This is a genomic window from Paenibacillus sp. E194 (assembly GCF_000935845.1).
Taxonomy (GTDB): domain Bacteria; phylum Bacillota; class Bacilli; order Paenibacillales; family Paenibacillaceae; genus Paenibacillus_B; species Paenibacillus_B alvei_B.
Map to the genome: position 1 here is coordinate 1 of NZ_JMDX01000004.1, position 57,671 is coordinate 57,671.

At 46.8% G+C, this 57,671-nt stretch carries 46 protein-coding genes, 1 pseudogene and 4 riboswitches (1 of these 51 running past the window's edge); of the genes and pseudogenes, 13 read left to right on the forward strand and 34 right to left on the reverse strand.

Features of this window, described 5'->3' with window-relative positions:
- Positions 1–349, reverse strand: a 349-nt coding sequence (locus tag AZ66_RS01030; RefSeq protein WP_044353223.1) for a mismatch-specific DNA-glycosylase, incomplete at its 3' end; no start/stop codon positions are given.
- A gap of 290 nt (positions 350–639) precedes the next feature.
- Between AZ66_RS01030 and AZ66_RS30315 the strand changes: the two genes are divergently transcribed.
- Positions 640–843, forward strand: coding sequence for a cold-shock protein (locus AZ66_RS30315; protein ID WP_082061398.1), 204 nt, complete (start codon positions 640–642; stop codon positions 841–843).
- Positions 844–984: 141 nt separating this feature from the next.
- On the opposite strand, the gene AZ66_RS01035 is transcribed toward AZ66_RS30315, so the two are convergent.
- Positions 985–1,299: a YbjQ family protein gene (locus AZ66_RS01035; protein ID WP_044353264.1), complete on the reverse strand. Its 315-nt coding sequence runs from the start codon at positions 1,297–1,299 to the stop codon at positions 985–987.
- A gap of 340 nt (positions 1,300–1,639) precedes the next feature.
- Here AZ66_RS01035 and AZ66_RS01040 point away from each other — a divergent pair, with 340 nt between their 5' ends.
- Positions 1,640–2,458, forward strand: a complete 819-nt coding sequence (locus tag AZ66_RS01040) for a hypothetical protein (RefSeq protein WP_044353224.1) — start codon at positions 1,640–1,642, stop codon at positions 2,456–2,458.
- A 153-nt stretch (positions 2,459–2,611) separates the two neighbouring features.
- Here AZ66_RS01040 and AZ66_RS01045 read toward each other — a convergent pair whose 3' ends face one another.
- The 4 genes from AZ66_RS01045 to AZ66_RS01060 form a co-directional block, all read right to left on the reverse strand.
- The gene (locus tag AZ66_RS01045; protein WP_044353225.1) at positions 2,612–3,262 is read right to left on the reverse strand and encodes a TVP38/TMEM64 family protein; all 651 of its coding nucleotides are present in this window, start codon (positions 3,260–3,262) and stop codon (positions 2,612–2,614) included.
- A gap of 312 nt (positions 3,263–3,574) precedes the next feature.
- A complete protein-coding gene (locus tag AZ66_RS01050; RefSeq protein ID WP_005543633.1) occupies positions 3,575–3,775 on the reverse strand; it encodes a cold-shock protein in 201 nt (66 codons plus the stop codon).
- A 240-nt stretch (positions 3,776–4,015) separates the two neighbouring features.
- Positions 4,016–4,726 (reverse strand): ABC transporter permease, encoded by a 711-nt coding sequence (locus tag AZ66_RS01055; protein ID WP_331436875.1) that lies wholly within the window; start codon positions 4,724–4,726, stop codon positions 4,016–4,018.
- Positions 4,704–5,627, reverse strand: a complete 924-nt coding sequence (locus tag AZ66_RS01060) for an ABC transporter ATP-binding protein (protein WP_021262645.1) — start codon at positions 5,625–5,627, stop codon at positions 4,704–4,706. Before AZ66_RS01060 ends, AZ66_RS01055 begins: the two co-directional genes overlap by 23 nt.
- A 433-nt stretch (positions 5,628–6,060) precedes the next feature.
- Positions 6,061–6,148: riboswitch (cyclic di-GMP riboswitch) on the forward strand.
- Positions 6,149–6,299: 151 nt separating this feature from the next.
- On the opposite strand from AZ66_RS01060, the gene AZ66_RS29565 reads away from it, so the two are divergent.
- A complete protein-coding gene (locus AZ66_RS29565) occupies positions 6,300–10,493 on the forward strand; it encodes a MucBP domain-containing protein (RefSeq protein ID WP_052648330.1) in 4,194 nt (1,397 codons plus the stop codon).
- Positions 10,494–10,569: 76 nt separating this feature from the next.
- On the opposite strand, the gene AZ66_RS01070 is transcribed toward AZ66_RS29565, so the two are convergent.
- Both AZ66_RS01070 and AZ66_RS01075 read right to left on the reverse strand, forming a co-directional pair.
- The gene (locus tag AZ66_RS01070; RefSeq protein ID WP_044353226.1) at positions 10,570–11,223 is read right to left on the reverse strand and encodes an anthrax toxin lethal factor-related metalloendopeptidase; all 654 of its coding nucleotides are present in this window, start codon (positions 11,221–11,223) and stop codon (positions 10,570–10,572) included.
- A 61-nt stretch (positions 11,224–11,284) separates the two neighbouring features.
- Positions 11,285–11,370: riboswitch (cyclic di-GMP riboswitch) on the reverse strand.
- Positions 11,371–11,474: 104 nt separating this feature from the next.
- A riboswitch (cyclic di-GMP riboswitch) is annotated at positions 11,475–11,560 on the reverse strand.
- Between the two features lie 235 nt (positions 11,561–11,795).
- The gene (locus AZ66_RS01075) at positions 11,796–14,858 is read right to left on the reverse strand and encodes a copper amine oxidase N-terminal domain-containing protein (RefSeq protein WP_044353227.1); all 3,063 of its coding nucleotides are present in this window, start codon (positions 14,856–14,858) and stop codon (positions 11,796–11,798) included.
- A 290-nt stretch (positions 14,859–15,148) separates the two neighbouring features.
- Between AZ66_RS01075 and AZ66_RS01080 the strand changes: the two genes are divergently transcribed.
- A complete protein-coding gene (locus AZ66_RS01080) occupies positions 15,149–16,108 on the forward strand; it encodes an NAD-dependent epimerase/dehydratase family protein (protein ID WP_044353228.1) in 960 nt (319 codons plus the stop codon).
- Between the two features lie 84 nt (positions 16,109–16,192).
- On the opposite strand, the gene AZ66_RS01085 is transcribed toward AZ66_RS01080, so the two are convergent.
- The 8 genes from AZ66_RS01085 to AZ66_RS01120 all read right to left on the reverse strand — a co-directional run bounded on the left by AZ66_RS01085 (position 16,193) and on the right by AZ66_RS01120 (position 23,640).
- Complete coding sequence (locus tag AZ66_RS01085; protein ID WP_044353229.1) at positions 16,193–16,408, reverse strand: cold-shock protein; 216 nt, start codon at positions 16,406–16,408, stop codon at positions 16,193–16,195.
- A gap of 203 nt (positions 16,409–16,611) precedes the next feature.
- The gene (gene rnhA, locus AZ66_RS01090) at positions 16,612–17,259 is read right to left on the reverse strand and encodes a ribonuclease H (protein ID WP_044353267.1); all 648 of its coding nucleotides are present in this window, start codon (positions 17,257–17,259) and stop codon (positions 16,612–16,614) included.
- Between the two features lie 128 nt (positions 17,260–17,387).
- Positions 17,388–17,624 carry a DUF6953 family protein gene (locus AZ66_RS01095; protein ID WP_021262652.1) on the reverse strand — a complete coding sequence of 79 codons (237 nt, stop codon included), beginning with the start codon at positions 17,622–17,624 and terminating at the stop codon, positions 17,388–17,390.
- Between the two features lie 151 nt (positions 17,625–17,775).
- On the reverse strand, positions 17,776–19,299 hold the full coding sequence (locus AZ66_RS01100; RefSeq protein ID WP_044353230.1) for a serine hydrolase domain-containing protein: 1,524 nt from the start codon (positions 19,297–19,299) through the stop codon (positions 17,776–17,778).
- Complete coding sequence (locus AZ66_RS01105) at positions 19,296–20,666, reverse strand: FtsX-like permease family protein (RefSeq protein ID WP_044353231.1); 1,371 nt, start codon at positions 20,664–20,666, stop codon at positions 19,296–19,298. The genes AZ66_RS01100 and AZ66_RS01105 overlap by 4 nt, the downstream gene beginning before the upstream one ends.
- Before the next feature lie 209 nt (positions 20,667–20,875).
- The gene (locus AZ66_RS01110; protein WP_044353233.1) at positions 20,876–21,952 is read right to left on the reverse strand and encodes a sensor histidine kinase; all 1,077 of its coding nucleotides are present in this window, start codon (positions 21,950–21,952) and stop codon (positions 20,876–20,878) included.
- Positions 21,952–22,686, reverse strand: coding sequence for a response regulator transcription factor (locus AZ66_RS01115; RefSeq protein ID WP_021262656.1), 735 nt, complete (start codon positions 22,684–22,686; stop codon positions 21,952–21,954). The genes AZ66_RS01110 and AZ66_RS01115 overlap by 1 nt, the downstream gene beginning before the upstream one ends.
- Positions 22,687–22,881: 195 nt before the next feature.
- Positions 22,882–23,640 carry an MBL fold metallo-hydrolase gene (locus AZ66_RS01120; RefSeq protein WP_044353234.1) on the reverse strand — a complete coding sequence of 253 codons (759 nt, stop codon included), beginning with the start codon at positions 23,638–23,640 and terminating at the stop codon, positions 22,882–22,884.
- Positions 23,641–23,774: 134 nt separating this feature from the next.
- Between AZ66_RS01120 and AZ66_RS01125 the strand changes: the two genes are divergently transcribed.
- Entirely contained in the window at positions 23,775–24,191 is a 417-nt protein-coding gene (locus AZ66_RS01125; protein ID WP_021262658.1) for an Lrp/AsnC family transcriptional regulator, read from the forward strand.
- A 144-nt stretch (positions 24,192–24,335) separates the two neighbouring features.
- Here AZ66_RS01125 and AZ66_RS01130 read toward each other — a convergent pair whose 3' ends face one another.
- Positions 24,336–25,523: a serine hydrolase domain-containing protein gene (locus AZ66_RS01130; RefSeq protein ID WP_044353235.1), complete on the reverse strand. Its 1,188-nt coding sequence runs from the start codon at positions 25,521–25,523 to the stop codon at positions 24,336–24,338.
- Between the two features lie 342 nt (positions 25,524–25,865).
- On the opposite strand from AZ66_RS01130, the gene AZ66_RS01135 reads away from it, so the two are divergent.
- Positions 25,866–27,680 (forward strand): helix-turn-helix transcriptional regulator, encoded by a 1,815-nt coding sequence (locus AZ66_RS01135; protein WP_044353236.1) that lies wholly within the window; start codon positions 25,866–25,868, stop codon positions 27,678–27,680.
- A gap of 90 nt (positions 27,681–27,770) precedes the next feature.
- Here AZ66_RS01135 and AZ66_RS01140 read toward each other — a convergent pair whose 3' ends face one another.
- Positions 27,771–28,754 (reverse strand): CapA family protein, encoded by a 984-nt coding sequence (locus tag AZ66_RS01140; protein WP_231586682.1) that lies wholly within the window; start codon positions 28,752–28,754, stop codon positions 27,771–27,773.
- Positions 28,755–28,877: 123 nt separating this feature from the next.
- Here AZ66_RS01140 and AZ66_RS01145 point away from each other — a divergent pair, with 123 nt between their 5' ends.
- Positions 28,878–29,648, forward strand: a complete 771-nt coding sequence (locus AZ66_RS01145; protein WP_044353237.1) for a YheC/YheD family protein — start codon at positions 28,878–28,880, stop codon at positions 29,646–29,648.
- A 50-nt stretch (positions 29,649–29,698) separates the two neighbouring features.
- Here AZ66_RS01145 and AZ66_RS01150 read toward each other — a convergent pair whose 3' ends face one another.
- Positions 29,699–30,151: an SRPBCC family protein gene (locus tag AZ66_RS01150; RefSeq protein WP_044353238.1), complete on the reverse strand. Its 453-nt coding sequence runs from the start codon at positions 30,149–30,151 to the stop codon at positions 29,699–29,701.
- A 279-nt stretch (positions 30,152–30,430) separates the two neighbouring features.
- On the opposite strand from AZ66_RS01150, the gene AZ66_RS01155 reads away from it, so the two are divergent.
- Complete coding sequence (locus AZ66_RS01155; protein WP_231586686.1) at positions 30,431–31,201, forward strand: AraC family transcriptional regulator; 771 nt, start codon at positions 30,431–30,433, stop codon at positions 31,199–31,201.
- 98 nt (positions 31,202–31,299) lie between these two features.
- Here AZ66_RS01155 and AZ66_RS01160 read toward each other — a convergent pair whose 3' ends face one another.
- Together AZ66_RS01160 and AZ66_RS01165 are read right to left on the reverse strand one after the other, a co-directional pair.
- Positions 31,300–32,058, reverse strand: a complete 759-nt coding sequence (locus AZ66_RS01160) for an exodeoxyribonuclease III (RefSeq protein WP_044353239.1) — start codon at positions 32,056–32,058, stop codon at positions 31,300–31,302.
- Positions 32,059–32,382: 324 nt separating this feature from the next.
- Positions 32,383–32,751, reverse strand: a pseudogene (locus AZ66_RS01165) (GtrA family protein); the annotation flags it as partial.
- Positions 32,752–33,230: 479 nt separating this feature from the next.
- Here AZ66_RS01165 and AZ66_RS33245 point away from each other — a divergent pair.
- Positions 33,231–37,757: a S8 family serine peptidase gene (locus tag AZ66_RS33245; RefSeq protein WP_044353240.1), complete on the forward strand. Its 4,527-nt coding sequence runs from the start codon at positions 33,231–33,233 to the stop codon at positions 37,755–37,757.
- 147 nt (positions 37,758–37,904) lie between these two features.
- Here the strand turns inward: AZ66_RS33245 and AZ66_RS01175 are convergent, their stop codons facing one another.
- From AZ66_RS01175 to AZ66_RS01210, 8 genes are all read right to left on the reverse strand, one after another.
- Positions 37,905–39,392 (reverse strand): sensor histidine kinase, encoded by a 1,488-nt coding sequence (locus AZ66_RS01175; protein ID WP_044353241.1) that lies wholly within the window; start codon positions 39,390–39,392, stop codon positions 37,905–37,907.
- The gene (locus AZ66_RS01180; RefSeq protein WP_044353242.1) at positions 39,389–40,072 is read right to left on the reverse strand and encodes a response regulator transcription factor; all 684 of its coding nucleotides are present in this window, start codon (positions 40,070–40,072) and stop codon (positions 39,389–39,391) included. The genes AZ66_RS01175 and AZ66_RS01180 overlap by 4 nt, the downstream gene beginning before the upstream one ends.
- Before the next feature lie 148 nt (positions 40,073–40,220).
- Complete coding sequence (locus tag AZ66_RS01185; RefSeq protein ID WP_044353243.1) at positions 40,221–41,132, reverse strand: NAD-dependent epimerase/dehydratase family protein; 912 nt, start codon at positions 41,130–41,132, stop codon at positions 40,221–40,223.
- Positions 41,133–41,135: 3 nt separating this feature from the next.
- A complete protein-coding gene (locus tag AZ66_RS01190; RefSeq protein ID WP_044353244.1) occupies positions 41,136–42,365 on the reverse strand; it encodes a class I SAM-dependent methyltransferase in 1,230 nt (409 codons plus the stop codon).
- Positions 42,362–43,450, reverse strand: coding sequence for a CDP-glucose 4,6-dehydratase (gene rfbG / locus AZ66_RS01195; RefSeq protein WP_044353273.1), 1,089 nt, complete (start codon positions 43,448–43,450; stop codon positions 42,362–42,364). Before rfbG ends, AZ66_RS01190 begins: the two co-directional genes overlap by 4 nt.
- Positions 43,447–44,220 carry a glucose-1-phosphate cytidylyltransferase gene (rfbF, locus tag AZ66_RS01200; RefSeq protein ID WP_044353246.1) on the reverse strand — a complete coding sequence of 258 codons (774 nt, stop codon included), beginning with the start codon at positions 44,218–44,220 and terminating at the stop codon, positions 43,447–43,449. Before rfbF ends, rfbG begins: the two co-directional genes overlap by 4 nt.
- Before the next feature lie 4 nt (positions 44,221–44,224).
- Positions 44,225–44,983, reverse strand: coding sequence for a glycosyltransferase family 2 protein (locus AZ66_RS01205; protein WP_044353248.1), 759 nt, complete (start codon positions 44,981–44,983; stop codon positions 44,225–44,227).
- A 211-nt stretch (positions 44,984–45,194) separates the two neighbouring features.
- Complete coding sequence (locus AZ66_RS01210; protein ID WP_044353249.1) at positions 45,195–46,307, reverse strand: SGNH/GDSL hydrolase family protein; 1,113 nt, start codon at positions 46,305–46,307, stop codon at positions 45,195–45,197.
- 166 nt (positions 46,308–46,473) lie between these two features.
- On the opposite strand from AZ66_RS01210, the gene AZ66_RS01215 reads away from it, so the two are divergent.
- From AZ66_RS01215 to AZ66_RS01225, 3 genes are all read left to right on the forward strand, one after another.
- Positions 46,474–46,761: an alpha/beta-type small acid-soluble spore protein gene (locus AZ66_RS01215; RefSeq protein WP_028533490.1), complete on the forward strand. Its 288-nt coding sequence runs from the start codon at positions 46,474–46,476 to the stop codon at positions 46,759–46,761.
- A gap of 70 nt (positions 46,762–46,831) precedes the next feature.
- On the forward strand, positions 46,832–47,764 hold the full coding sequence (locus tag AZ66_RS01220) for an NAD(P)/FAD-dependent oxidoreductase (RefSeq protein ID WP_044353250.1): 933 nt from the start codon (positions 46,832–46,834) through the stop codon (positions 47,762–47,764).
- Between the two features lie 188 nt (positions 47,765–47,952).
- A complete protein-coding gene (locus tag AZ66_RS01225; RefSeq protein WP_231586683.1) occupies positions 47,953–48,570 on the forward strand; it encodes a class D sortase in 618 nt (205 codons plus the stop codon).
- A 72-nt stretch (positions 48,571–48,642) separates the two neighbouring features.
- Here the strand turns inward: AZ66_RS01225 and AZ66_RS01230 are convergent, their stop codons facing one another.
- Positions 48,643–49,701: a CAP domain-containing protein gene (locus AZ66_RS01230; RefSeq protein WP_044353254.1), complete on the reverse strand. Its 1,059-nt coding sequence runs from the start codon at positions 49,699–49,701 to the stop codon at positions 48,643–48,645.
- 128 nt (positions 49,702–49,829) lie between these two features.
- A riboswitch (cyclic di-GMP riboswitch) is annotated at positions 49,830–49,920 on the reverse strand.
- A 129-nt stretch (positions 49,921–50,049) separates the two neighbouring features.
- Positions 50,050–55,029: a SpaA isopeptide-forming pilin-related protein gene (locus AZ66_RS01235; protein WP_052648332.1), complete on the reverse strand. Its 4,980-nt coding sequence runs from the start codon at positions 55,027–55,029 to the stop codon at positions 50,050–50,052.
- A 301-nt stretch (positions 55,030–55,330) separates the two neighbouring features.
- On the opposite strand from AZ66_RS01235, the gene AZ66_RS01240 reads away from it, so the two are divergent.
- Entirely contained in the window at positions 55,331–56,779 is a 1,449-nt protein-coding gene (locus AZ66_RS01240) for an alpha/beta hydrolase family protein (RefSeq protein ID WP_044353255.1), read from the forward strand.
- Positions 56,780–56,948: 169 nt separating this feature from the next.
- On the opposite strand, the gene AZ66_RS01245 is transcribed toward AZ66_RS01240, so the two are convergent.
- The 3 genes in view from AZ66_RS01245 to AZ66_RS01255 are tightly spaced (at most 53 nt apart) and all read right to left on the reverse strand, a layout consistent with a single transcriptional unit that may run on beyond the window.
- Complete coding sequence (locus AZ66_RS01245; RefSeq protein WP_156159862.1) at positions 56,949–57,218, reverse strand: hypothetical protein; 270 nt, start codon at positions 57,216–57,218, stop codon at positions 56,949–56,951.
- Between the two features lie 53 nt (positions 57,219–57,271).
- Positions 57,272–57,454 (reverse strand): hypothetical protein, encoded by a 183-nt coding sequence (locus tag AZ66_RS01250; protein WP_044353257.1) that lies wholly within the window; start codon positions 57,452–57,454, stop codon positions 57,272–57,274.
- 14 nt (positions 57,455–57,468) lie between these two features.
- Positions 57,469–57,671, reverse strand: the 3' portion of a protein-coding gene (locus tag AZ66_RS01255; RefSeq protein ID WP_044353258.1) for a TetR/AcrR family transcriptional regulator. The gene runs 457 nt beyond the window's last position; 203 of the gene's 660 nt are visible here — the last part of the coding sequence; its start codon lies off the right edge, out of view — the gene reads right to left on this strand; its stop codon occupies positions 57,469–57,471.

Consider the following 57,671-nt stretch of genomic DNA (forward strand, 5'->3'; position numbering starts at 1 on the left):
ACTTCTCATACACACCCTTACCAACAAAGCATACAGCCCTCGGCTTATACATCTCAATTTTCTGACGAAGCAGCTGGCGCCCTTCCGCATACTCCTCTGCCGTTATCTCCGCAGCCTCTCTAGTCGGACGGGCTACAATATTCGTAAAACCATAGCCTAATTCAATCAGATCGCCATCTTCCTCTGCCCGGAACAACCTTGGAGTCAGACCTGCTCGATAAATGATCTGCCAGAATCGATTGCGTGGATTCGCATAATGATGCCCCGTCGCCCCTGATCTCAAGCTGGGATTAAAGCCAACGAACACAATACGCAGATGCGGTGCAAGATGATCGGGAATGGAATCCATCGACATGACCTCCTTCACTTATTTACAACATCATGAGAAATTAGAAAATTTGGCATATTTTTCGAAGTTGGCTCACATAATAGAAGAGCGGCAACTTGCGAAAACGCTCGTGAGCTGCATAACATTCGTTTTCACTGTACCGACTGCGCTTGCAGACATACTTGGAACTTGCCGAGTCAACCGTGAATAGAAGGGCTGTCCATAGGGGCAGTTCTTTTCATTCAGCCCGCGCTTTTATTTATCCCATCTCATCAGCGCGCACAAATAAAAGGAGGGTTCTACCATGTACTATGCAAAAAAACCAACCCGAGCCAGTCCCCGAGGAGCAAACATCCATCTGGCAATGCAGTCAGGACGGCTGCTCCTGTTGGATGCGGGAGAACTTCACATTCGACGACACTCCCATTTGCCCGATTTGCCAATCTACAATGGTTGAATCGTCGCGTATGCTCCCTACACTAACAAACAACACCAATTATGCCCACACGAAGTAGAATCGCTCAGCTTCGACGTCCGCGGCTGGCTTCATCCGTCTATGGACTGGGGCTGGCCGCATTTTTTTACAGCGAGAGGTCTGTGCGCTCACAATGAGACACAGACCTCTTGATTGTTCTTATTATGTTCTATCGCTTGTACTAACGAATAACGACTGCGGTACCGCTTACTGCAACCATCAACATGCCTTCTCGCACCACTTCATAATCTACGTCAATGCCGACAATTGCGTTAGCGCCGAGTCGTCTTGCCGCATCCTTCATTTCTTCCATCGCAATGACACGCGCTTCCTTCAATTTGCTCTCATATGCACCAGAGCGACCGCCTACTACATCGCGAACAGAGGCAAGGAAGTCCCGTACGACGTTGGCGCCCATAATTGTCTCTCCCGTTACAATATCTCTATATTCTACAATTTCTCTGCCTTGAATTGTTGGTGTTGTCGTTACGATCATCATTTCATTCCTCCTAAGGGTAGGGTAACTTGAAGTTCTTCACATTCACTGTTTTCTATAGTATCCAGTATACAACGTGCCATTCACAGTACCTATTGATTAATATGACAATCCACCCTCATTTACTTACATTTTTGCAACATGCATCTGTTGAGCATCTTCTTTGTCTAATCAGATATCCAGACTACCTTGACAAGACTCTATTTAATTGGTTATATTTTACATGTGAATAATATATCGTAATTTCTTGCGACGGAAGCACCCGTAGGAATGGGCAATCATGCCCTTCTTGCGGGTTTTTTTGTTGTCCTGAAGTTAACGACCAAGAGGAGGTTTACGAATGAAACAGAGAAGTTGGAAAGTCTTAGCATCGCTGCTCGCCGTGTTGCTTCTACAGCCATTACTATCAACTGCAACGCAAGCAGCAAGCAAGGAATTGTCCCCCACAGCGAAGAGTGCATTGACGAAGATGGCTGAATCCGCAGCTTCCACCCAAGCAAGCTCCATAAACTCCATGTACAGCGAGCTCATTTCCTTGCAAAGTCAGAGCCTGCAGCGAGACAGCACCCTGAAGCAGATGCAAGCAAAAAACAAAGAAAACCTGACCAATGTACGAAGTAAGCTCCAACACTGGGATACCGACAAGATTAATAAACTAGAAGCCTCTCTGAAGCAAACAAGACAACGCTACGAGCCGCTATTCGCTTCATATCAGCTCCTGAACGATCAGCTATCCCGCATGGGCTCCAAAAAAGACGACAAAAAAGAAATGCTGCGCAAGCAGCGCGATATCGTGAAGGCCGCAGTGCAATTAGCTCGAATGGACATTAAAACAAAGGTAGAAGCAGTAAAGAAGGCACGTGAGAGCAAATCGAAATTCGTAAAACGCGTACGTGATATTCTGGCAGGCATCAATACCGTGAATGCCCAAATGAAATCAGAACGAAGCACGGTTAGTGAGTTACAGAAACGCACTACGCCACTATGGTCATCGCTAAACCAAGCAATCAAGAAGGGTGATGCCAAAAGTTCACTTCAATCGCTAACATCCCTCGTCTCCCTAATTCGTCAAATCGATCAGTCCAAAAAGAAGCTAGAGCAGCACGAGTCCCGTATTACGGAAATTATAAACAAAGCAAAAGGCGGCTTCACTTCATGACTTTCACAACCTACGGTTCCCCCAATCCAACTACAGGATGGTCGCAAAAAATCCCCGGAGTTATCCGGGGATCATCATTCACATGCAGCTGCGACGGTAACTAGACGGAAAGAAGCAATCATTCTGCCTCCAGCCGAGACCCTAATCGCCGTTCTATACTGACTGTTTATGCTGTTCTAAGGCAGTGTCTGGGTGCTCTTCTTCATCAGAAGTATGCCGCGTGAAGCGTGCTTCAATTTTTTTGCTAATCAACAGTGACAAGCCTATAAACAGGACGACAAAAATAAGTTGCAGCGGATGATCAATAAATCGTTGTATATCGTGGCCAATATAGGATACGGAGAACACCATAAGCGCCTTACCAAAGAGAATAGCGATGAAGAAGGAGCGGATGCGCATGCGAGCAACAGCCGCGACCATATTAATAAGGACGAAAGGACCTACTGGGAAAATACTAAGCAAGAAGACATAACTGAATGCATTATGACGCACCCACAGCATGCTCTTCTTCACCTTCGGCTTCTCAGCCCAGCGAGCGAGCAACGGGTGGCCTGCTGCCTTGCGCACAATGAGGAACGTCAGCATGCAGCCGCTCACGATTCCAATCCATGAATAGAGAAATCCGAGCCACAACCCATATACTGCAGCATTTACACCTACAATAACGAGGGTAGGCAGCGGCGGAATAAAGGACTTCATGAACGTCAGTAATATGCCCGGCAGCGGCCCGAAGGAACGGAATTGCTCCAACAGCGCCTTCAAATGCTCTTCGGTAAAATAAGAAGTTATCTCGGATAGTTCCATGTTGTACGTATCCACCAGCCTCTATATTTATCTGTCCGAAATGGCCCAAAATGATTGCCATTGTCATACGAGATGGAAGCTGCCATAAGCTCGCTTCGAACAATAGCATAACATACTTCATCCCCGCTATACTGCCTCCCCCAACAAAAAAGATCGACAAATAAATGGCGTGGCTGCGAACAGAACAAAAACGAAGCGGAAACACAAAGAGCCGCCCCAGAGGGCGGCTCTTTGCTATTCATACGGCATCTCTTCCGCATAAATTAATAAATGCCCCAAACCTAGGTCTGGGGCATTGAGATTACGTGTGTCTTACAGCTTTACAACGTTCTCAGCTTGTGGTCCACGGTTGCCTTCAACTACGTTGAACTCAACGCGTTGGCCTTCGTCCAACGTTTTGAAGCCGTCGCCAGTGATTGCGGAGAAATGTACGAATACATCGTTGCCGCCTTCAACTTCGATAAAACCGAAACCTTTTTCTGCGTTGAACCATTTAACTGTACCTGTTTGCATGAACAAATACCTCCTAAAATTTACATGACCTCTTATTTACATAAATAAATAAAATTCACATATTGGACAAGGTTATTCTACCTTCAAAATAACCCTCTGCAATATGTGAATCAGGTCAAATTTGAATATAGTCATCTTACCACATGGTTACCCAAATAGCAATTCCTGTTTTTTAATTTGTTTATATTTCCGTTGTCCAAGCCCCTCCCTGAGGCTCGGACAATGTATTGAAGCTCAATTTTAGTTGCCTACATCTACATGATCAACCTTCTTAATCGTCATAAACGTTACGAATGCACCAATCAATGCCAGAATAATCGGAATGATAATAATTGAATTCAGCGATACTCCCCCATTATTCGAGCACACGATAGAAACAATGAGCAAGGAAGACATGATCGTAGTCGGAGTCGAATATTTCTTCATGCCGAAATATAGCGGAATGAGGCTCATAATGCTTGCAGCCATTGCATTCATGATCAACTTCAAGGCCCCTCCCCCAATTATCGACAAAGTCAGGGGCTCTTGTATAATGGGCACAATTGTATTTGCTGTCAACAAGATCGCGTTGAGCACAATTTCAGACACAACAATATTGCTAAATGTGAAAATGGCGATAATGGCCAACTTGCTTAGGAGGATCTTTTTCCGACTTATTGGATACATAAATAGGATGTTTATTGTCTTTGATTTATATTCATCAATAATGAACCGAGATATCAATACTGCTGCAAAAACGATAAATATCATTCGTACAAATGAATCCACACCCACAAAAAGGGAAGTATAATCCGCGAAAACAACTTCTTCCATCATGTTAGGACTGTATAACATTAAGAATAAGATGGCGATCGCGACAATATTTGCAATAATTGCATTTCGAATATACCCTCCTATGTGATGCTTGCGAAGCTCCAAACCTATCAAATTACGCAACATGATCGCCCCCATCCAACAAAGATAAGAAGTATTCCTCTAGGGAGCTGTTTTTCTTATGGATCGATTCGATTAAGATATCGTTCATGACCAGTTCCTTAGTCAGCACTCCCTGCTGGATATTCGGATCATATACTCGAATCATGCGCTCGTCCATGACTCGTATATTGTGTATACCTAGTTTATCCTCGAGCAGGAACGCAGCTCGCGTGCAATCCTTCGTCACAATCTCAATATATTCGCTATTTTTCATACGAACCTCATCCATAGAGACTTCTGCAATTAATCGACCATTATTAATGACACCAATCGTATCTGCGACAAGCTCAATTTCGCCAAGTAGATGACTTGATATCAATATCGTTGTACCATATTGTCTGCTCAGCATGAGAAGCAAATCGCGTATTTCCTTAATCCCTATCGGATCCAGCCCATTAATAGGTTCATCCAACAGAAGCAGCTCCGGCTTCGTTGCGATCGCTCTGGCGATACCTAGCCGCTGCTTCATTCCTAGCGAGAAATCCTTGACTGCTTTATTGCCTACATGATTGAGCTTCACCAGCTCCAATGCCTCATCTATGGCCTTCATGTTGTGATATCCCATGTACTCGCAGTGCAGCTCCATATTCTCTCGTGCCGACAGCTTGTCATAAAATACAGGGTATTCGATAATTGTCCCCATCCGAGCCAGCAGATGATACGACTCAGGGGCTAGCGCTTCCCCGAATACTTCAATTTGACCCATTGTAGGCTTAATTAAGTTCGTAATCATTTTCATAATTGTTGTCTTACCGGCTCCATTTGGACCCAAAAATCCATATATCTCTCCTTGACGGATGTTCATATTCACATTCGAGACGACCTCTTTGTCTTGGAACGTCTTCGTCAGATGATGTGTACGTAATAAATACGTCATGCCAGTATCTCCTCCCGCTCAATGCGTGCTTCCCGATGACTTTATTGTATGAGGCATTCCTCTCTAATTCCTTACTCAATCCTTACAAAAATCTTAAGCTCTATTTGCTCTTCATTCAGTCTCACTCGGCACACCGTGGTATTCCTGAAGCCGATTGCTAGATTATCTGCCTCTACTCATTATCGTACGGGCATTGGAGTGATTCAATCCGTTATTTCCATCTGATAGCAATGAATAGTTATAAAGTTGGAGGCATATAGATGGATTATCAGGTATGAATCAACTCTAGTAGGTTAATACTTGTAGTATGTATACAAACTAGTATTTTCTTATCATTGACAAATTGTTCCTCGTAACCTATATTGAGCTTGATAGTTCCCTATGCCTATGATTACAGTCATCTTCGCTTGAATAAGAAGTGTTATGATTGATCAATCGCATAGGGCACACTAATCGAAAGATTAGGCCGCAAAGCTTCGGAGTCTAACGGTTCTACGACCTATGATAGTCCGGCTGCAACTAACAATTCTGTTAATTGCAGCTGGACTTTTTTTATTTATGTGAAGTTCTGGCGGAATTAACTTTCCGTTGAGCTATATAAATAAGAATGAGGAGGCATGGACTCACTTCGGTAGGGGAGGAATAAAATGAAAAAATGAGGTGGCGAATTGAATGAAACGTAGAATAAAGTTGGCCGTAACATGGCTGTGCGTATTTGCCGTGTTCTTCGGATTGATACCGAATGCACTGCAAAGCGCTGAGGCAGCTGGACGTGATCCGATTTGGCCAGAGCCTGGGGCTGTAAAATTAAGCAAGACAGCGAAGCCAACCGGGACGCCAGGAGAGTGGCAGATTACTCTGACCGCCGAAGGAAAGAACGTTGAAGCCGGTGACACCGATGTCGTACTTGTCTTAGACAAGTCAGACAGTATGAAGAACTACAAACGGTTAGACAATGCCAAAAAAGCAGCGGAGAAATTTGTAAACACACTGCTTTTGTCCAACGTCAAAACAAGAATTGCTCTTGTCACGTTTAGCACCAGCGCAGAGGACACATCATCCGGATTTCTTGGTCAGAATGATAAACAGCAGCTCCTGAACAATATTAAGGGTATCTCGGCTTCCGGAGGGACAAACATACAAGGCGCTCTCAACACAGCACATCAGTTACTAGCTACAAAGAGTTCAGCTAAAAATAAATTTATTGTGCTGCTTAGCGACGGTGCGCCAACGTTCAGTTCTCCTGCAAAAAAGGCCGCTCCTTATTCATGGCCCAACAACAAGTATGACTTTGTACTTTCCAACTTTGACTACACCAAGACTATCGGTTCCGGCAACAGCTATGAATTATCCTCTGGCTTGTTCGGGGATCGATACAAGATAGCTAACTATACGGTTAAGGACAATGGAATTCCTACGATATCTCAAGCCAAGACATCCAAGGATGCAGGAATCACCATTTATTCGATCGGGCTCGAGGTTGGCAGTGATGCTAACGCTGTATATGTATTAAAGAACAGCGCTTCAGCAAACAACTATTACCCATCTGACAGCGCAGAGCTGGAGAAGGTTTTCTCTGAACTGGCAGGGAAAATTTCCTACGCGGCTGAAAATGCTATAGTCAAGGATCCGATGGGTGAAATGTTTAACCTTAATTTCAAGGGTAATGCACCTGTTGAAAAGCAAGACTATACAGCATCTCAAGGCACGGTGAAATGGGATGCAGCTTCGGAAACGTTTGTATGGGACGTTGGCAACATTGTAGAGGGAAGTCCGGCAACCCTAACATATACCATCAAAATGGACTCTTCCAAAAATCCAAGTGCCGATGTCAATTACCCGACAAACGGACGAACCACCATGGAATACACAGATGTGAATAGACAACGTACAACAAAAGATTTTGAAGTGCCGCAAGTCAGCTTCGGCAAAGGCTCCATTCTTGTGAAAGGCTACAAGGTAAATGACCAAGGCGAGCCTATTAACGCAGACGGCAAGGTTGTCGAACGTGTGGATCTTGCAGAGCAGTTGTACAGCGGATCTTTCACCATCAACGGTAAGGATGCGCTGGACATAGGGCCGAAATATAAGGTTCCTGCTCCCAAGCTTGATAACTATGTATTGAAAAGGGGTACTGACCCTACAGAAGAAACGTTAACACTGCAGGAACCTAACAAAACGGTATGGTTCGGATATATGCTAGCTCCACAAAAGCTAACGATTAAGTATGTAGATAAGGATTCCGGCAAATCCATCGCTGACGACGATACTTCGATCTCCGGCACCAACGGTCAGACGATTACGTTGAAGGCACTCGACATCCCGGGCTACACGCCTGAGAAGGCGGAAGTAACCTATACCGTCAAAGCTGCGGACAACGTGGTTACCTTCTTCTACAAAGCGAACGCTCAAAAAGTAATCATCAAACATGTCAGCAGTCTTACAAACAGAGAAATCGCTGACCGAACATCTGCACAAGGTGTCACGGGCCAGACGATTACGTTGAAGGCTCTGAGCATTCCAGGCTTTACAGCTGACAAGACTGAAGACAGCTACACGTTCAAGGCCGAGGACAATGTATACACATTCTGGTATACGCCAAGCCAACAGACGCTGACAGTGGAGTATTTGAGTAAAGAGACCAAAGAAACACTCGCAGATTCAGAAACTTATAACCGGCCTACCGGTACGAAGCTTGGGTTGGAAGCCAAAAAGATTCCTGGCTATACGCCTGAGGTTGAAAGAGAGCTTTATACATTCACAGATAAAAACGACACGTACAAATTCTTCTACATCGCGAATCCACAAAAAGTAACCATCCACTACATTGACCAAGACACCAAGCTTCCTATCGCAAAAGATTCTTCGAAAAACGGAAAAACTGGAGAATCAGTAACACTGACTGCACTAGAAGTCACCGGCTACACTCCAGTCAATCCAGAAATCAAATACACGTTCACGGCTGAGGCTAACCAAGAGCATACCTTCTTCTACACCAAGAATGCCCCTGTAGAACGTACGGTTCACGTCCACTATAAAGAGGCAGCTACTGGTGCGGTTCTGAAGGAATCTACTTCGACGAGCGGCAAGGTCGGAGAAACGGTCACACTGAAAGCAGAAGATATTACGATTAATGGTGTAGTTTACGTTCCTGACTCCTATCAGCATGAATACACCATTACAGACCAAGAGGAACAATCCTATACCTTCACCTACACCAAGAAGGACGTTACTCCTCAAGAACGCACCGTGCACGTCCACTATAAGGATGCAGCTACTGGCGCGGTTCTGAAGGAATCTACTTCGACGAGCGGCAAGGTTGGGGCAACCATCACACTGAGAGCAGAAGATATTACAGTTGATGGTGTAATCTACGTGCCAGACCCCTACCAGCATGAATACACAGTCACTGAGCAAGCTGAACAATCCTATACGTTCTTCTACAGCAAGAAAGAGCTGCCAACCTATTTCGTAACTGTTCATCACCTTGAAGAAGGCACGGACGCAGTGCTGCAGGAACCTACTACGGTCAGCGGCAAGTCTGGCGAAGCTGTTCATGTAACAGCAGAGCCAATCTCCGTAGCAGACGCTGTGTATCAGCCTTTAAAATTCAACCATGACATTACGATTGTCGGAACTCCAGAACAACAGTACACGATTTACTACAAAAAGGGCGATCCTGTAGAGGCATTGCTGCTGACGGTACTGCATCTGGATAAGGAGACTCTTGCACCAGTAGCAGAACCAACTTCGTTGAAAGGCAAAGCTGGAGAGCACATCACACTGAAGCCAACACCGATCACAGTGGCAGACGCTGTATACAATCCAGAGCAGTCTACTTACGACTATGTCTTCACTGCAGATGCTTCACAGACGTTCACGATCCTCTACATCAAGAATCCAATCACCCAGCCAGATCAGCAAGTAACGATTAAATATGTGGAGCAAGGAACAGGCAAGCAGCTCGTAAATCCAACGACGAAGAGCGGCAAAGCCGGGGAGAAGGTAGAACTTACGGCAATTTCCATATCGGGGTACACTCCTGTGAAATCCACTGACACTTACACCTTCACCGATAAGGAAGGGCAGGAGTTCATCTTCTATTACACGCAAAACTCAAGTGGCGGAGGCAGCAGCAGTGGCGGCAGTAGTTCCTATTATCCAAGCTCCAAGCCATTACCACCAGTTCCACCATTGCCACCGGTGCCGAAGTTAGAAACGCAATATCATTACAATTACATCAATGGATATCCGGATGGGGAAATCAAGCCGAAAAACCTGATCAGCCGCGAAGAAGTGGCTGCTATCTTCTATCGCTTAATGGAGAATACCACACGGGCCAACTTCTTGAAGGGTACCAACTCTTACAAAGATGTAGCCGAAAAGCGCTGGTCGAACAGACACATCTCCACGATGGAAAATGCAGGGATTATCACTGGATACCCAGATGGCACTTTCCTGCCAGAAAAACCGATTACGAGAGCAGAGTTCGCCGCAATTGCTTCCAGATTCGATAAGCTGAATGAGCAGACGAATACACTGTTCTCCGATATCAGCGGTCATTGGGCAGAGAAATACATTGTATCGGCAGCAAACAAAGGCTGGATTAAGGGTTATCCAGATGGCAAGTTCAAGCCAAATCAGTACATCACTCGTGCCGAAGCAATGGCGTTCATCAACAGCGTACTGAACCGAAAAGTGCACAACGATGATGTCCACAAAGACGCGAAGAAATGGCCGGATATCGCCCCTACGGATTGGTACTATTCCGATGTGATGGAAGCGACGAACTACCATGACTACCACCGCAACAAGGATGAATTCGAATCGTGGGAGAAAGTAAACGCTGATGTCGTGTACCCATAATCGCGACTGAGCACGAATATGCAGCAAAGCGCCTCTTCGACGCATGTCGAGGAGGCGCTTCTTCTATGTAGGGCTCCTAGCTCGCAAACAGCTTAGCCATAAATTCATAAGTTAACGGCATGCTGCTCTTCAAATCGTCCCTTGTCGTATCGCTAAACAAATACAAGCTAGCAGCTTCAGCGAAATACTCCGTTGGATACGTCGAGACATAGCCATCACCTTTATATTTTACACTTGCTTCTTTATTGAAAATGGTATTGAATTCCTCAGTACCACTAATTTCATTGAAAACGAGTCGGTCAACCGCATGCAGTGTCTCGTGAATTTCCAGATTAAACGAATTGTGCCCCTTCCCTTTCTCGCTATACCCGATGCGAACCGCCACAACTCGCTCGCTCACTCCAGGAACATCGTCCCATGTCAATCCAGTGCCTTCCCACCCTCTTGGTACTACTCCCTTCAGGTAAGCAAGTTCTGGCTCGTCCGTAATGGCTCCTTGTGTAAGCTTAATCTTAACTCCTTTACTATATAGAGCATTCAAGACCGATGTCGGAATCTTCTCCAGCCGCTGCTTCATTGCAGCTGCCTCACTTCTATTGTAATCGCCGTTAGGCAATACAACCAGCTTGTCCAGAATAGTCTGCTCCTGCGCTTGAACCGGAACTGCGAATAATGGGCATACGATGATAACAGCAAGAATAAGTGCGACAACACGCTTGTCCCATTTCACGATACATTCTCCTCCCGAAGCGAACAGCTGAATAACCGATTCAACACTGCCCTGCTTCATGATTGGTAACTGGCTGGCTTAGCGAGATTCGCTGTAGCCCCTATAGCTTTGCGTCACCATTTTTCAATGGCTTTGCCCTTGTGCAAATACGGAGTGCATGATATGAAGTTTGCAAGCAATAAAAAAGATCCCCACTTACCGAAATAAGAAGGGATCGTAACGTACATGGACGTTGCCGCTATTCCTCTATAATCGGTAACTGGCTGGCTTAGCGAGATTCGCCGTAGCCCCTATAGCTTTGCGTCGCCATCTTTCGATGGGTTTGCCTTTATCAATATAGACTCTATTGAAATGGAAAATAAATCTATTAGTTCTATATCACTAGATTAATGCTGCTAGAATCGAAAGTCAAGCAGGTAACGGCAAAATTTTACAAGAAAATCGAGTCCTTTTTCCTCCCTATGCCTGAACTTGTCGCATTGTCCCATAACAAAGAGCCCCGATACAATCGGAGCCCCTTCCTCTATGAATCTACCTACTCCATCACTGCCTATAGATTTACTTCGTATGCTCTAGAAGGCTTCACCAGGAATGATTTCATTAGATGCCTTGGACAAATTATTGGCTGTTGCTTGTCGACCATCTGCAATCGACAGAATGAATATACGATAGGCAACACCACTTCGAAGTGCGGATCCTGTAATGTCTTTATCTGAAGAAGTAAGCGTCAGGATACCCTCCTCCGATACCTTCACCACACGATATCCTCCGTTGCGTACCCGATTGGCTTCCGTCAACGTAAAGCTATCTGCGTATCCAGAAGGAACTGCCATTACCGCGTAATAGGCGATGCCCTTGCTATCTGCTGCCTTATCGAACGATACTTTGAGGATTGCTCCTTCCCCTTCCAGAACAGCAGTTACATTCGCCGCTGCCGGAACAGCAGGATCAAGCAGCTTAAACTCCTCGGAAGGAGCAGAGAGAGCATTGGATGCACCTTTCCCACCGGATACAGATAAGATAAATACTCGGTATGCCATCCCTTTCGAGAGCTGCTTGCCGTACACATCACGTGCAGCATCAGGCAGCATCTCCTTCACAGCGCCCGCCTGCTTAGATACCTTCGTATAATTGATTGCCGATACGGTATTTGCAGCAGATAGCTTATAGCCATCTGCCTTCTCCGAAGGAACGATTAGAATTCGATACCCGCCAATTGTGGAATCATTAGCAGGTGCCGAGAAGCTCACTTCCACATCCCGACTATTGCCGCTGTTCTTTGTTCCTTTCACAGCAACATTTGTAACTGTGTCTGCCCCTAGGTTATCCTCCAAGACGATATTTGGAGAAGGTGCTGACAATGCATTGGCTCCGTTGTCATTGTCTCCTACTGACAAAATAAATACTCGATAACTAACACCATTTTTAATGGACGAACCATCCACATCACGAGCATCCGAGGACAACGTCAAAGTATGATTCGCTCCGTTCGTTTTGACAACTGTGTAATTGGATCGCGATACTTCACTAGCCGCAGAGACGCCGAACTGACTTGCATTCGCCGATTTTACGACCAGCACTCTATATTGGCGTATATTCGACTCATCCACTGCTCGGGTATATGCTACCTGCAGATCTCGGCCATCATGATAATCGCTAACATCCTTAACACCCACATTCGTAGCGGAGTATACCTCAGTACGATTCTCCAGTGTAATCGGCCAAGACGGATTAGATAAGGCATTGGAGTAACTGCCCTTCCCAACAGATAAGACAAATACCTGATAACTGATTCCATTTCGAATAGAAGAGCCATCCACATCACGGGCATTGGAAGGCAGCACAATACTTTGATTTCGTCCCGTTGTACTGACAGCGATATAATTTGATCTAGATATTTCATTTGCACCGGACAGCGTAAAACGATTGGCATCTGATGACTTTACGACCATAATTCGATACTGGCTAATATCCGACTCATCCGATGCCCGCTCGAAGCTAACTCGCAAATCACGGCCATCATTATAATCGCTGACATCACTGACCGTTACATTCTTAGACGCCTGAACATTCCCTTTATTGCTGAGTACGATCGCAGAAGATGCTGCGGAGAGTGCAGAAGCATTGCCATCCTTGGCTACTGCCATTACGAATACGCGGTACGTCTCCCCATTGCCAATATAAGATCCCTGTACATCTCGAGCATTGGACGGCAATGTCGTCGTTATGTTGTATCCATTCCGCGCGACATCATAATATCTGCCGGACGGAACTCGGTTCGCATCGGACAGATCGAAGCTTCCGGCATCTCGATTTCTGACTACAAAGATCCGGTAATAGCGCACCTTCGATTCATCGCCGGAGCGAATAAAGCTAACCTGCAAGTCACGGCCATCCCCGTAATTGCCCACATCATCCACTTTTGTAATGGACGGCGCCGCGATCGGACGATCCAGCGTAATAGAGGATGAACCTGCAGACAACGCATGCGGAGACACCTTGCTATTGCTGCTTACAGAGCGTACAAATACGGTATATGAAATATCGCTGCGAATATAATCACCGGATACATCTCTTGAGGAAGAGGAGAGCGTTGTCGCTAACGTAGAATTGGAACCAGATTTGGAGATTGTCGTGTAGAATGAGTTGGGCACAGCATTTGCAGCAGCCGTGTCAAATCGATTGGCATCTCTTGTCTTCACAACGTGGATTTGATAATTCGCAATGTAATCATCATACTGCGGACGTGCAAAGCTGACCTGTAGATCACGGCCATCGCCGTAGTCGGCAACATCGCGTACTTGCACATTGCTTACAGCGGACACTGTTGTGTTCGTTAGTGTTAGGGCTTGGGAAGCTGCAGATAACGCCGACTTGTTCGTGCCTTTGCCTACCGCAAGCACTAACACCGCATAGGATTGACTCTTCTTCAGAAGGTCTCCATCTACATCGCGAGTGTTGGATGTAAGCGACACTTGCTGTGGACCGCCAATCGGGAATGCTACGGTATATTGACCTGCAGGAACAGCTAATGCTTGCGACAAGGTGAATCCATAGACATTCGCGCCCTTCACTACAAATACGCGATAGTGATCCACCGCTGATTCGGTTGCCGATTTCAAGAAGCTGACCTCCACATCACGGCCATCTCCATACTTGCCAGCCGTTTGCGCGCTGACACTTGTTACTGGGGCTACCGTTTTGTTTGCAGGGAGTGTCCGAATATAAACGCTCTGTGATCGCTGATCCCAGCCTACCTCCGCACCAATTGCCTCACTAACGAAGCGTACAGGCACCATGGTTCTCCCTAGCAATGTCTGCGGCGGTACATCAAGTACAACAGCGGAGCCGTTTATGGTCGCTGCCTTGGAGCCGATCTTCAGCACAATGGTAGTATCGTCCTTAATAGCCGTCACCATTTGCTTTCTCTGATCCCACAACACCTTGGCATCAAGCGCTTCGAATATGGCGCGCATCGGAAGCATTGTTCGACCCTGAAGCGTTGTCGGTGGCTGATCCGTAACCAACTTCACCCCATCCATGTAAATGCTGATGGATGCAGCTGCTTGCAGCTGTGTAGGAATGACAAGCAGCAGCATGACGACTGCCACAATCCCTGACAGTATCCTTTTCACCCGTTCCTCCTCCTCGTTCACCAAGCATGATAATCCAATATATGTCTTCCTGATGCCTTCTTAACGTGGCATTCTAGAGAAAGGTTTCGCTCTAAGTTGCAATCATTCAATTTTGGGCTTGCCCTTTTTTTCGCATGGCTTCCATTACTATTCAACAGGATAGTTACTATATAAAATAACCGTACTTTTATTAGAAAAGCAGTTCGATTATGATAACAGCACAGCATGCGCATGTTGAATTCATAATTTCGGAATGTGATGGAGCAAGGCCTAGGAGGAAGGAACACCGTATGAGAGCAATTGTATTCGGAAGCACCGGCTTCATTGGAAGCCATGTCGTAGAGCAACTCCTGCATGCCGGGCATGAGGTTACCGCCGCCGCACGGCATACAAGCAATATCTCATGGCTCAAACAGAGCAGCGCTCAAATCATCCAACTCCATATGGAGAACCGTACAGAACTGGCTTCTGTCATCCAAGGACATGATGTGGTCTACAACTGCACAGCAGATGCGAAGCTGAATTCGACGATACGCTCAGACGCACCCGTAGAAATTCAATTGACGAAATGGTTGACAGAAACTGCAGCCGCGCAAGGAGTAGCCCGCTTCGTTCAGTTAAGCACCATTGTTGTCTATGATTTCCGCAGCAATGAACCAATTGATGAACGATATAATACTCAACCGATATACCCGATACAGCAGTTAGGACTAGCAAGGGAGAAGATCGTACAAGAAGCTGGCCTCCGTAGTGGAATGAAGACGGTGATATTACGTCCGGCAAGCACGATTGGAGTACGCGATCAATCCTCATTCTTCGCCAGAATGTTCGCGGCTCATGCCCGTGATCAGTATCCAATCATCGGAGATGGTTCAGCTAAGGTGTCTCTTGTCGATACTCGCGATATCGGCCGTGCAATGGAGTGGCTCGGCACATCCGGCGGGACAGAGCGGTTTAAAGGAATCTATGTATTGAAAGGGTTCGATACGACTTGGATGCAATTGAAGACGGCTATCGACACTGCTGCTGGCAAGTGCGCTTCCCTTCTACATATCCCCACTGAACGAACTGAGAAACAACGGAAAGCGTATCCTATGTCACCTTTTGCATGGAACACATTAACGACCGACCGCATTTGGGACGATTCGCAAATTCGCCAGCAGGGATTCCAAACCCTCTATTCCATGGAGGAATCGGTTACGGATGCAGTTCGTGATCTGATGACTCGGCAGCAATATGGGGCTTATTAGGTAATGATCTACTTTTAAAAAACAAAAAGGGACACAAAATTCGTGTCCCTTCATAACGAATAAACTTAATCACAAGTAACCCCGTCAACCCTTACTTGATTGAACTGGACTCGTGTTGGCAAGAACGGCTATCTTCTTCTCACCCTTGACCATAGCAGACTTGCATTGCGGACATGTCGGTTCATTAGAAAAAGTGAAATTATCCCGCATCCATCCATTACAATCTTCACTTGAACATATCCACACCAATGTGTTTTCCATCGGTACATCTTCTTGTGATTTCTTCCGCGAGCTGTACATAACCCCATCTCTCCTCACATGATATGTTGTTACGCCGACTGTAAATATAAAAGCCCCAAACGTCATGTTCGGGGCATGTTATTGCGACTACAGCCGAATCAGTATGGTTCCATTATACCATACTTCTAGATTAATCTGTGTAAAAAGTGGATCTCCATTCCAATTCTGAATCAACCTGTACAAAAATCTCAGTTGAGAAGTGGCTATTTCCTGCCGTAATCAGCCTTAATCTCGCCCCAATGCTCGGTTTCCCATTTCAAGATTTTATTACTGTAGGTGTTCGTCTGCAGCCAATGAAGCGCCCGGTCTACTAAATTCCACACTTCCCGCGTCGATTCATTGCGAACAAGCGTTGTCGCCACTTTCCTCTCGCGTACCCACTTCATCGCGGTTCGCGAATCACTGTATATGGTCTTATTGCTGCCTTGCTGCTTGAGGTAAGCCAAAGAATGCACGATGGCAAGGAACTCGCCTAGGTTGTTCGTTCCATTGGGAATAGGGCCCTTTGCAAAGATCACTTCTCCTGTCTTCGTATCTACTCCCTGATACTCGATCGGCCCTGGATTCCCTCTCGTCCCTACATCTACGGAAATGCTGTTATAATCAATCTCCGATTTGGATACGGAAGCAGCAGCCCCAGCGGACTTCCCAGAAGCCCCCTTCTTCGCAGCGCCTTGACCCCAATGCTTCTTCCAGCCTTCCCGATAGGCCTTCTCCGCTTCGCTCTTGGAGGTATAGGACTTATACTTCGCGTCCTTGTAATTGCTCACTTGCGCTTGGCATTCCGGCCAGCTCGTATAGATTCCTGGCTTACTGCCTTCCCATACCACATAGTATTTCTGCTGCGCCATAACTCGTACCGCTCCTTCACCTTCTACTTCTCTATTGACTGCGGCAGCTGCCACTCCACCAGAAATACAGAGGAACATGTTGTTCCTCATGATCCAGCGTTAGTTGCTCCATCTCTATTACGCCAATCTTATGTCCATCCCCAGCAAAATCCGTCTCTGTCCCATGCGACTTTGCCGCGATGCAGCTTACGGAACGCCTTCTTCACTTCCTTGTCGAGCGAAGCATTCCCATTCTCGTTCACATATACGAAATGCTCCCCGAAGTGCGTCTTCACATATTCAATGACATCGCTCTGATAAGCGACACCCTTCGTTCTAATTTCATCGATCATCCATTCCGCTACTTGCTGAGCTGTGTATTCCACAAACATTCCACTCCTAATTCGTATCGATACTTGCATGCCTGTTCTCATTATAAATGAGCCCGCATCATATTCCTAATGTGCTCCACAAATTATCCCTAATAAAAAAGCCGTCGGTATCCGACAGCTTTTCCCACTCTTTATACGTAATCCATTATTCCGTTTTCGTCGTAACGATTTTCAAGGCACCGTAGATAAACCATCCTGTAAACATCGCTGCCAAGCAGTACGCGGTAAGGACAATCGTCGGCGGAGACCATACGGCGATAAACGACCATGGCATGCCCCTAAGGAATAAGTTTGGAAGCGCAAGCACCAAACAAATCCCCCCTGCACACACAAGTAACAAGGCTACAAATCCTATTAATCGCATAACACCCAGCGAAACTAAGACACGCTTCCGTCTCGCGATACTCCAGACGAGCCTTCCACCTGCCAGCCATCCCAGCAGGGCAAGTCCTCCTGTAATCCCAGCTGCATTTGTTGCTTCTTGATCCAGGGCCTGCATCCGATCATTCGGTACCGGATTGCTGAGGTTATCTCCCTTCCACAGCGTTAGCACGCTTTGGCCAATAGCAGCCGTAGCATCGCTCATCACATTGGCCATAACAGCAACGCCGAGCTGCCGATCCTGCTGCAAAATGATGTAAGAGGAGAAGGAAGGGTTTGCGCCCGCATGCATAATAAGATTCTGATCCTCCCCGATACTCCATCCGCTTGCATAGTAGGTATCATCGATCGGCGCTACGGATTTGTCGGGCATATGCGATTCTTGCACTAATGCCTTGCTTACCTGCTCATTCAACCCATATCCGAGCTGTGCGTTCATCCATTTCGCAATATCAATACTGTTGCTTACTAGATATCCGGCTGGGTTATTGCCGCGATAAATTGGCGGGTGATATTCTCTTGGCTTCAGAAAACCCACTCGGTATCCGGTCGCCATCTCGCTAGGCAGAACTGGCTGGATGCCGGCGAATGAATCTGTCATACCAAGCGGCTCAAGCACATGCTGCTTTATATACGCTTCATAAGACTGCTTCGTTACCTGCTCGATAACTAGTCCCAGCACATCATAGTTAATCGTCGCATACTCATGTGAGCTGCCCAGCTTACGATCCAATTGTTGTCCCAGCAGCAACCGCACCGTTTTTTCTAATGCACGATCCGTATCGTCTTCGGGGATTAAGGCTATCGTCCGGGCCGATATTCCGCTTGTGTGATACAGCAGCTGACCAATCGTAATCGCGGCCGGCTTTCCTTCATTATTTATGGTGAACCACGGCAGGTATTTTCTGACGTCATCCATCCGGTTAATCAATCCTGCCTTTTCAAGCTGTAAAATGGCTAGTCCCGTAAAGGCCTTAGTCGTAGACCCTAATTCGAACAATGTATGTTCTGTCACAGGCTCCTTTGAATCCAGATCGGCATAGCCAAATCCTTTTTCAAACACTGTCTTTCCCTTCTCAACAATAACAACGGACATGCCCGGAATTTGACTGCGCTCCCGTTGTTCCTCAATAAATTGCTCAATCTTTTTGGTGCTAGACGTGTACTCCACCTTCGCTTGTTCCGCTGCAGCATAAGGCAGTGTACAGGTTGCCATTACAAGTACGACTAACATCACACAACCAACAATGGCAGCCATTTCCCAGAAACCAGTTCGTGCTGTATTCATAAATTTCTCCCCATTCTGTGCCCAAAGGCACCTCGCAGTATGCTATTTGTGTAATCATGGCAAGTGATCAAAAAATAAATCGTGTGCATGACCAGGTAAATGCCGATAACGGCGAATGAATAGCTCCAGTTGGATAGCATCAAGAGATTGTCCAATGCCTTCATAGCAATCAAGGCATGAACGGTACCAACGATACAGGGAGCAAAGAAGAGAATACCGATTTGGGCCATAACAATGCCACGAATTTCGCCTTCCGTCAAGCCGATCCGAGACAGTGCCTTGCAATGCGCCTGATCCTCTCGAAGCTCGGTAAATAGCTTGAAATAAATCACGCTGCCCGCCGCCATAAAAAATAACAAGCTCATGAACAGCCCAATGAACATCGTCAACCCCATCAGGCCCTGCGCATTCTCGTACTGCGTCCGATAGCCGTCGAACTGGACGGCCCGCTTCATCATGTAAACTGCACCCGATGCCGTCACCATGACCGCACTCAGCATCGACACGAGAAACAGCATCATTGCATTACTCTTCAGTCTGGAACTCAGCTGACCAACGATAATCATCGTGGTACGACGGTAATAGAATCTTGAACTTCTCTGTACAGAGTGCAGTACTAACAAGCTGAACTGGGTGAAGAACAGATACGTACCGATCGTTACTGAAATCATAACCGGCATGGCCAACAACGGGAAATTCCTCATATTTATGCTAAGTGCCAATCCATAAGCCGTTCCTAAGCAGATGACTGCCAGAGCTGCGAGTCCATGAGAAAAGTCGGCTTGTTCTGCTGGTTTTCTTGAAGCTTCAAGCATATCAACGATCTTGCCATGGCCTGTCTTGCAGGCAGCCCATACAGATATAACCGCGAACAACAATGCAAAGCAGACAACGGTCAAGCCTAATGCCTCCATAGGTACGGTAAATAGGATCGATACCTCCCGATCTAGCAGCACTTCCAACGTCATGAAGAACAGCTTACTGAATGCGATGCCTGAGCCGATGCCCAGCCCAATGGCCGACACGGCAATGCCTGCATGCTCGTACACGATCAGTCTGCGCAGCTGCCATCGTGTCATTCCGAATAAAGTAAGCAGGCCGAATTCCTGCCGTCGCGTCCGGATGAATGCCGAACTAGAATACAGCACGAACAGTACCGAGAATATAATGATGATATACTGGCAAAACATCATGCCCTGCCTCACTGAGTCGGCTCCTAGTATACGGCCGTTCATCACATCAGGATGGAATCGAAACGCGGCAAACATGTAAAACACCATAACGGAAAATGCGCTGCTCAGGAAAAAGGCACAGCATGAACGCCAATTGCCGCGAATGTTGCGCAAAGCAAGAGCTCCAATCGTCATGACCGCTTCCCCCTGAGGGTTTCCTTATTTCCTCGCCGATTGATAGTACTCATCACTCCGGACCTCCCCTGCACAATCTCTTGATGTATCACAACAACGCAAGTATAGCCCTGCTACCGTACGTATCCCATCGATTTAAGTGACATTGCGGTACTCAGCAACCTTACAAGATTGTCACCTTACAGGGCTTAGTTGAGCATCAGTCAACATCAGCGCCGTTCAAGTAAATGGATGCCCCTTGCTTGAAACGTCACCGTCATGGTGGTCCCTGCATGAAGCTCAGAAGATGCCGACAATCCGTGGCCTAACCGGCCGCATACTTCCTTGGCTACATACAGCCCCATTCCCGTCGATTCCCCAAGTGCCCTTCCATTCTCCCCCGTGAAGAATGGATCGAATATGCGAGGCAGATCGTGTGACGGAATTCCAGTTCCCTCATCCGTTATGCTTAAGCGGCACTTGCCGCTATCGTCATTCGTAATGCGGAAGCGAAGCTGCTTCACCCCCGGCTTGCCCTTGCTGTATTTGATTGCATTGCTGACGAATTGATTCAATACAACGCGCATCCATTTTTCATCCGTTTCCACCCAAGCCTCACCCTCAATCAGCGGAAAGGTAGCATGGCGAATGCATAGACGCTTATGTCCGTTCACCACCGAACGAACAAGATCATGCAGAGATATTCTTCGTATATGGAGATCCATTTCGAACTTATCGAGTCGTGCTGTATACAACAGCAGCTCCAAGCTGCGGGACATGCGATCTGTCTCCTCCTGAATGCTGGCAGCGAACTGCTTCTGCTCCCCCTTGGATACCGGAATCTGCTGTATTGCCTCCTGGCACAGCATGTCCGCAGCCGATATCGGAGTTTTCATCTGATGCACCCATTGAAGCACGAAATGATTATGCATCTCCTGCTGGCGGCGGTAGTTTCCAAGCTCATTCAAATAGATACGATATTGGCGCTCCAGCACGTCCACGACGAGCGTCTGCTCCCTTGTGACGGGAGACTGAACGAGCACGGCGGCGTTCACGTCTCCAGAATTTTTACATGCTTGCATCAGTTGCTTGAAATAGTTTTTCTGCCGAATATAATCTACGATTAGCCATAGGACTAGAAATAATAGTGAAAGCACGATGAAATAAACGATTGTGCCGTCATCCGTTGCTTCTGGATAACGCGCCTTCTTCAGCAGCATCAGGCTGGTTCCAAGCCCAATGATTAGAGCGCTCGCAAGCAGATAAAGCAGCCGGTCACGAACAAATACTATGGGGTATTTATTCATCAAACATGCTCCCCCTTCGGTCTCTCGCTTTCCTCGCCGAGCACCAGCTTATATCCTATCCCTCTTACCGTGCGAATTGCATCCGGCAAACCTAGCTCTCCCAGCTTATTGCGCAGTCTCTTCACGTTTACCGTCAATGTATTGTCGTCCACGAATTGAGTATCGTCCCACAGCGTTTCCAGCAGCTGATCTCGGGTCACGGCAGTACCACAATGTACGAGCAGGCTTTCGGCCAATAGCTGCTCGTTCTTCGTCAGCTCGATTTTTCTCTGCTGCCATATAAGCTCATTGCGACTAAGGCTTAATGTTATTCCTTCCGCGACTATGTCCGGTTTCGGCGGCGGGGGAAGCTCCAATATGGCAGCGTAATCCCCATATACTCTGCGCAGTACGCTGCGCACCTTGGCAACCAGCAAATCGAGCATGATTGGCTTTGTAATATAATCATCGCCGCCATTCTCAATGGCCATTACTTGATCCATCTCCCCTTCTCTCGCTGAAATGAACATGATCGGTAGATTGGATCGAGCACGAATTTGTCTGCACCAATAATAGCCATCAAAATACGGCAAATTAATATCGAGCAGTACCAAATGAGGATCGAAAGCGGTCAGTTCGGACATCAAATCTCGAAAATGTGAAGCGCACAATGCTTCAAAATGATATTTTTCTAAGTTTCTTTGTATGACGGAGGCGATCTTCTCATCGTCTTCTACTATTAAGATGCGGTACATTTATGTAATCCCTCCCGTTAGCGCTACAAATCATTACAATTCCCTACTTACCTAAATAGACAATAAAAATGATACCACCCTCGCCATTTTACGTATAGAAAATCGAAAAAGCTGCCGAACCAGTCGGCAGCTTCTGCAGTATAAAATTAGCCTATTGTTATTTCTCAATTTCACTCGATAACATCATCATATACTTCACAACGTTATGACCTGGCCATCTTCTGGAACGAAGATTTGATCCGCAATCCCTTTCTCTTGAGCATAACTACGCAACTCCTGCCTCGACAGCAAGCAGTGATTCACCGCCTCCATATGCGATGAAATGATGATGGATTCCGGCGATGCTTGATGTGTCCGATAAATATCTTCCTTAGTCATGAGGATTGGGTCACCGATAAGGAATTGAGCTGCACCTCCGTTTACTACAATCACTTCAGGCTTGTGCTGTTGAATTGCAGCCTCCACCTTGCAGCACCATATCGTATCTCCCGCGACATACAAGGTCTTCTCTGTCGGATGCGACAAGACGAAGCCGGACACCTTGCCCATCTGCATTCTGATTACCCCTGTTCCATGTCGACCATCTGTGCGCTGCAAACGAACTTTACCAACAGATGTATGATCGTTCATTGCCTCGACATGATGGAAGCCCGCATCGCGAATAGCTTGAGCGTCCTGACCGTTTTGGGCAATAATGCGAATCACTTTAGGCAACACCGATTTTGCCGTGTCGTCGAAATGATCAAGATGAAGATGCGTCACAATGACGGCATCCACCTGAATGATATCTTCAATAGGAGTCGGCAGCTCAACAAGCGGATTACGAAGCTCCGCATGCGGTGTATTTGGGAATGCTGGGTAAGTCCCCTTAGGGGCCAAAAATGGATCAACCAGCAGCCTCTGACCTCCGTACTCTATAATCATCGTAGCATTGCGAATCTGTGTAATGTTCATCCAGCATTCCTCCTGTGGCAAGCGAGCCTCTTTTGCTCTTCCTATGAATAGGATAATATGATTGAAGATAGGAAGACATATACAGAATCAAGTGTTGAACGTCAAATACTTGATTAATGAAAGAGGTTGTTACGATGCTGGATTCTACGGATCAACGCATTATTGAGGAACTGTCCCGCAATGGCCGAGTTTCAATGAAGGAACTGGGGCAGAAGATTCATATGACAGGTCAAGCAACGGCGAATCGCGTACAGAAGCTGGAAGACGAAGGCGTTATTGAACACTATACGATTCAATTGAATCAAGCTAAGGCTGGGTACCCCGTACAAACATTTATTCAAATCTATACAAAGCAGCCGGATCATCGTCCATTCCTGTCCTTTGTCGATGCACAGCAGACCTATGTTCTGCATAATTATAAAATTAGCGGCGAGTGCTGCTATCTAATGGAATGCCGCTACCCCTCCAATGAGGAACTGGATGCATTCCTCGTGGAATTGAATCAATATGCGAATTACAGACTGTCGATTGTCATTAAGAAAAACCCTTAAGTAGAATCTCACAAATCTTCAACCCATCATTTAACGTCATACATTCTAACCTTCTTCTACCAATGCTGATAGTAATATAAAGAATACAGCCGTCTTTAAGACGGCTGTATTCTTTGTCCCTTTGTCGGACATGACAATGATTATTTACGGTTTATCAGCGCCGTTGAATTCAGCACGAAAGATTTCATCATGGGGATTAGCCGGGGATCCTGCAAACTGAAGTATATTCACGTTAGCACTCATGACATGTTTGCCGTCAAGCGTCCCCCCGCTTTGCGAACCGAATCCATGAATGCCACCGCTATGGCCCCATACCGACTCTCCGTCCGCACGCTTCGTTACTTCATAAATACCCAAGCCATACCGACCGATAGGGGTCTCCACACCATCCAGCATTTGTGTCATCGATTCTTTTGACAACAGCTTTCCGCCTAGCAGTGCACTGAAAAACACATTCAGATCCTTGGCGGTCGAAATCATGTCGCCCGCTGCGTTCCCCCATGAAGGATTGAGCTCCGTGATGTCGATGTATCCTCTGCCATCCAATGTGATATATCCCCGTGCATGTGGATCTGGCAAAGAGGACTTCGTGCCAGCAACGGAGGTGTCTTTCAACCCCAATTTTGCTATTATGCGTGCCTCGATATTTTCGCCGTACGTTTTACCCGTAACCTTCTGGATAATAACTCCCGCCAACACATAGTTTGTATTGGAGTAGCTCCATCCCTTGCCGGGCTCGAATAGCGGCTTCTGCTCCAAGCCAAGCCGAATCAATTCATCCGCGGAATACGTTTGATAAGGCTTCTCTACTATGATCCGCTTTATGAAGTCTTCTGATGTATAATTGGCAATTCCGCTCGTATGATTCAGCAGCTGCCGAATCGTAATGTTGCTTCCATCATATCCATTCCCTTGAACCACGCCCGGAAGCCACTTTTCCACGGAATCATCCAGACTCAATTTGTTCTCCTCCGCCAATTGAAGCATTACAGTTGCGACGAACGTTTTCGTAATGCTGCCGATTCGATAATGGAATTCCGGATCCATCTTACGATCACTATAAATACTTGCCTGGCCCGCCCCATACGACCACACCTGTCCATCCTTTACAACCTGTGCTAGGATACCGGGAACTTCCTTACGCTTCACAAGGTCATCCATCGTCTGTTGGACAAGTGAATGCTTCTCATTTGGTAGATGGTTTACTTGACTTTCTTGTGTCGAAGCCCAATTGTTTCTCACATCCTGTGCCCGAGCTGCCGAAGTATTCAGCAGCATGGATCCTGCAAGCAGCACAGAAAAACTCGCCAACAAACATTTTTGAAATAACATAGAATCCTCTCCTCTTCTTTTCTTGTAGAATCGCGGCATACCTCATGCACTCGGTAGATTCAGAAGCTTAATGCCCGCGACTTAACCTCAAACTATCTGAAAAATGTCATATTTCGTAGTAACGAAATGTCACTTATGGCAAATTACTAGGCAATACGCTCCCGCAAAGGGGCATGACATGGGGTTCATATGACAAAATGTCATGATGTGACAAGCACTGTGTCATCCCATTCTGCCGTTAAATTCTAGTAACATGGATGACGTAATTGCCTCTTGACTGTCGTCATAGTTGTTATCAATACATTGCAGAATCTATCGGAACTATGAAATGAGGTGCTAACATTGAATATAGCAATACCGTGGACGAAGCAGCGGGCGTGGTACGATTGGGCGATTCTTGTCACTCGAATCTATTGGCTGATCAGCGCGTCAGTCATCGTACTAGCGTTCCGTGAAGAGTTCCCTCACGCGATGTGGATGCTCTGTACGCTAGCCTTATTCGTCTATCCTCTTCCATTGCTGCTGGGGTTCGGAAGACAATGGCACATGCTTGCGGAAATCTTGCTTGTCGGCGTTTTCAGTATTTGGATAAGTGCCTACTTGCCTCTAGCCTCATGGCAATTCCTTATGGCTGCCTTTGTATTCGGCTTCTTAAGCAGCCGCAATTCGCTATGGTGGACCGCTCCCCTGGTCGTGATCTGTATTCCCTTCAGTCTCGGCATGGCCGCTAATTCAGCGATGGATGAGATTATACTCCGGTACCTGCCGAACAATGGGTTAGCCTACTTTCTAGGCTTTGCTTTTCAATTGCTAGCACTCACTCATAAGCAAAGTCTCATCATTCAGGAGCAGAATCGCGTGCTCGAGCATCATGTAACCCAAGTAGAGCAGCTTACCTTGATCGAGGAGCGGAGCAGGCTGTCCCACGAGCTTCACGATACAATCGGGCACACGTTAACATCCATCATTATGGGATTGGAATCGATGCGTCCCGCCATTCCTGAATCACACGGCAAGCAATATGGAGAAATAATAGTACGGGCTCGCAAAGGGTTCGATGATATACGTACGCATCTGCATGATCTATCCCCCGATCAGATGGATGGAACCCTAAGCGAATCGATAAATCAGCTGTCCAACGACTTCTATACATCGACAGGCATCAAGGTAAAACTCCGCGTGTTGGGAACAGAGTGCCCTGTAACGAAACACGTCAGTCACTGCCTGTACCGATGCTTGCAAGAAGCCCTGACGAATGCTGTACGTCACGGACAAGCCACCTCCATAGATATTTCGCTATATTACGATGAAGAATGGCTCCGTCTGCATATCGAGGACAATGGCCAAGGGATGGAGCAGGTACAATACGGCTATGGACTTTCGGGGATGAAAGATCGCCTGCTCGCATTGGGCGGTAATCTGTCTATTCATTCCGTGCCTAGAGAAGGTACGGTAGTCGTATGTAAGGCACCTCTCATCATGCCAGCACCGAACGCTGCAGTGCGAATTCTTATCGTAGACGATCAGGAATCGATTCTGCATAGCTTGCATATGTTATTGACCAAGCACCCTGAATTCGAAGTAGTCGGGGCGGCCTCCAATGGGCGGGTAGCACTTGAACAGTGCGAGCGGTTCCATCCAGATCTAGTGCTTATGGATGTGAAAATGCCGAAAATGGACGGGATTACCGCCCTTCAAACGATGAAGCTGCGGTGGCCTGACTTAAAGATTGCATTTCTGACTACTTTTCCAGACGTCGGGCAAGCGATGACGGCCCTTAAGCACGGTGCCAACGGCTATATGCTGAAGTCCGTCCATCCAAAAGAACTGATTGAGGCCATTAAATTGATTAACAACGGCGGGACGTGGATCGCAGAGGGCATTGCGGAGCAAGTATTTGCAGGCATGAAGCAATCAAGGACGAGCAACATAGAAAATAGCGCAAGTCATATTCAAGACAATCCATATGGACTTACACAGCGCGAACACCAAGTATTGCACCATCTATCATTGGGCCTTAGATACAAGTCAATCGCGAAAAAACTCTTCTTAAGCGAAGGCACTGTACGAAACTATTGTTCCATCCTCTATTCCAAGCTGAATGTAGGCAATCGGGAAGAGGCTGTATTAAAAGGAAAACAGGAGAATCTTTGCTAATGACCTCAGCAACGCGGATGAAGGAGCAATAATTGCCCCTTCTTATTTTACTGTTCGACCTCAACTGCACACCCTTTAGGGGTCAGTCCATTAATCGGGGATGATCGAGAACACGGTTCGTCCCTGTTCTTCTACTCGTTGCACGGTTGTCAGCCTCTGATCGATCTTGGTAATATCCGTAATCCCTTGTTTGTTCTTCTCAATCGTTAACGATAGGATCATCCCTTGCAGCGTCTTTGGGTTCTTCTTCAATCTCGTTGTCAGGAAATTTCCTAGCGAAGAAGCCGCCACCCGGAGCCGAGTGCGACCGTACCTATCCTTCATTCTTTTGGAGATGACGGGATGAAGGACATGTGGGTGAGCGCCCAGCACCACATTTACACCGTGTTGGAACAGCAATTGCATGAGCCTGCGCTGCCCTGCCGTCGGCGTTGTTCGATATTCCTGTCCGAAATGCAAACAGGCAATGACCAGATCTGCTTGCTCTCTCAACGCCTTAACATCAGCAAGCATCTTGCTCGGATTCAGGCGATTGACCTGCCACGCCTTCGGGACAGGAATTGAATTTGTACCCAGCGTATACGCGGCAAGGCCTAGCTTGATTCCCTTTACAGGTATGATCATGGATGTGTGCGCATCTCTCCTCGAACGATAGGTACCCGTGTGCTTCAATTCATAACGATCAAGAACATCAAGTGTTCGGACTAACCCCTTCCCGCCCCCATCCATGCAATGATTGTTCGCAGTCGAGAAGAAATCAAATCCTGATCGCTTCAGTGCAGGTGCCAATTCATCTGGACAGCTAAAGATCGGATACCGTGTGACAGGATGCCTTTGCTCCTTCCAACGATTGCTCCCCTTCGGTTTCAAGATGTCGTCATCATGCCAGGTTGCACCCGAGAATGTCGTCTCCAAATTGCCAATCGCAAAATCATGCTCCTGTATATAAGGAGCTACTTGTTCGAAAATCGGTTCAAATTGATAGCCGTCAGGCTGCTTCGCTGAGCCAATGATTTCACTCTTCATCAATATATCTCCTACCGCGGCAATCTTGATTACCGTCAAGTCGCTCACTCCTTCCTGCCCATAGTTTATTCAGCTACCCAACAATGTGCAAAAAAACGCGAACAATACGGGCAAGGTCCCAGTCAGGCGAATAAGATAGGGTAAACACCTACAGGAGGAGGATCAGACTCCATGAAGAGAAAGGCGAGAAAGACAGCAGCTAAAACACGTTCTGTGGTCGAGCCAAAGGGACCGAAGTGGGAACATCATCTCGCATTGATGAAGGATCATGAGCTGCGTGGGCATTTGCCAGAGACATTGAGGCTGGATAAGGACTCTTTAACATTCATGCTATCGCTGTATCCAACAATCTATGTGAAGCCGAATCAAGGCGCCTTCGGTGAAGGGGTCATGAAGGTAAGCAAGTCAATGGATTCCTCTGGATCAGAACAGTTCCATGTCCACCACGGAACGAAGCAGCATACTTTCCATTCGGAAGAACAATTGTATCCCTTCATTCTGGCGAAGAAGACAAGCAAAAAATATATTGTGCAGCAGGGAATTGATGTGATGAAATGGGAAGATCGCCCCTTCGATCTGCGCATTATGGTCAGGAAGCAGGAAGACGATAGCTGGAAGAACGAAGGCATTCTCGGCCGTGTTGCCCAGCCTAACAAAATTGTGACAAATATTCGCAGCGGCGGAAGCTCCATGTCGATTGAGAAGTTATTATCCTCGCATACCAATTGGGTCAGTCTGCGCAATGTGAAAGAGCAATTGAATCGGATCAGTGCGCGTACAAGTGAAGTGATTGAGACCAGATATCCCGGAGTGAGGATGCTCGGTATTGATATTGGTATCGATCAACAATTAAAGCCATGGATCATCGAAGTGAATATGAAGCCAGAGAAAATATGCTGGGATTGCATCGAAAAACTCTACCAGGAAAGTGAATCCGTCTAACCTATGGAAAGCAAAAGAGAGCCGACATAACGTCGACTCTCTTTACCGTTCTACCAGCCAAAATCCAATGTCTTTCCCGTTTCAGCCAATGTCTTAATGTTGCTTAGTATCATCCACCAATGTCCCTTCGTACTCTCATAGGATGGATGTCCTTCCGTCCAGTTGTCATTGACCAATGTTAACCGTGTACAGCTGCCAACCTCGTCAATCGTGAAGGTAATTCGAGTCTCCAGCTCCGCATGATTCTCACGATAAGAGGGCCCCGGATGCTCTGTATAGCTCAACACTTTGTTCGGTTCATAGGCCAAAATATGTCCATACACATGCACCGTCTCGTCGCCTTCATTACCTGGACCTACATATTCATAAGGAGCTCCAATTTCGAAGGTCGATTTCAGTACACAGCCGAAGAAAATTTTACGCGTCCCTTCTGGAGACGCGATTGTATTCCATACGATCTCAGGCGATGCTCCAATATAAAATTCATACTTTAATGCTTCCATTTGCCTTCACTCCTTCGCAAAATGACTGACTACTCGTTCCCATACTAAGCAGCATTGCGGTGATTCCCATCTATTGCTACTATAATTATAGATATTGCCCGTAAGCTTGTATTGTAAAAACGCGACAGTCCACAGGAATTAGGCACATTGTAACGGTTGGCACATAACAGGGGCTTGCTCAATCAACAAGTCCATCGTCCTTCAATCTTGATTTCGGGAGTGATTCGCATCGTACTTATGCAACCCACAATCCATAAGCCTAGCATGGGCATTTTGAACATGAAACAAGGCGAGCAGAAATTCTCGCTTGCGCGCCATGTACCCTCTGAACAATTGCGTGATGTTATTAAGCACTTCTGGATCATTCGCTGGGATCTAACCGATCAGCTTCCATACGAACAAGGGATTGTTCCAAATCCATGCGTTAATATGGTCATTGAGCATGGCCAAACAGCTATCTATGGTGTTGCACAGAACCGCTATTCCCATCGTTTGGAGGGCAAGGGAAAGGTATTAGGCATCAAATTCAGGCCAGGAGGATTTTATCCGTTCGCAGGCCTGCTCATCTCCCAGATCACAGGCCGTTCAATGCGTCTTGAAGATGTATTCCAAGCTGATCCGCGTCTACTTGAACAGGCTGTCCTATCCGAGGACGAGGATGAAGATATGGTCGCGGCAGCAGAAGCCTTCTTCCTAGCGCATCTTCCCACTAAAGACAACAACGTGGCTTATCTCAATCGTATCATTGACCATATTCAGGGCAATCGCCATATTACGAAGGTCGATCATGTATGTGAACATTTTGAGGTGAATAAGCGCAAGCTGCAGAGACTGTTCCAGCAATATGTGGGTGTGACGCCTAAATGGGTCATTCGACTGTATCGATTGCAAGATGCCGCAGAAACCATCGACTACGGCGCCTATCAAGATTTGACGAGACTATCCATAGATCTTGGCTACTATGATCAATCCCATTTCATTAAGGATTTCAAGGCTATCATCGGTGCTACACCAGAGGAATATACGAAGCGTGTTCTCCACGCAACATAGGAGAAGGCCGGATTCCCTCTCTGTATGGGTCTCCGGCCTTCTGTTATTGATTTATGATTCCAATGATTCCATTCTTGCTTCTAGCTTATGTTCTCCAGCTATATATCCTCTATTATCAAATGAACCGGGCAATGATCACTGCCCAAGATATCCGAGTCAATACGAGCATCTACCAAGAAATCGTTCAATCTCGAAGATACGAGGAAGTAATCAATGCGCCACCCGATATTCCGTTCACGCACCTTCGGCATGTACGACCACCAGCTGTACGCGTCCGTCCGATCCGGATAGAAATGCCGGAACGTATCTGTGAAGCCTGCGTTTTGTAAGATGGTCATCTTCTCCCGCTCTTCTGCTGTGAATCCAGAATTGCCCTGGTTCGATTTCGGATTCTTCAAATCGATCTCTTGATGAGCAACGTTCAAGTCACCACAAACGATAACCGGCTTGCACGCATCCAACTGCTGCAAATAGCCGCGGAATCGCTCTTCCCACTCCAGTCGTTCTTCCAGACGGGAGAGATCACGCTTCGAGTTCGGCGTGTACACATTGACTAAGAAGAAAGATTCGAACTCAAGCGTAATGATGCGGCCTTCCGGCTCCTCATTCTCCTCGATGCCATAGCGAACCGTCAGAGGCTTCTTCTTCGTAAATACAGCCGTGCCCGAATATCCCTTCTTGAGCGCATAATTCCAATACTGCGAATATTCCTCGCCGAGATCAAGCTCAATCTGCCCTTCCTGCAGCTTCGTCTCTTGGACACAGAAAATATCTGCGTCCATCTCTTGAAAGTAGTCCATAAAACCTTTATTCACGCAAGCACGCAACCCGTTCACGTTCCAAGATATCAGTTTCATTATGATCTATCTCCTTACTATTGCGATTCGAAGTTTGTATTCTCTTATGTAGTGTAACATAAGAGAGTACCGCTAGTAGAACGCTCAGGTAAGGAGATGATTGGATCACATTCTATCTCTTCGAAAGCTGAGAATAGCTGATAACTAACGCTTCCTTTTAAATGGGATGGAATAGCAGGCTTATCCATAATCGGCAGCATTTCTTTCGGCTGATCCTTCGTTACAGGCAGATACCTGTTCACCATCCAGACTGCGTGTATTACAGACTTTTTGATTATGATCGTCCTCAAACTTTGTTTCTTGATGAGGTGCAAATACCCACAATCGACTGCCGCTGTAATTCACGAACATCCCTCCTGTCGTAGCTGCCAGCTTGCTGATCCATAACGGAAGCTCGCTCCATTCAATCAGCATCAGCAGCAGTCCAGAAGAGAGCAACATTGACAAGCCGTTCAACAGCGCAAATTTCATAATTTCGTGTATTCTGATCTTATCCGACACTTGAAACGTCCATTTCCGATTGAGGAGAAAGCTGTTAAGCATTCCGGCACCGGAGGAAGCCGCTTGTGCAAGTAAATATGATGCTTCCCCTGCGATAAGCAGATAGAATACGGAGAAGTCTACAATTGTGTTCGTTAATCCAACTTGGCAGTAGCGCATAAACTGAACCGCCGCTTGTTTATCGACCATCATGGCATTTCCCTCCTCTCTGGTTGGGAGCTTCTATTCATTGCTCTGTGTTCCCTGAACTTCATAGAGGGAATTGATATCAATCATTCCCCTTTTTAAAATTCCAAAGATGCCCTTCGTTTCCGAAAGAACACCTGATAGCAACCATCATATCCGGGCTAGCTGAGTCCAGGCTTAAGCGGAACTGAACGAAATATGAGGGCTAGCTGAATATCAGCTGAAAATGAGAAATTCGTTCTGTACGACAACCAGCCATAATCTATGATTTCCTTTTAACACCCCCTACCATTCGTAGCCTGTTCCAAACTATGATTTAGGACTAAATACCCATGTTTTCAAATAGAGTGTGCGCTACAATAATCACTATCACCTATTTGGAATGATATGGAATCAAATACTGAATTAAGGAGGTTTTCGTAGAATAAAAGAAGATTCCAGAAGACACGAAGCCAGCATCAACCATTTTGAAGGGAGGCTGCAGCTTGAAATTACATACGATTCGAAGAAAATTAGCGGGGTTCCTTAGCATCGCCATGGTGGCCGCCATGCTATTCCCTGCTCCATCGCACACTTATGCCCAGGAGATTGCATCGACTGAGCAGGCCACACCAAACATCAAATCGACCTTATCACCTCAACTCCAACTTCCTGGTCAACCCAAATACTCTACATACTCCTTGGCACCAACCAAAACAAGCAACTTCGTTCCTCAATCCGATACTAGTGATCCGATAACAGTCATCGTTGAATTAACAACTGATCCCGTAGCCTTGTCTCTAGCGAACCAAGGAAAGAGCTTTGCTCCATCTGCGCTTAACCAGGAACGGAAGATTAAGCTTGAGCATAGTGCCTTCAAAGTGCAAGCCGAGAAGAACTTAAATGCAGTACTGCATCGCGAATATACGAAAACATTCAACGGATACTCCGTGCGCATTCCAGCTAACGAGGTAGATAAGCTTGCGAATCTTCCGAACGTTAAAGCTGTGTATCCGAACTTGGAGTACAATACAATCCCTGTAGACAACGGATATGTATTCAAGCCATTGATGGACGAGAGCGCCCCTCATATTGGCGCCAATAAATTATGGGATATCGGCGTTACAGGCGCGGGCATTAAGGTTGGAGTGATAGATACAGGAGTCGATTATAACCATCCTAGCTTAAAAGATGCCTATAGGGGTGGCTGGGATTTCGTTGATAACGACAATGATCCAATGGAAACTCTGCCTGATCCGTCAAAGCCGAAAAGAGCAGACGGCAAGGAATATCATACAACACACGGGACACATGTATCCGGCACGATAGTGGGCCGTGGTGATCCCAGCAATCCGAACGGTAAGAATGGCTGGGTCAAAGGTGTAGCTCCCGGTGCTGACTTATACGTCTATCGGGTGCTCGGGCCATACGGTAGTGGATCGACCGAGAATATTATTGCAGCTATCGATCGAGCGGTAACAGAGAAACTAGACGTTATCAACCTGTCGCTCGGCGGGAATTTCAACAATGCCTACACTGCTGATTCGGTTGCAGTTAATAATGCGGTAAGAGCAGGCGTAACCGTTGTATTGGCCGCAGGCAACAATGGCCCTAAGCCTGGAACGGTTGGCACTCCGGGAGGAGCCCATCTTCCGATATCCGTAGGTGCCTCCACGCCTCCAATGATTACGCCTGTATTCAAAGCTCCGGGAATTCAACAATTGCTGTATGCTCAATTGGCAGAATTCGCCGCAGAAATTACTACTGCGGGCACATCATTCGAAGTGGTATATGCCAATTTCGGTAAGACTGAAGACTACAAAAACATCAACGTATCCGGCAAGCTGGTACTCGTTTCACGTGGCGGCGAAATTGGCTTCCAGGAAAAAGCAATAAATGCAACGAACGCTGGAGCCGCGGCGCTCATCATTTACAACAATGAGCCTAGTGAACTGAAGGCCACGCTTGGCAAAGAAGGCCAGTACATACCTACCTATACGGTCTCACAGGCCTCGGGTCTAGCGATCAAAAAGAACATTGAGCAGGGAATAAACACGATCACCTTTGATACCACAGAAGAAAAGGATCTGATGGCGGACTTCAGCTCCCGCGGACCTATCTATCCAAACTATACTGCGAAGCCGGATATCACCGCTCCAGGTGTCGCCATTCGTTCCTCCGTACCCGCTTGGGATGGAAATTACGCAAATGCATACCAGAATTCACAAGGAACAAGCATGGCTGCTCCTCACATCGCAGGCGCTGCTGCTTTGCTGCTGGAGAAATATCATCATAAAATTGCAACGAATGATCTCAAATCTCTCATGATGAATAATGCTGTAACCATAGAAGACCGCAATCATAAACCCTATTTGGTAACAGAACAGGGCGCAGGGCGCGTGGATCTTGATCAAACGATTAAAGCTACAGCCATCGCCATGGTTAAAGACACAACTACTGCAACAAGTGATCGTAAAAGCATCAACTATGAAACTGGAAGCGTTTCCTTTGGATTGGTTCCCGCGGGAACCTACTCGCGAGACATTGTCGTTAAGGATATCGCCAATTCGGATCAAACCTACGCAATAAGCAGTTCATGGGGTGGGACAGGCAGCGGCATCGATCTGCAGCTCAGTTCGAGCTCAGTAACTGTACCTGCCAATGGTTCAGACAATCTTGAAGTCAAAGTAGTCATTCCTTCCAATGCAGCTGAGGGCAGCTATGAAGGCGTTATCACCCTGACCGAGCAGACAGCTGGTCACCAGCTGCATCTTCCTGTCAGCCTGTTTGTTGGTATTAAGTATGGGATTGCTCCAATTACGAATCTGACAGTGAAACCTATTTACCTCTCACCAGGCGGTAAAGCGAAAGAAACAGCGGAAGCAAAGGTTACATTTGATCTGACAAAACCACTTGAGCAGTTCAAGGTCTCCGTAACAGACGTTGTATATGGAAAATATATGGGCGACTTTTTTGACAGCGAGGGCAAGCTTCATCTCCCAGATATCTATGGAGAAGAAAAATGGAAGGGATCTGTAACGAAGGACGGCCAGACGGTCTCTCTGCCTGACGGATTGTACGAGTTGGCACCGTTCGTCAACAGCAAGAAACTTGATAATGAGGCAAGAGGATTTGTTATCGACCGACAAGCACCTGAATATACATTGGATGCTAACCCTCTCGTTATTGACAATGCAAATCCAGGCATGGGTATTATCAGGGGACAAATAACGAAAGACTTATTCATTGATTTATTCCCTAGCGATCCTATTGGCAAATATATCGCCACAGCTGCGGTTGATACATCCGGTGTACAGCATGACGGCTTTATTCACAAGGATGGAACATTTGAGATAGGGGTTCCTTTGGATCCAGGTATGAACGAGTTCTATTTATTCGTATATGATGCTGCTTTAAATGGATTTATGGAGCCTGCCGAGGTTATCAAGTTCGATAATAAGGACATCGTTTATGCAGGAAGCAGCAGCTCTAAAGTTCTTACAGGAACTCCATTTGACGTCAAGGTCAATTATTCCGTAGCGGAGGCTGTATATTCCGCTTCATTCAGTCTTACTTATGACAGCAAGCTGACTTTGTTGGACGTGAAGCCAAGCGTCACGATGGCCACGTATCAAAAGCTCCATTATCCAGATACACCACTGATTATTCATCAGGAAATCACCGATGAAAATGGCTTGAAGAAATTGAATTACAGCATTAGTTTAAGCGGCGGTGCTTATGAAGGCGAAGGAGATCTTGCAACACTCACCTTCGTTGGCAATCAAGAAGGAATGTATGAATTTAATCTTGGAGCAGTGAAGTTGCTCAATGATAAGAGCTCGTCAATTCCGATAGGTTCTGTGTTGTCTTCTAAGATTGAAATTGTTAAACCATCCGTTCCGAATCCGAAGCCGGAGCCGCCAACTTCAGCCTTTTCATCAGGAGGTTCTGCAGCATCTGTTACACCAACTCCAACAGGTAAACAACTGAAAGCTGGATTACTGACGGAGACGAAGAAGGATAGTACGGTAAATGCAGTGTTCAAGATTAATGCAGATGCCGTGCAAAAACAGCTGAAGGACAAGGATGCCAAGCAGGTCTCACTCGATATCAGCGACTTACACACGAAAGATTATGGTGAGGTCGTATTCACACTGGACAAGTCGACTGCGAAGCAGCTGCAGGATTCAGGCAAGGACTTGCTTCTATCTGGAACTGATTTTGACATTGTCATTCCGAATAAATCGGTAGCTGATCTTATCGGCTCGAACGGACTTGAGCTTGTGCTTTCCCTGTCTGACCACAAGGATAAAGGGTTCGCAAAAGAGCGTGGCGAAGCTACCTACACCTCTCCAAAGCTCACCATCCGCGGCCCTAAAGATGCGAAGAGTGTGCCGCTTGGAATTACACTCAAGCTGACAGATGCCGCGAAGGATATTCGCAGGGCAGGTGTCTATGCACTCGCGCAAGATACGGCTAACTCTTGGAAATACACATTGGCAGGAACACAAGCGGCCGACAAAAAATCGGTCACGTTCGAAGTAACTCAATACGGCACCTATACCATCGCAGAGCATGTAAGACCATTTAGCGATATTGCTGCACATTGGGCGAAGGATGAAATCGAAGTAATCGCCGCCCATGATCTGCTGCATGGTAAAGACAGCTTAGACACGTTCAAACCGAACGATGTCATTACTCAGGCTGAATTCGTCTCCTTGCTTGATCGCTTGACGAACAGCGGCAAGACATGGGAGCAGCGAATTGCTGAGCCTGGGGCACGGAATCCAATTACACGCGAGAAGCTGGTCGTCTTGCTGGCCCAAGCACTGCAGGCCGATCTCTCCCAAGCGAATGCATCACTTGGGTTCAAGGATGAGGAGCGTATTTCACAAGATTCGAAGGCTGCCGTTGCATATGCAGTCAGCAAAGGGCTCATCAAAGGTTCTGACGACAATACATTCAATCCGACTGGAACTTCCACTCGTGCACAAGCAGCCATCATTTTGTATCGTGTACTGAATCAGAAGTAAGCTTAGCGGCCCAAACTCAAGAAGCAGAATCCCTACGCTCTAGCGAAGGATTCTGCTTCTTTTTTATCAGGTTACGTTACCTCTACTGAAGCTCATTAAGCAGGATAGTCTCGGAAAACAGCCGCTGAACCTGGTTCCAAAATTCATTTACCTAGGCAGCCATACCCGAAATGTACTGCCCTCGCCTATTCGGCTAACAACGTCTATCGTTCCACCATGCGCTTCGACGATCGATCTCGTAATAGCCAGACCTAGTCCGGAACCACCGCTTTTGCGATTCCGCGAAGATTCGCTGCGATAGAATCGATCGAACAGATATGGAAGATGCTCCGGAGCAATACCCACCCCATTGTCAGAGACGGATAGCTGAACTCCATTCTCCTTATTCATACCCTCGACGTGAATGTGCCCTAGTCCTTCATCCGTATGTTGAACCGCATTATGCACCAGATTGAGCACTACCTGCTTCATCTTATCGGGATCTTGCTTGCATAATAGCTGAGGCTCTAGCGTAATCGCCACCGTTCTCTTCCCTGCCAGCATTACTAGCTGCGGTCCCATGCTGCGAATGACTCCATCGAGAGATCCTTCAACCAGTTCAATGGAAGGCGCCCCATCTCGATCCAGCTTCGCCAGTAGAAGCAAATCATGAATCAGCTTACTTAGTCGCTCCGACTCGCTATGCATGCTTGTTAATGCCTTATGCAGCTGTTCGGGATGCTGGACCGCCCCGCGAAGCAGAACCTCTAGAAATCCATGGATCGAAGTCAACGGTGTACGAAGCTCATGGGATGCATCGGCAACGAAGCGTCGCATCTGCTCCTTCATCTCCCGTTCCGCGTCGAAGGAAGTCTCTAGCCTCTCCAGCATGCTATTGAAGGAATCGGCTAGACGATCCACCTCAGATTGTCCCTGCGCGGTGGAGAAGCGCCTATCCAGATTGCCTGCATCAATTTGTTCAGCTGTATTCACCATTGCAGACAGCGGTCGCAGCGTCCTTCGGATAACTGGAAGCAGCACAATTACCCCTAGTAACATCGCTATAGCCGCTATCATGAGAAAAGTAAGCGTCTGCCCCATGAGCAAGTCGTTAAGCGGAGCCGTTGGCGTACTAATTTGCACCGTCCCTATTTCCCTGCCAGGAGCTGATAAGACGGGATGCAATACAACCAACTGTTCATTTCCGTTCGAATCATTTGCAATGTGGTAGGATGGACTGCCCAGAGGAGTCCTTCTTACCTTCTCATACTCCTCAGCATTCAATTGTACGGTGGCAAGTTCAGCTTGCCCATTCGGCAGTGAATGATAGTCCCCTGCTTGATCAATGAAGGCCACATGGGTATCCGGCATAAGCAGCATCGGCATTGAGGGTTCGGGTACACGCTGTCCCGACTGTTCAAGCTGACGATGATACTGTCCCACCCGCTTCCAGACGAATCCAGGAATGCTCATTGCATGACTTTGAAGACTCGCTGCTTTATTCTGATACACAACCTCGCGCATAAATATATACTGCAGCATGCCGACGATCACCAGCAAGATAGCAATGACAAGCAAAGAACGATACAGCAATTGGGTACGTAGTGAATACAAGTTTACAATTCTCTCTAGACCGGAACGCCATCGATTCCTCATGGGATATCTACCCGATAACCAGCTCCACGCAACGTTCGAATTAACTGATGTTCCTTGTCGTTCAACTTTTCCCGCAAAGATCGGATATACACCTCGACAATATTGTCCTCTCCCCCAAAGTCATACCCCCATACCCGATCCAAGATGACAGACTTACTCAACACCACGCCACGATTCAGCACGAGGAACTTGAGCAGATCATACTCCGTTGGCGAGAGCGCCAGCACACTGCCGCTATACTTCATTTCCTTGCGCTTGTCATCGATCACGAATGGCCCTACCTGCACATCCCCGAACATCGTCGGGAACTGATTGCGAATCCGCGCTTGAATTCGTGCCAATAGCTCAGCGAAGCTGAATGGCTTGACCATGTAATCGTCTGCCCCCAGATTCAAACCCTTCACACGGTCATCCACCTCATCCTTCGCCGTAAGCATAATAATCGCCACATCTTCTGACTTCTTCAGCATACGGCACACTTCATACCCGTCCATCCCCGGCATCATCACATCCAATATAACGACATGAGGCTGGAACTCAGTAAATCGGGCTACGGCAGTTACGCCGTCTTGTGCAGCCTGCACATCAAACCCCTCATTTACCAAGCCCAGCTCAAGAAATTGTAAAATATTCGGTTCATCGTCTACGATGAGAATTCGAATTCCTCTGCTCCGATACATCCACGCCTCTCCCTCACTGCTACGATATATTCCCTATCTATTATCCTATTATTAGCTGAAATGCAGCTGAGCGTTCGCTTAAAATTTATTGAGGCTGCGCGAATGCAAGGAGTCCATTCACTACTACGATAAAATCGATCAAGTGAATTTAGCGAATATCCTTCTGGAAGTTCCTATACCATTCGATCGTTTCGTCTATTCCTGCCGACAAACTATACTGAGGCTGCCATCGCAATTCCTGCTTCAAACGCCCAGCATGAGCGCCAACATACAAGGGTTCATCTACGGGATCAGGGAGTGCCCCGAATCGAAGCAAACATTCACGCCCCAACTTCTTGGCAATCATCAGGGCGATCTGCTTCACCTGAACCGGCTTCCCTGAACCGATATTCAATGCGCCCTCCACCTTGCTGAAGAGAAAGGACACCAGCGCATCCGCCACATCCTTGACATACAGAAAATCGCGATACTGCTTGCCGTGTGAGCAGGCTGCCTCCCGTTCGGCCAACAGCGAGCGAATAATCGAAGATACGAGACGATTCCCTTGCTCTTGAGGGCCATATAGATGGAAAATACGTGCCCAGCCGCTGCTTATCCCCCATTGTTCCGTATAAGACTCCAGCCAAGCACGCAGCGAATTTTTGCATACCGCATATAAAGTCTTCTCCGATAATGAAGAATTGACCTCTGACAATAATCCCGGCATCCATTCATATTCGGCACAAGAGCCAGCAACGATCAATCTTTGTCCTCCACTTTGAATGAAAAGATCAATAAGCGTCTTGCTGGATTGCATCCAGTTATAGTTGCTTAGAGAAGTATAGCATTGCGGCGGAATAGCATCCCAGGCAAGGTGCATAAGGTGTGTCGGTCTTTCCTGTTCGATAAGGGCCTTCACTTCTTCCTCATCCCATAAATCTATCTGATGCCACGTACAGAAGAGATCCGCTCTATGCGCTCTCCGATATATAGCATGGACGTCGTACCCTTTCTGGAGTAGGATCTGAACGACGAAGCCGCCGATCCACCCACTGCCGCCCGTAACCAGTATTTTATCCATCCTTCACACCACTTCAATCTCTGGAACAAGGATGACAAACTTACCGCCCCATTCTCGGATATAAGCGCACTGCTCCATAATCTCTTCTTTCAAATTCCAAGGCAGTATAAGCACATAATCTGGACGTACTCGCTTCAGCTCCTCGGGACTGCGAATAGGAATTCGCGAACCAGGCAAATACAGACCCTGCTTATATGGATTCTGATCCACAGTAAATGGAAGCCATGCCGTGTGGAATCCGCAATAATTTAGCAGCGTATTGCCCTTCGCCGGTGCCCCATAACCTGCTACCAGCTTGCCTTGATTGCGAGCTTCCATCATGAATCGGACAATATCCTCCCGCATCTGTTCTACCTGCTGGGCGAATGCGGTATATGCCCGCCAGTCGTGCAGTCCGTTCTGCCGTTCCTGTTCCAGAACCTTTTGCACAGCTGCTGCAGACAATCTGTCCTTGTCCTCATGCATGACATACAAGCGCAATGACCCCCCATGTGTAGAAAGTTCTTCTACATCTGTTACTTGGAGGCCGTGCATGGAGAATAGCTGTTGAGCCGAGAACAAGGAGAAGTAAGAAAAGTGCTCATGATAAATCGTATCGAACTGCTTAAATCGAATAAGATTGAGAACATGCGGAAATTCAATCGTAATGGTACCTTCCGGATGGAGCAGCCGCTTCAGACCAGTGACAAAATCCTGCACGTCCGGAACGTGAGCCAGCACATTGTTCGCTACGATTAGATTCCCGCTAATCCCCTCGTCCTTAACGAGCTCTTCCGCCAGCCGTTGTCCGAAAAACTCTGCCTTCGTCGGAATTCCCTTATCCCTCGCAAGTTGAGCCACATTGCTTGCTGGTTCTATGCCCAGTGTCCGTATACCCTGCTGATGGAAATACTGCAGTAAATAACCGTCATTGCTCGCAATCTCGATGACCTGTGAATCACCGTTCAGTTGAAATCTGCGAATCGCCATGTCTGTATATTGTTCTGCATGCTTCAGCCAACTCGTAGAATAGGAGCTTAAATATAAGTAATGCTTGAATATACTAGCCGGGCTCGCAAACTGATCAAGCTGTACGAGACAACAAGTATCACATACATACGAATGGAGCGGATAATAGGGTTCAGCATCCCCCAGTTCCTCTGGTGTTAGGAAGGCATTTGCAAGTGGAGATTGCCCTAAATCAACAAAGGTGTGCACAAGCTGTGTACCGCATAACCGACAATGTGAGTTCATTCGCCTGCTCTTCCTCCTTCTCTGCGAACATAATCGACGATCTGCCGCTCTGATAGCAGTCTAGCATTCATTCCTGCACGATACTGCTGATGCCAGGACATCGTCCAAGCCACAGCCTCTCTGATAGACAACTTCGGAAGCCAGTTTAATAGCTGTGCAGCCTTGTTGCTATCCAGAGATAGTCGAGGAGATTCATAGCGAGAGGCTACTTGTTCTAGCACCACTTGTATGTCTACCTGCCAGATCTCTGCTGCCATTTGAATGATATCTTGAACGGTTGTGTCTGGCTGTTCCAGCGGCCCGAAGTTCCATCCATCTGCGTATTGCGGATGATCCCACAGCTTCTCCGCGAGAAGCAGGTAACCGTGCACGGGCTCCAACACATGCTGCCACGGTCGTACCGCGTTCGGGTTCCGAACAAGTAGTGGTTCAGAGGCAGAACAAGCTCTTATTACATCCGGCAGAAGACGAGATTCTGTCCAATCCCCGCCGCCAATGACGTTACCTGCCCGAACGGAAGCCATTCTAGGCCCTTGTCCATCCTCGTTGCGAAAATAGGAATCCCGATAGCTTGCTGCAATGATCTCGGCACAAGCCTTGCTTGCACTATAAGGATCATGACCGCCTAGCGGATCTTCTTCGCGAAATGGAAGCACCGATTCCCCTGTATTGCGATAGCACTTGTCGCTCGTTACATTGATTACAGTACGAACGCTAGCTGTATGACGAACCGCCTCCAGCAGATACACCGTTCCCATGGCATTCGTGTGAAAGGTGCTTACCGGATGTTCATAGGACGTTTGTACGAGCGGCTGTGCAGCCAAATGGAACACAATCTCCGGCTCGTACTCCGACATCACCTTCAGCAGAGCCGAATAATCATTCACATCTCCGATAATGGACTCCCTACACACTGCTTGAATATCCGCAGCATCGTACAGATTCGGCTTCGTACTCGGTGATAAGGCATATCCGACAACCTCCGCACCCAACATGGACAGCCACATCGTCAACCAGGATCCCTTGAAGCCCGTATGTCCCGTAACAAGAACCTTCTTTCCCTGCCAAAAAGCTTCATTAATCATGCCTGCCACACCTTCCATGGCGCTTGTCCCCGGTCCCACAAGTCAACCAATTTCTTCTTATCCCGCATTGTGTCCATCGGGTGCCAGAAGCCATGATGCTCATAAGCCATAAGCTGCCGCTGGCGTGCTAGTTTGGTTAAGACATCCGTCTCCCATACGGCAGCATCGTCAAGAATATATGGAAACACGTCAGGCTCCAATACAAAGAAGCCTCCATTTATCCAGCCGCCATCCCCTGCAGGCTTCTCTGTAAAATCGATGACCTGCTGCTGCGCCAAGGCAAGCGAACCGAATCTTCCTGGGGGTTGAACTGCCGTTACTGTCGCATATTTGCCATGGGATTGATGATACGCAATCAATTCAGCAATATTTACATTACTAACTCCATCTCCATAGGTGAGGCAAAAGGTAGAGTCGCCAACATACGCTTGAACTCGCTTAATCCGTCCTCCCGTTTCTGTCCCCTCACCAGTATCGATTAGTGTAACCTTCCACGGAACAGCATTGTCCCCATGATAGTCAACAGTGTTACTACCCATATCTAACGTAAAATCCGTATGTCGCATATAGTAATGGATGAAATATTCTTTTATCGCGTGCCCCTTGTACCCCAGACAAATGATAAACTCACGAATTCCATAATGGCTGTACAGCTTCATAATGTGCCACAGTATCGGCTGGGGACCAATCTCGATCATCGGCTTTGGCTTGACCTGAGTCTCCTCACCGATTCTCGTTCCGTATCCGCCTGCAAGTATGACCGCCTTCAACAGCTCACCTCCATAGACGCTGATAACCAGGATGATGACTTAAATCGGTCGCTTGGTTCACATAACTGTTATATCTTCGCTCTAATTCTTCGCGGGTAACGAGATGCTGTAGCCCCATGCTTCGATAAATACTGCCTTCCGAAAGGGTTGGTCCAATCTGTAACTTTCGAAGCCGTGTTTCCTCTGTCCATGGGCTATAGAAGAACTTGATAACAATGGCTGGATACGGATTATCATTGAAGGGGTAATCGATAAACGGATGGGAAGAGAAGTGTCTTCCTGGAGCATAATTACCCCGAGGGTACTTATGAATGAATCGGCCGGTATCAGGCAAAATAAAACCATGATGGCGCTGCTCTACTAAAGGCTTGGCTGGATCCGGTTCATCATAGCCGTAGTTAGGGTCATCAATTAGCATAATCGTACGAATAGTGTACATACTGCTGCCCATCTCATCCAGCGAAGAAAAGAACTTATTTTTATCAGGGAAGCAAAGAAATTCCGTTGTATTCAACGCCATTTTCCAGCCCATGCACTCTTCCTCGATTTCCATGACCTCTATATCAACCTGTTCTGCGTCAAATGTAGGGACTTTGGAATCTCGAACCTCCCAATGGGGAACCAATTGTCTGCAAATTTCAACAGAGCGATCCGTCGAGCCTCGGTTGATGAGAATTCCATGATCAAAAAGTGAAGCATGATGCTTCAACCACCACGGCAGTAAATATTCCTCATTGTAGAAGTGAGAGATTACGGTTCTCATGTCTTCCATACCTCCTTTTCCTATTACTATATGAATCTCAAATAATAGAAGCCTCTCATAATCGTTCCTACATACATACCTTTTTTCATCGCAATTGTCTGGTTCTGCTTCTTCCAACAACGCTAATACGACAAAAAGAGGCGGCCCTTGGTTGGACCACCTCTGAATCATTCCGTATGCAACTAGTTCCCTGCTTATTGTTAAAGCTATGTTAAGATTTTCTTGCCAGTATTTCTCGCAGCACAGGCTCCAGTCCATCTGCCATCTGCACAAACCCTAGATCGGTAGGATGAGTGCCGTCCACGAAGCATTCAAGAGCATGCTGTGGAAGAAGCTGTTCACCATCACAGAAGTAGATATGACGATCCCCTGCTTGCCGCAAGGATTCCACTAACGTCATCTGCATGTGCTTGCGTACTTGATGCAGTCTGGAGTCCTCCTCATCGAAGCGTGTGAAGGAGAATGCGAGTCTCGATAATATAAGAATCGGAACTTCTGGATGCGCTTCACGATAAATCCGTACGAATCGCGGCAGTGTCTCCGCATACCGTTCTGGAGAGACGCTGTTCGCTTCGTAGTCCAGAATAAGACAAGCCGGATCGGATATAGATGCAATAATATGAGCCAGCTCGGCCTCTCCTTTTCCATGACCAGAAAAGCCTAAGTTAATAAATTCACGATTGATTCTTCGACTAAGAATGTTCGTGTAACACATTCCAGGACGCATGGCGCATGCCCCTTGGGTGATGGAGGTTCCGTAAACAATAACCTTGCCTGGATCCTCATAAGCAGGCGGGGACTCCACGATGGCCTCCCTTTTCAACCCGACCATAATCTCCTCTACCCCTTGATACAGCGGGAAGTTCAGAACTACAAGCCTCTTCTCTGCCTTATCTCGGAAAAATAGGACAGACTCATATTCAGAATCTCTAGGATTCCATCCTGCCGTCGTGCTTCGGTAGTGGAGATGTCCATCCGCTTCCACATAACAATCGAAGCCGCACTGCCCCGTCGCCGACATATGATACATATCGTGAGGGCCAGATAACTTTACCCGTAGGAACAACTTCGAAGAATCCGTCACGAAGCGGATCTGACCACCTGCTGTATGATTCGCCAGCCAGTCGACCCCCTCTGGAATCTTGTGTTCTGGAGAGATGGGGAGCCGTCGATATTTCCCCTCCGTAGACAGCCAGTGTAATCCAGCAATTGCGAACGGCGCTTCAAGCGGCGAATACCAGAACACATCGGATGTATCCGTCCTCTGCTGCTCCACCGTTAACTCTGCTTCCTCCACTTGTACATCTTGATATTCCGAATCCATTTGCAAGCTCCTCTCGAATGTGGTGCGCTTACCCAAACAGATTGCTTATTCACTGGATTAATTCTCCATAGTATATTCCTACTCCTCTTCACTTCTTACATAATTTCGATTGGGAGGGGGAATGTATGAAGAGTAACTATTTTGAAGACACAGGAGGAACACGGTTATGTCCCGAAGAAGTCGTCGAAAGCTGCTTGTTACAGGTGCCGAGAACAGCGTCAATGCTTTTAAAGCCGAGGTCATGCGCCGCGAAGGATTTGCAGTAGATCCGAACCGGCCGAATGATGTCAAATATGAGGTAGCTAAGGAACTGGGTGTGCCGTTGCAAGAAGGGTACAATGGACAGTTGTCAACGGAAGATGCAGGCCGCGTTGGCGGACGAATCGGCGGCTCGATGGTGCGGGAGATGATTCGCCTTGCTCAGGAGAATTTAACGAAGCAGCAGGGGAAGTAAGATCTCTTGTTTGGCATGCCAGGCATTATTTCAAGAAATAATCATTCAGCAAGGGTAGGAGTGTCTGCTTATGTGCTATGAGAGCATTATTATTGGTGGCGGCATTGCCGGACTGCAAGCTGCCATTCAGCTGGGGAGGTATCGACACCGCGTGCTGGTGATTGATAGTGGTTATGGCAGATCGACGATATGCCGTTCCTACCATAATGTGCTCGGATGGCCTGAGGGAGTGTCCGGTACTGAGCTTCGTCTTTTGGGTAAACAGCAGGCCACGTCGTTAGGCATACATCTGCTTGATGATACCGTGACGAGTCTCGCACCTAATGGCGAGCGTGGCTTCACCGTGACGACAACAGAGAATGGCCTCTTCACAGCAAGTACACTCCTGCTCGCCACTGGAATCGTGGATCGGCTTCCATCCTTGCCCAATCTCATGCCTTGCCTAGGCCTTACGGTGTATGTGTGCCCTGATTGCGATGGTTATGAAGTGAGCGGTCGGCGAACCATTGTGCTTGGTTCTGGCACTACAGGAGCTGATATGGCACTAACGCTATTGTATTGGACCCGTGACGTCGTCTATGTGAATCACGAGCAGAAGCCCTTGTCTGCTGATCAAATGCACCAATTGGACGCTCAGCGAATTGAAGTAATTAAAGCACAGATTGAAGAAGTAGTATGTGAGGCAGAAGGTGTCTTCCGTGGCGTGAGACTTTCCGATGGAAGGATCATTGATGGAGAGCGTGGATTTGTTGCCTTCGGAGGCAATGAGGTGAAGTCCTCCCTCGCAGAGCAGCTTGGGATAGAACGTCATGAAAATAAACACATTATGGTGGATCCACGTACGAAAATGACCAATGTCCCCAACGTATGGGCAGCAGGAGATGTATGTGTGCATTCGGAACAGGTTACGATTGCGATGGCGGAAGGTTCACAAGCTGCCATTTGGATGCATAAAGCAATCCGTCAACAGGCTTCCTCTAAAGAAGGATCCTCATCACCTTAGATTTTGCCAATGCCACCTTCCAGCATCCGATTGCTGCATTTGAGTTTCACTGCTGCTATCCGATTCCCTACGAAATCGCACCTACCATCATGGTGAGTTATGGAAAACATATTGCTACATACGGTACAATAGAGGCACAGACATAGTGCGTTAAGGGGGTGCCTCTTATTACGAAGAAGAATCAAATCATGTCCAGACTGCTTGGTTTCACGGCTCTATTGTTTCTCCTTGCTGGGTTAGCTCTTATCCTATATCCGAAGTGGAATCAATACAACGAACAACAAAGAGAGCTTCGTCTCCTTACTGAGTGGGACAACTTGCCGCAAGACAGCATTCAAGTAATCTCCAAGACACAAACCGATTCAACCACACCAAAAAAACGGGAGCCTAAATCCATTGACGGTCTCCTAGTATATGGGGCAATATCGATCGACAAAATCGATCTGCGAGAACCTATGGTAGAAGGAGCCACACCTGCTTCTCTCAAGGTTGGAAGTGGAATCGTTGTCCCCGGCCGAATGCCAGGCGAGATTGGCAACTTTGTATTGGCGAGCCATCGCAGTCTGACATTCGGCAGACACTTCAACAGGCTCGATGAGTTGAAAAAAGGCGATAAAGTTCAATTAGAAACATCAGATCAGACCTACACGTATACCGTGCAATCGAAATCCGTCGTGACCCCAGAAGACCTGTCCGTTCTCGATCAGAATCCAACAGACCGGGAGCTGACACTCATCACCTGTGATCCAATCGACACAGCCACACACCGACTTATTGTGAAGGCTGTCATGGAGAAGACTCCTTAAGCCGCATCAATCAAAGACGCCTCCAACACCACTGTTTCTGTGGGATTGAAGGCGTCTTTTTACCACGGCCTGCTAGCTTCGTGGTGTATAGAAGTTTTCCGTGTAGTAGACTTTCGATTTACCTCCGAAAAATACGCCTACACCCATCCGCGAATAATCCCCTAATATGTTAGCACGGTGCCCTTCCGAGTTCATCCAGTTCTCATGAACGAAGATAGCACTCGTCTGGCCAGCGGCAATATTCTCTCCTGCGGACTTATATATGATTCCGTCTGCCTTTATTCGATCGAACGGCGACTTGCCATCCGGGTTATTATGATCGAAGAAGCTTCTTACTCCCATATCACCGCTATGCTCGCGTGCTGTTCCCGCGATCTTATCGTTCCATTGCAGCGGCTTCTTGCCATTGCGTACGCGAACCGCGTTCGTTAAATCGAATATTTGATGTTCGAAGCTTGTCCGCAATTGCTCGCTAGGCGTTCCGAAGTAGCCCTTGAACGACAATTCCACAGCTTCAGCAATGAATTGGACAGCTGTTACTGTACCGCGCTGATTCAAATCATAGAACACCGTCGCATAAGCGTCGCCCATCTTGTGCATACTGTATGTTCCGCCGTTATCCTTGTAATTGTAGATGGTATTCCCTTTCTTAATTCGGCTGATAGAAGACCCGTAGGCTACTGCGACTTCCTGCTTCGTCGAACCAAATCCAATGCTGCCATAATCAGCCTTAGCATTCGAGTATAGGGCTACAACTTTCTTGTTGAGCACACCGACCTGCACATATTGCTTATAGTCCTTGTTATAAATGTACCACTCGAACCCGTACTCGCTTAAGTCTTTGCGTGTTGGTTGTCCCAGTCGCTCGAAGAGCTGCTTCTCACTCATACCGAGCGAAATGCCCAGAACCTTGACTCCTGCCGCCTGTGGCGCATTCAATTCTGATGCAGCAGCCCCACTTCCGCTTGTTGCATCCGCTGCATAGAGAGTTGGCTGTGGCATGAACATGCCGAACAGCAATGCAGCACTAAGCCCTATTGCAATTCGTCGCTTGGTGCCTACTAATGATTGTTTTTCTTCTACTTGCCAGTTTGCGTTGTTGTCAGTTGTTGCCATACAACGTGTCCCCATTCTTACCATCTCCCATTCTTTGACGTTATCCGCTCGAATGAGATGAACACCAGGGGCGCTTCTTGTATATACAAAAAAGCGCCACCCTAATGGCGGCGCACTTAAATAGACGCTCGTATTGTCGCAATTAGGGCAACCCGGCTGTCATCGCATTGTGTAAATGCATTAGACCCGTGGCTTTGCGTCCCCTGCTTTCGCGAGGGTTTGCCATTATCCAAATGTAACCGTTATATGTCTATGGTAACATGCAACAGAACTGCTTGTACACACCTGAACGATTGTAATCTTCTGTATGTGGACAGAATAGTAGGATGCCCGCCAAGGAACTCTCCTTGGCGGTTCATCACATCAACGTCTTACAAATAATCGCTTCCGAGCAATCCACATGAGTGCTGCGGCAGTAATTAGAATCATACCGACGATTGGCGATACAGGCGCTTCTTCACCAGTTTGCGGCAGCTTGCCGCCCGGTTTAGGATTCGGCTTCTTCGAATCCGTCTTGGCTCCTAGATCTGCATCATCCGGACTTCCTTCATCATCCTTGTCACCGTCTGGATTGCCCTTGTTTCCGCCCGGCTCCGTCGTATCTTCTGTATCTGGATCAGTTGTCTCACCAGGTACAGTTGGTCGATCAGGGTCAGTCGTCGTTCCAGGATTTGTTGGCGTCTTTGGATCTGTAGGATCGACGATCTGCCCAGGGATCGTTGGAATGTTCGGATCTGTCTTGGGAGGTGTCTTGTCGCCTGGCTTGCTTGGCTCCCACGGTTTGTAAGGATCCGTCTTGCCCCCTCCATCGGTATAACGGACATTCTCAACCGTAACGACAGTCAACTGTCCTCCCGTAATTTCGAACCCAATCCATGTAGTATTGCGAATATAGCCGCTCGGCGCCTCAGTTTCTTCGAAGAAGTATTTACCCGGCTTCAAGGCTGGAAGGAATGCTTCTCCGTTCGTATCCGTCGTCAGGATTGGAAGCTCTGCTCCTGCCTCATTTTTAACCAGTTGCTTCTCCTCATCCAGAAGGCGGAACTTAGCACCAGACAGCTTTTTCTCTTTATTCTCATATGCAATCTTAATCACCTTCACTGAACCCGTCGGCGGTAAATCAAGTGTATTACGTATCATGACTACTGCTTCCTTGCCAGCGTTCACATCAAACTCGATTATTTCCAAGTTCAACACATATCCGACTGGCGCCTTTGTTTCTTCTGCATAATACTTGCCCGGATTCAGGTTCGGAATCGTGACTTCGCCATGCTCATTCGTGATTAGCAGCGGCAATTCCAAGCCTGCTTGATCCTTGACTGGCTGCTTATTCGCATCCAGCAAACGGAACTCCGCACCTGGCAATTTCCTTTCTTCATTGGCCGCATCAACTTTAACCAACTTAGCAGTTCCGGTCTTAGGCACTTCAGGCTCACGTGTATTCGGTACCTTCACTTCAGCTACTGCCTTCTTGCTTACTGTGAATTCAAATAAATCACCGTTCAACACATACCCTACCGGTGCCTTCGTTTCTTGCGCGAAGTATTGGCCTGGATTCAGATTGGTAATGATTAATTGGCCATGTTCATCCGTTACCAACTGTGTCAATTCTTTGCCTGTTTGATCCTTGGCTGGCTGCTTATGTGCATCAAGGATACGGAATTCTGCACCAGGGAGTGTAGTATTCGTGCCTGCCGCCACTTTAATGATTTTCACCGATCCTGGAACCAGTTTGTTCAAGACGGTAACCGGTGTGTCCGTTCCGTTCTTGACTTCAACTGTAATCGGCTGAGTATTGAGCACATACCCTTCTGGCGCTGTCTTTTCTACTACATAGTAGGTGCCGCTCTTTAAATTGTCGAAGTTCAGGATACCATCTGCAACAGTTTGCTTCGCGGCAATGATATTTCCTTTCGCATCTTTAAGGACAAATTCCGCACCAGAGAGCAACGCACCGCTAGCTGCATCTTTCTTCGTTACAGTAATGGAGCCAGGAAGTGGTGTGTTCTCAACCGTACGCGTTGCTAGTGTTGTCTGATCCTTTTTAATATCAAATTGAATCGGCTTTGGATTTGAATCCAACTTATATCCCTCAGGAGCCTTTACCTCAATAAGTTGGTATTTGCCTCCGGGTTGGAGATCTTTCAGCCTAAGCTTCCCGTTTTTATCCGTCTGCTCATCCGTTCTACCAGGAACATCCTGATACACGTCATGTTCATCCTTTAATTGAAGCTTGAAGATGGCGCCCTGCAGCCCCTTGGATGGATAATCCGCATCGACCTTGGTCAACTCGAATTCCCATACGCCTTTCGTGTTTTTGATGACTTCTATTTGCTCGTCTTTTTTGAACGAAACAGAGCTCCAACCATCACCTTGAATAAAATATCCTTTTGGCGCTTCTACTTCTTTGAGCTTATATTTTCTAAATCTCTTATCTGTAAAAGTTGCCTCACCATTCTTATCAGTAACCAATTTTTCTAGTAAGACAGTTCCCGATTGATCATAGAGTTCAAATTCAACTCCTGGTAGCGTGATTTTTTCATTGTTTGCATCTACTTTTTTAATAATTAATTTACCGCGTCCTGAAGGGTTTGCTCCCCCTCCAGCTCCAGAGAGACTCACCTGAATTTGTGCCTCTTTGTTACCTTGACCAACTGTCTGCCCCTTAAAAGACACATCATTGGTAATGACATCACCGTCATTAGCATCAATATAGGATTGATACTCCATTCGGTACGATGTTTCCAGACTGTCAAGGTACGTAAGTGTGAAGGTTTGCCCGTTAAATTCAAGCTTCGCTACACTGTCCAGAGGCTCAACCAGTGTCCCGCCAGTCTGTGCTCCTGCCTCTCCCGCTCCTAGCTTATAGAGCTTAATCGATTTTTGATCCAATGTGTGACCCTTTGATAAGGTATCTGTTAGAACCGCACCTTTGTCAATAAAGGACTGGCTTCGGTTAATGGAAACTTTCCATAATGCAAGATCAGATTTTTCACCTTTCCCTTGCTCGCCTTTCTTGGATACATACTCTCCGCCAAATGCCGGTGGAACTTCTGCCGACTTCTCGAATACTTTCTTCCCGGCATCGCCCATATCATACATTTTTGCATTATTCTTATAAGTTTTATATACCTGTTTACCTTTCAAACTAGTATCATACGTAATACGATATGCCGTATTGATCGGCTTCTTCGTGAAGGTAATGACGATACCGTCTAGACCGTTTTCACTCACATTTTGGAACGTATAATCGGAGATCTCCGTTCCTTGCTTAACGTCATTTTCTCCGCCATTAAGATTTAATTCATACACCTTCAAGGAACCCGTTACAAAATCTTGCCCCTCTGTGTAGAAGTCCTTAACGACTGCCTCCTTAATCTCATTTAAATTGTAATTGAAGTCAATTTGCCATGTGATCACTTTTGTTATCGCATTGTAGCTGCCTGTTTTGTCTCCATTTGTAACCGTATATTTATCCGGTTTCGCTTTTCCAGTTACTTTGATATAAGGAACCTGAGGATCTTTTTCATTCCAATCCACAAGTTTTGCCGTGTTGATTTCTTCCTTTGTGAATTTATTAGGATCAAACTTTGTTACATATGAGATCTTATGCTTTGTTTTGATATTCTCGATGAGAATTTCAAAGCCTGCAGCTGTCTTTGTTACGGTGTAATCTTTCCCTGCTACCAGCTTCTTCTGTGTACCAGCCTCTTCAATTACAACGCTGCTTGGTACAAAATCAAATACATCCGTACTGAACGTGTCTTCAATTTTAACTTTATTCATTTCTTTACTATCCGAGTTAATTGTTAATGTCCAAGTAACCTCTTTATTCTTAAAATCAACAACACCGTCAGATTTGCTGAAAATGACCTGAACAATCGGTTGTTTTCCAACTTCTGTTGTACCATCATGTATTTCCACACTATTTGTAACCTCTGTGCTGTCGTACACGCGGTTAACAGATTTCGTTTTGTATTCAATTTTATAGGCACTGCTAATCGATTTGTTGAATTTCAACTCAAAACCGTCCGTTGTTGGTACGACGATGTAATCTTTCCCTTGTTCAAGTGCAGGGATCGATTTCTCCACAGCTGCGCCTGAATCCTTGATTGTCATCTCTTTAACGACAAACGATGTTTCATCCAGCTTTTGAGAATTACTCTGATCAAAGATATCCTTGATCCACGCATCCTTTTGATCAATGGTTCGCTCATTATAGTTGTACTCAATTGTCCATGTAATCGTCTGTGTACTAGAATCGTAATGAACGGATTTCTTGTTCAACGGTTTGCTGAATGTAATTTCCACTTCTTTTGTAACTTCATAAGGCTTGGGAAGCGTATCTCCTGTCAGCTTCGCTGAATTTTTAAATGATTTCGTTCGATAGTCAGGTCCATCTTTATAGCCAGACAAGTCAGTAATTATCGTTGCATACTCAACTCGATAAGCCTGATCGATATCGCCAAATGCAATACTAAATTTGGAATCTTCAGGATTTATCGTAAACTTGCTAGTAACATCGGCTCCCTTTATCGCTTCACCACCATCACGACGAACGTTGATTTCGTATATTTTGATGGAGGATTTGTCTAATACTAAGCCATTTGGAAACTCATCTTCCAATACTGCATTTATCATTTTTTCACTGTTTCGATTCATTTCGATATTCCAATTGATATTTTTCGGATTTCTCGTCTTATCTGGTGAGCCAGATTTGGTCATATTGCTTTCATTTTTACTTTTGAAGTTAATGATGAAGGAAAATCCGATATCATCAAACTTGATTTCTTGCTTCGTTCCTCCATCGAATTTGCTTTCGTCGAATTCTCGCCAAACTTCGAAGAAACCGTTCAAACCTTGACCATTATCGATTTCATCATTAAAGGTGAATGTCACTTCACCATTTTTCGTTACAACGTAAGTACCTACAGTTCCGCTTCCTCCTTCAAGTTCACCAACTAACTCCCGATCCACTCCAAATTGATCAGGTAATTTGAACTTGAATGTCGAACCATTTCCATACTTATGTCCATCATCGAGCTTCCAATCAAAAATGATTTGTACCTTATCGCCGATATCAGGGCGGACTTTGGTAATATTGTTACCTGCCTTATCCTTTATGGTTACTTTCGTAATAATATTTTCCTTGATCTCCCCATAAGTTGCCTTCGTCACACTAGGGGCAATGCCGTAAGTTGCATCTGTCACACTCTGCGCCAGACTATTAGAGCTATCATATAGCAATCCATCAAATGCACTCACCATAGTAGGTGGGAACACAAGATTTAATAGCAACGCAATTACTAAAAATACATATAAGGTCTTTCTACGTTCTTTCATGTCTCGTAACATTCACCTCTTCAGCTTTAGTTCGAGCTTCAACTTCATTTCCCGTAATCGGTTAATAAAGTGCAGCTCCTCCCTTCCTTACCAGCGTTTATGTATAGGCTGCTTCTGTTTCAACGATTAGGCGAGAGTCTACTTACACAATAATCCATGATTCTGAACAAAAACTGAAACATGCGCGGTTCACTCTTTAAACGAAATTTAAACGTACGATCGACCTCTCCTTAATCTTCCCCCTTTACGATCAATAGACAGAGGCAAGTACGCTCTGAAGAACGGGAGGAATAGGAACGTTATGCGGCTCTATGAAATATTGCTGGCTCTCTCTTGCTTTGCCTTATTGATGAGTACTCTATTTACACGCAAACTGCCCCGGTTATCCGGCATCGTAGCCAGTACAATCAGCATGTCCATCCTCACGCTGCACTTGTGGCAAGAGGGTTATCGATGGCAGATGTTCGGCGTGTACAGCCTAACTATCGTAATTACGGGGAGTCCATGTTGGAAAAGTATACGGTCATCTAGCACGGTCAATCTGTGGAGATCTGTGCGCTATACTTTATTTGGCCTATCCTGCGTCGTAATCACATTTACCGTCTTGTTGTCGTCATGCTTGCCTGTTTTTCAGCTGCCGAAACTGGAGGGATCCTATCAAGTAGGCACATTTACGATGTCGCTAACGGATGAAGGTCGAGAGGAGAGCTATACAGAGAACGGTGGAGATAAACGTAAACTCCTCGTTCAATTCTGGTACCCCGCACAAGTAGATAATGTGCAGAAGACCGAACCTGTCTTTCCTGAAGATCCAAAGATGCTCGCTGCCTATAAAAAGGGATTATCATCATTTATCAAGCTCCCTGAACCGATCTTCGATTATTGGAAGTACATCCGCAGCAATGCCTATGAAGAAGCAGCAGTACAGCATTCTTCCGTTCCCTATCCATTAATAATCATCAATCATGGAATGGGGACAACCCGATTGCTTCATGTGTCTCAAGCCGAGCAGCTGGCCAGCCACGGTTATATTGTCACTTCCATCGACCATCCGTACAGCACAGTAGCTACTGCGTTTCCAGATGGCACAAATACAGACTATCGAACTACCTTCAGCATGGATAATTTCTATACGGTAGGCAAATCCATCGGAACGGTATGGACGGAGGATGTGAATTTCGTCATTCGCCAGTTGGATGGCTTGAATGCTGGTCACATGCCAAGCCCACTTACGGGCGCCATCGACATGGACAAGATTGGTGTCATGGGCCATTCCTTCGGGGGCGCGACCGCATTTAACGTCTTGAACACGAACCCCCGCGTCAAGGCGGCGGTCAATATGGATGGCTCTCTCTATGAATTAGACATCCATAGACTAGCCGACAAGCCGGCCCTGTTCCTGAAGGCTGATAAATTTGCTGAGATGAAGGAGCAGCAGCGCAAGGGGCTTATTACAGATGCGAAGTTGAGCAGCATCATTGCACAAGAGCTTGCCATAATGGAGAAAGTAAAGCAGCACGGTGGAAGTGTCATCCAATTGGAAGGTGCGAAGCATTATAATTTCACCGACCTGCAGCTCTATTCGAATCTTCTGCAATACGCAGGTATTACAGGAACAATCGACGGTTACAGAGGGGCATCTGTCGTCAATCACTATGTTCTGGATTTCTTCAATAAGAACCTGAAGGGGACTGGCGGAGCGCTGATGAACGGCGCCAGGAGTGAATATCCCGAAGTTACGTTTCATTGATACACAATAGTAATGCTACTAGGCTGGGAAAGGCAGACTTCCTCCCCTTCCCGGCCCCAGTCTAATGAAGATAAAAAATCAATTACAGGGTAAGGAATCGATTTAATCATAAGTAATATACCGACGGTTGGTATCTATTAGTGCAAAAAAAAGTTGTTCTACCCCTTACTTAAATTCGGCGGACATTCCATACATTGATACCTGCAACCACAATTCCGGAGCCGAGCAAGCTTAATCCCCATCCCGTCTGACCAAGCCCAAGTACAACTCCTCCTACAGTCAGCAGCAGCAGTCCGATACCACCACTTATTATAGCACCTCTGTATGCCGCCTTCCGAGATGGGTGTGCAGCTTGATAAGCCTGCTTCATTGCTCTCTTGTAGGTGCTGTCAGACAGCCTCTTCGTAGATTCAAGCAGCCTCTTATTTCTCATATTCATGCTCTCCCCCTCCCCAAGTTCTTCCTCATCTTCATCACAGGCTCCCCTCATTCTCACTTTACAATTCCTAAGTTAATGACTGCACTTACTAAAGCACATACGCCAAACAGAACCGCCCAGCCTGCCCAAGTGCTTGTATCGCCACGCCGCTTGCTCAGCACGAGTCCGATGATTCCCGCTATTAGAACTACACTCGCGATGACAGATCCAACGATAAATCCTACATGCATTTGCAATGTCATCTCCTCCTTCACTCTACATTCAGGAAAGCCCCCATGTTCTTGTATTGCTCCATCACTTTCTGAATCAAGCTGTCGCTGACGACATCCACACCTAATTGCTTCATCATTAGCTGCAGAAATTGGAGACGTCGAACGGTTCCCTCGATGTCTCGCATCAACAGTACCGGGTTCATCCATACGTTCAACAGCAGCAAGAACACTTCTGCGCATT

Coding starts and splice junctions, on each gene's coding strand:
- AZ66_RS01050 (WP_005543633.1), bottom strand. CDS start 3,775: ATGCAAACAGGTACAGTTAAATGGTTCAACGCAGAAAAAGGTTTCGGT.
- AZ66_RS01035 (WP_044353264.1), bottom strand. CDS start 1,299: ATGATCGTAACGACAACACCAACAATTCAAGGCAGAGAAATTGTAGAA.
- AZ66_RS01245 (WP_156159862.1), bottom strand. CDS start 57,218: ATGAATATGAGAAATAAGAGGCTGCTTGAATCTACGAAGAGGCTGTCT.
- AZ66_RS01145 (WP_044353237.1), top strand. CDS start 28,878: ATGAAGAGAAAGGCGAGAAAGACAGCAGCTAAAACACGTTCTGTGGTC.
- AZ66_RS01105 (WP_044353231.1), bottom strand. CDS start 20,666: ATGACGATTGGAGCTCTTGCTTTGCGCAACATTCGCGGCAATTGGCGT.
- AZ66_RS01160 (WP_044353239.1), bottom strand. CDS start 32,058: ATGAAACTGATATCTTGGAACGTGAACGGGTTGCGTGCTTGCGTGAAT.
- AZ66_RS01085 (WP_044353229.1), bottom strand. CDS start 16,408: ATGTACAGCTCGCGGAAGAAATCACAAGAAGATGTACCGATGGAAAAC.
- AZ66_RS01080 (WP_044353228.1), top strand. CDS start 15,149: ATGAGAGCAATTGTATTCGGAAGCACCGGCTTCATTGGAAGCCATGTC.
- AZ66_RS01205 (WP_044353248.1), bottom strand. CDS start 44,983: ATGAGAACCGTAATCTCTCACTTCTACAATGAGGAATATTTACTGCCG.
- AZ66_RS01115 (WP_021262656.1), bottom strand. CDS start 22,686: ATGTACCGCATCTTAATAGTAGAAGACGATGAGAAGATCGCCTCCGTC.
- AZ66_RS01120 (WP_044353234.1), bottom strand. CDS start 23,640: ATGAACATTACACAGATTCGCAATGCTACGATGATTATAGAGTACGGA.
- AZ66_RS01100 (WP_044353230.1), bottom strand. CDS start 19,299: ATGAATACAGCACGAACTGGTTTCTGGGAAATGGCTGCCATTGTTGGT.
- AZ66_RS01240 (WP_044353255.1), top strand. CDS start 55,331: ATGCGGCTCTATGAAATATTGCTGGCTCTCTCTTGCTTTGCCTTATTG.
- AZ66_RS01060 (WP_021262645.1), bottom strand. CDS start 5,627: ATGACGTATTTATTACGTACACATCATCTGACGAAGACGTTCCAAGAC.
- AZ66_RS01180 (WP_044353242.1), bottom strand. CDS start 40,072: ATGTATCGGAGCAGAGGAATTCGAATTCTCATCGTAGACGATGAACCG.
- rfbG (WP_044353273.1), bottom strand. CDS start 43,450: ATGATTAATGAAGCTTTTTGGCAGGGAAAGAAGGTTCTTGTTACGGGA.
- AZ66_RS01125 (WP_021262658.1), top strand. CDS start 23,775: ATGCTGGATTCTACGGATCAACGCATTATTGAGGAACTGTCCCGCAAT.
- AZ66_RS01155 (WP_231586686.1), top strand. CDS start 30,431: ATGAAACAAGGCGAGCAGAAATTCTCGCTTGCGCGCCATGTACCCTCT.
- AZ66_RS01230 (WP_044353254.1), bottom strand. CDS start 49,701: ATGGGGACACGTTGTATGGCAACAACTGACAACAACGCAAACTGGCAA.
- AZ66_RS01185 (WP_044353243.1), bottom strand. CDS start 41,132: ATGGATAAAATACTGGTTACGGGCGGCAGTGGGTGGATCGGCGGCTTC.
- AZ66_RS01215 (WP_028533490.1), top strand. CDS start 46,474: ATGTCCCGAAGAAGTCGTCGAAAGCTGCTTGTTACAGGTGCCGAGAAC.
- AZ66_RS01040 (WP_044353224.1), top strand. CDS start 1,640: ATGAAACAGAGAAGTTGGAAAGTCTTAGCATCGCTGCTCGCCGTGTTG.
- AZ66_RS01225 (WP_231586683.1), top strand. CDS start 47,953: ATGTCCAGACTGCTTGGTTTCACGGCTCTATTGTTTCTCCTTGCTGGG.
- AZ66_RS01210 (WP_044353249.1), bottom strand. CDS start 46,307: ATGGATTCGGAATATCAAGATGTACAAGTGGAGGAAGCAGAGTTAACG.
- AZ66_RS01055 (WP_331436875.1), bottom strand. CDS start 4,726: ATGGGGGCGATCATGTTGCGTAATTTGATAGGTTTGGAGCTTCGCAAG.
- AZ66_RS01130 (WP_044353235.1), bottom strand. CDS start 25,523: ATGTTATTTCAAAAATGTTTGTTGGCGAGTTTTTCTGTGCTGCTTGCA.
- AZ66_RS01190 (WP_044353244.1), bottom strand. CDS start 42,365: ATGAACTCACATTGTCGGTTATGCGGTACACAGCTTGTGCACACCTTT.
- AZ66_RS30315 (WP_082061398.1), top strand. CDS start 640: ATGCAAAAAAACCAACCCGAGCCAGTCCCCGAGGAGCAAACATCCATC.
- AZ66_RS01220 (WP_044353250.1), top strand. CDS start 46,832: ATGTGCTATGAGAGCATTATTATTGGTGGCGGCATTGCCGGACTGCAA.
- rnhA (WP_044353267.1), bottom strand. CDS start 17,259: ATGGCGCAGCAGAAATACTATGTGGTATGGGAAGGCAGTAAGCCAGGA.
- AZ66_RS01235 (WP_052648332.1), bottom strand. CDS start 55,029: ATGAAAGAACGTAGAAAGACCTTATATGTATTTTTAGTAATTGCGTTG.
- AZ66_RS01110 (WP_044353233.1), bottom strand. CDS start 21,952: ATGAATAAATACCCCATAGTATTTGTTCGTGACCGGCTGCTTTATCTG.
- AZ66_RS01045 (WP_044353225.1), bottom strand. CDS start 3,262: ATGGAACTATCCGAGATAACTTCTTATTTTACCGAAGAGCATTTGAAG.
- AZ66_RS29565 (WP_052648330.1), top strand. CDS start 6,300: ATGAAACGTAGAATAAAGTTGGCCGTAACATGGCTGTGCGTATTTGCC.
- AZ66_RS01175 (WP_044353241.1), bottom strand. CDS start 39,392: ATGAGGAATCGATGGCGTTCCGGTCTAGAGAGAATTGTAAACTTGTAT.
- AZ66_RS01150 (WP_044353238.1), bottom strand. CDS start 30,151: ATGGAAGCATTAAAGTATGAATTTTATATTGGAGCATCGCCTGAGATC.